The organism is Pseudomonas sp. P106(2024) (genome assembly GCF_057480815.1).
The window spans coordinates 340,268-397,938 of the sequence record NZ_JBLIYU010000004.1 but is presented as its reverse complement, the minus strand read 5'-3'; the positions used below and the strand labels follow the sequence as shown (position 1 = coordinate 397,938).

At 64.7% G+C, this 57,671-nt stretch carries 46 protein-coding genes (2 of these 46 running past the window's edge); 28 read left to right on the top strand and 18 right to left on the bottom strand.

Going from position 1 to position 57,671, the window contains the following annotated elements; all coding sequences use genetic code 11:
- On the bottom strand, positions 1 to 2,088 hold the 5' portion of the coding sequence (locus AC25M7_RS10230; RefSeq protein ID WP_028690082.1) for a molybdopterin oxidoreductase family protein. The gene continues 21 nt to the left of window position 1, outside the view; only the first 2,088 of its 2,109 coding nucleotides appear in the window; the start codon lies at positions 2,086 to 2,088; its stop codon lies beyond the left edge, outside the window.
- A gap of 364 nt (positions 2,089 to 2,452) precedes the next feature.
- Between AC25M7_RS10230 and argF the strand changes: the two genes are divergently transcribed.
- Together argF and AC25M7_RS10220 are read left to right on the top strand one after the other, a co-directional pair.
- A complete protein-coding gene (gene argF, locus AC25M7_RS10225) occupies positions 2,453 to 3,373 on the top strand; it encodes an ornithine carbamoyltransferase (RefSeq protein WP_028690083.1) in 921 nt (306 codons plus the stop codon).
- Positions 3,370 to 4,479, top strand: a complete 1,110-nt coding sequence (locus AC25M7_RS10220) for an ABC transporter ATP-binding protein (RefSeq protein ID WP_028690084.1) — start codon at positions 3,370 to 3,372, stop codon at positions 4,477 to 4,479. Before argF ends, AC25M7_RS10220 begins: the two co-directional genes overlap by 4 nt.
- A gap of 12 nt (positions 4,480 to 4,491) precedes the next feature.
- Here AC25M7_RS10220 and AC25M7_RS10215 read toward each other — a convergent pair whose 3' ends face one another.
- Together AC25M7_RS10215 and ybaK are read right to left on the bottom strand one after the other, a co-directional pair.
- Positions 4,492 to 5,271 (bottom strand): PhzF family phenazine biosynthesis protein, encoded by a 780-nt coding sequence (locus AC25M7_RS10215; protein WP_028690085.1) that lies wholly within the window; start codon positions 5,269 to 5,271, stop codon positions 4,492 to 4,494.
- 99 nt (positions 5,272 to 5,370) lie between these two features.
- Positions 5,371 to 5,841, bottom strand: coding sequence for a Cys-tRNA(Pro) deacylase (gene ybaK / locus AC25M7_RS10210; protein WP_028690086.1), 471 nt, complete (start codon positions 5,839 to 5,841; stop codon positions 5,371 to 5,373).
- 306 nt (positions 5,842 to 6,147) lie between these two features.
- Between ybaK and AC25M7_RS10205 the strand changes: the two genes are divergently transcribed.
- The 11 genes from AC25M7_RS10205 to AC25M7_RS10155 all read left to right on the top strand — a co-directional run bounded on the left by AC25M7_RS10205 (position 6,148) and on the right by AC25M7_RS10155 (position 18,453).
- Positions 6,148 to 6,999 (top strand): MIP/aquaporin family protein, encoded by an 852-nt coding sequence (locus AC25M7_RS10205; protein WP_028690087.1) that lies wholly within the window; start codon positions 6,148 to 6,150, stop codon positions 6,997 to 6,999.
- Between the two features lie 79 nt (positions 7,000 to 7,078).
- Positions 7,079 to 8,578, top strand: coding sequence for a glycerol kinase GlpK (glpK, locus tag AC25M7_RS10200; RefSeq protein ID WP_062573049.1), 1,500 nt, complete (start codon positions 7,079 to 7,081; stop codon positions 8,576 to 8,578).
- A 113-nt stretch (positions 8,579 to 8,691) separates the two neighbouring features.
- A complete protein-coding gene (gene glpR, locus AC25M7_RS10195; protein WP_062363536.1) occupies positions 8,692 to 9,447 on the top strand; it encodes a DNA-binding transcriptional repressor GlpR in 756 nt (251 codons plus the stop codon).
- Between the two features lie 268 nt (positions 9,448 to 9,715).
- Entirely contained in the window at positions 9,716 to 11,248 is a 1,533-nt protein-coding gene (gene glpD / locus AC25M7_RS10190) for a glycerol-3-phosphate dehydrogenase (protein WP_062363533.1), read from the top strand.
- A gap of 336 nt (positions 11,249 to 11,584) precedes the next feature.
- Complete coding sequence (locus AC25M7_RS10185; RefSeq protein WP_028690091.1) at positions 11,585 to 12,502, top strand: glutamate/aspartate ABC transporter substrate-binding protein; 918 nt, start codon at positions 11,585 to 11,587, stop codon at positions 12,500 to 12,502.
- A gap of 147 nt (positions 12,503 to 12,649) precedes the next feature.
- Complete coding sequence (locus tag AC25M7_RS10180; RefSeq protein WP_028690092.1) at positions 12,650 to 13,396, top strand: amino acid ABC transporter permease; 747 nt, start codon at positions 12,650 to 12,652, stop codon at positions 13,394 to 13,396.
- A complete protein-coding gene (locus AC25M7_RS10175; protein ID WP_028690093.1) occupies positions 13,397 to 14,068 on the top strand; it encodes an amino acid ABC transporter permease in 672 nt (223 codons plus the stop codon). It begins immediately after the preceding gene.
- Positions 14,065 to 14,799 (top strand): amino acid ABC transporter ATP-binding protein, encoded by a 735-nt coding sequence (locus AC25M7_RS10170; protein WP_028690094.1) that lies wholly within the window; start codon positions 14,065 to 14,067, stop codon positions 14,797 to 14,799. Before AC25M7_RS10175 ends, AC25M7_RS10170 begins: the two co-directional genes overlap by 4 nt.
- 60 nt (positions 14,800 to 14,859) lie before the next feature.
- Positions 14,860 to 16,764, top strand: a complete 1,905-nt coding sequence (gene aauS, locus AC25M7_RS10165) for a two-component sensor histidine kinase AauS (RefSeq protein ID WP_028690095.1) — start codon at positions 14,860 to 14,862, stop codon at positions 16,762 to 16,764.
- Positions 16,761 to 18,089 (top strand): two-component response regulator AauR, encoded by a 1,329-nt coding sequence (aauR, locus tag AC25M7_RS10160; RefSeq protein ID WP_028690096.1) that lies wholly within the window; start codon positions 16,761 to 16,763, stop codon positions 18,087 to 18,089. The genes aauS and aauR overlap by 4 nt, the downstream gene beginning before the upstream one ends.
- Before the next feature lie 28 nt (positions 18,090 to 18,117).
- Positions 18,118 to 18,453 (top strand): GlpM family protein, encoded by a 336-nt coding sequence (locus tag AC25M7_RS10155; RefSeq protein WP_028690097.1) that lies wholly within the window; start codon positions 18,118 to 18,120, stop codon positions 18,451 to 18,453.
- A 45-nt stretch (positions 18,454 to 18,498) separates the two neighbouring features.
- Here the strand turns inward: AC25M7_RS10155 and AC25M7_RS10150 are convergent, their stop codons facing one another.
- On the bottom strand, positions 18,499 to 19,494 hold the full coding sequence (locus AC25M7_RS10150) for an alpha/beta fold hydrolase (RefSeq protein WP_486970993.1): 996 nt from the start codon (positions 19,492 to 19,494) through the stop codon (positions 18,499 to 18,501).
- 197 nt (positions 19,495 to 19,691) lie between these two features.
- On the opposite strand from AC25M7_RS10150, the gene metR reads away from it, so the two are divergent.
- The gene (gene metR / locus AC25M7_RS10145; RefSeq protein ID WP_028690099.1) at positions 19,692 to 20,609 is read left to right on the top strand and encodes a transcriptional regulator MetR; all 918 of its coding nucleotides are present in this window, start codon (positions 19,692 to 19,694) and stop codon (positions 20,607 to 20,609) included.
- On the opposite strand, the gene AC25M7_RS10140 is transcribed toward metR, so the two are convergent.
- Positions 20,593 to 21,006, bottom strand: a complete 414-nt coding sequence (locus AC25M7_RS10140) for an NUDIX hydrolase (RefSeq protein ID WP_028690100.1) — start codon at positions 21,004 to 21,006, stop codon at positions 20,593 to 20,595. The two genes, metR and AC25M7_RS10140, sit on opposite strands and share 17 nt — an antisense overlap.
- A gap of 142 nt (positions 21,007 to 21,148) precedes the next feature.
- Here AC25M7_RS10140 and AC25M7_RS10135 point away from each other — a divergent pair, with 142 nt between their 5' ends.
- Complete coding sequence (locus AC25M7_RS10135) at positions 21,149 to 25,435, top strand: Lhr family helicase (protein WP_486970992.1); 4,287 nt, start codon at positions 21,149 to 21,151, stop codon at positions 25,433 to 25,435.
- An 8-nt stretch (positions 25,436 to 25,443) separates the two neighbouring features.
- On the opposite strand, the gene AC25M7_RS10130 is transcribed toward AC25M7_RS10135, so the two are convergent.
- Positions 25,444 to 25,701: a type B 50S ribosomal protein L31 gene (locus AC25M7_RS10130; RefSeq protein ID WP_028690102.1), complete on the bottom strand. Its 258-nt coding sequence runs from the start codon at positions 25,699 to 25,701 to the stop codon at positions 25,444 to 25,446.
- Between the two features lie 160 nt (positions 25,702 to 25,861).
- Here AC25M7_RS10130 and AC25M7_RS10125 point away from each other — a divergent pair, with 160 nt between their 5' ends.
- Positions 25,862 to 27,481 (top strand): FMN-binding glutamate synthase family protein, encoded by a 1,620-nt coding sequence (locus AC25M7_RS10125; RefSeq protein WP_028690103.1) that lies wholly within the window; start codon positions 25,862 to 25,864, stop codon positions 27,479 to 27,481.
- A gap of 61 nt (positions 27,482 to 27,542) precedes the next feature.
- On the opposite strand, the gene AC25M7_RS10120 is transcribed toward AC25M7_RS10125, so the two are convergent.
- Positions 27,543 to 28,961 carry an amino acid permease gene (locus tag AC25M7_RS10120; protein ID WP_028690104.1) on the bottom strand — a complete coding sequence of 473 codons (1,419 nt, stop codon included), beginning with the start codon at positions 28,959 to 28,961 and terminating at the stop codon, positions 27,543 to 27,545.
- A 424-nt stretch (positions 28,962 to 29,385) separates the two neighbouring features.
- On the opposite strand from AC25M7_RS10120, the gene AC25M7_RS10115 reads away from it, so the two are divergent.
- From AC25M7_RS10115 to AC25M7_RS10105, 3 genes are all read left to right on the top strand, one after another.
- Positions 29,386 to 32,505 (top strand): transglycosylase domain-containing protein, encoded by a 3,120-nt coding sequence (locus AC25M7_RS10115; protein ID WP_486970991.1) that lies wholly within the window; start codon positions 29,386 to 29,388, stop codon positions 32,503 to 32,505.
- A 104-nt stretch (positions 32,506 to 32,609) separates the two neighbouring features.
- Complete coding sequence (locus tag AC25M7_RS10110) at positions 32,610 to 33,143, top strand: PadR family transcriptional regulator (RefSeq protein ID WP_028690106.1); 534 nt, start codon at positions 32,610 to 32,612, stop codon at positions 33,141 to 33,143.
- Positions 33,140 to 33,901 (top strand): siderophore-interacting protein, encoded by a 762-nt coding sequence (locus AC25M7_RS10105; protein ID WP_028690107.1) that lies wholly within the window; start codon positions 33,140 to 33,142, stop codon positions 33,899 to 33,901. Before AC25M7_RS10110 ends, AC25M7_RS10105 begins: the two co-directional genes overlap by 4 nt.
- 170 nt (positions 33,902 to 34,071) lie before the next feature.
- Here AC25M7_RS10105 and AC25M7_RS10100 read toward each other — a convergent pair whose 3' ends face one another.
- Positions 34,072 to 34,698 (bottom strand): Pr6Pr family membrane protein, encoded by a 627-nt coding sequence (locus AC25M7_RS10100; RefSeq protein ID WP_062363515.1) that lies wholly within the window; start codon positions 34,696 to 34,698, stop codon positions 34,072 to 34,074.
- Positions 34,698 to 34,919: a VF530 family protein gene (locus tag AC25M7_RS10095; protein WP_028690109.1), complete on the bottom strand. Its 222-nt coding sequence runs from the start codon at positions 34,917 to 34,919 to the stop codon at positions 34,698 to 34,700. Before AC25M7_RS10095 ends, AC25M7_RS10100 begins: the two co-directional genes overlap by 1 nt.
- A 369-nt stretch (positions 34,920 to 35,288) precedes the next feature.
- On the opposite strand from AC25M7_RS10095, the gene AC25M7_RS10090 reads away from it, so the two are divergent.
- The 7 genes from AC25M7_RS10090 (at position 35,289) to cmoB (ending at position 46,321) form a co-directional block, all read left to right on the top strand.
- On the top strand, positions 35,289 to 37,340 hold the full coding sequence (locus AC25M7_RS10090) for a TonB-dependent receptor (protein ID WP_486970990.1): 2,052 nt from the start codon (positions 35,289 to 35,291) through the stop codon (positions 37,338 to 37,340).
- Between the two features lie 301 nt (positions 37,341 to 37,641).
- Positions 37,642 to 38,988, top strand: coding sequence for a carbohydrate porin (locus tag AC25M7_RS10085; RefSeq protein ID WP_062363509.1), 1,347 nt, complete (start codon positions 37,642 to 37,644; stop codon positions 38,986 to 38,988).
- Between the two features lie 31 nt (positions 38,989 to 39,019).
- Positions 39,020 to 41,431 (top strand): glucose/quinate/shikimate family membrane-bound PQQ-dependent dehydrogenase, encoded by a 2,412-nt coding sequence (locus AC25M7_RS10080; RefSeq protein ID WP_028690112.1) that lies wholly within the window; start codon positions 39,020 to 39,022, stop codon positions 41,429 to 41,431.
- A 152-nt stretch (positions 41,432 to 41,583) separates the two neighbouring features.
- Positions 41,584 to 44,004, top strand: a complete 2,421-nt coding sequence (gene lon, locus AC25M7_RS10075; protein ID WP_062363506.1) for an endopeptidase La — start codon at positions 41,584 to 41,586, stop codon at positions 44,002 to 44,004.
- Between the two features lie 137 nt (positions 44,005 to 44,141).
- A complete protein-coding gene (locus AC25M7_RS10070; RefSeq protein ID WP_486970989.1) occupies positions 44,142 to 44,534 on the top strand; it encodes a protease inhibitor I42 family protein in 393 nt (130 codons plus the stop codon).
- A 90-nt stretch (positions 44,535 to 44,624) separates the two neighbouring features.
- Positions 44,625 to 45,368 (top strand): carboxy-S-adenosyl-L-methionine synthase CmoA, encoded by a 744-nt coding sequence (gene cmoA / locus AC25M7_RS10065; RefSeq protein WP_028690115.1) that lies wholly within the window; start codon positions 44,625 to 44,627, stop codon positions 45,366 to 45,368.
- Entirely contained in the window at positions 45,365 to 46,321 is a 957-nt protein-coding gene (gene cmoB / locus AC25M7_RS10060) for a tRNA 5-methoxyuridine(34)/uridine 5-oxyacetic acid(34) synthase CmoB (protein WP_486970988.1), read from the top strand. Before cmoA ends, cmoB begins: the two co-directional genes overlap by 4 nt.
- A 72-nt stretch (positions 46,322 to 46,393) precedes the next feature.
- Here the strand turns inward: cmoB and AC25M7_RS10055 are convergent, their stop codons facing one another.
- Complete coding sequence (locus AC25M7_RS10055) at positions 46,394 to 46,597, bottom strand: hypothetical protein (RefSeq protein ID WP_062364203.1); 204 nt, start codon at positions 46,595 to 46,597, stop codon at positions 46,394 to 46,396.
- 269 nt (positions 46,598 to 46,866) lie between these two features.
- Here AC25M7_RS10055 and AC25M7_RS10050 point away from each other — a divergent pair, with 269 nt between their 5' ends.
- Together AC25M7_RS10050 and AC25M7_RS10045 are read left to right on the top strand one after the other, a co-directional pair.
- The gene (locus tag AC25M7_RS10050) at positions 46,867 to 47,541 is read left to right on the top strand and encodes a heavy metal response regulator transcription factor (RefSeq protein WP_062364201.1); all 675 of its coding nucleotides are present in this window, start codon (positions 46,867 to 46,869) and stop codon (positions 47,539 to 47,541) included.
- Positions 47,538 to 48,926, top strand: coding sequence for a heavy metal sensor histidine kinase (locus AC25M7_RS10045; protein ID WP_088852667.1), 1,389 nt, complete (start codon positions 47,538 to 47,540; stop codon positions 48,924 to 48,926). Before AC25M7_RS10050 ends, AC25M7_RS10045 begins: the two co-directional genes overlap by 4 nt.
- A gap of 33 nt (positions 48,927 to 48,959) precedes the next feature.
- Here AC25M7_RS10045 and pdxJ read toward each other — a convergent pair whose 3' ends face one another.
- The 8 genes from pdxJ to AC25M7_RS10005 form a co-directional block, all read right to left on the bottom strand.
- On the bottom strand, positions 48,960 to 49,682 hold the full coding sequence (gene pdxJ, locus AC25M7_RS10040; protein WP_189656959.1) for a pyridoxine 5'-phosphate synthase: 723 nt from the start codon (positions 49,680 to 49,682) through the stop codon (positions 48,960 to 48,962).
- A gap of 62 nt (positions 49,683 to 49,744) precedes the next feature.
- Complete coding sequence (recO, locus tag AC25M7_RS10035; protein ID WP_486970987.1) at positions 49,745 to 50,428, bottom strand: DNA repair protein RecO; 684 nt, start codon at positions 50,426 to 50,428, stop codon at positions 49,745 to 49,747.
- Between the two features lie 103 nt (positions 50,429 to 50,531).
- On the bottom strand, positions 50,532 to 51,434 hold the full coding sequence (gene era, locus AC25M7_RS10030; RefSeq protein WP_028690122.1) for a GTPase Era: 903 nt from the start codon (positions 51,432 to 51,434) through the stop codon (positions 50,532 to 50,534).
- Complete coding sequence (gene rnc / locus AC25M7_RS10025) at positions 51,427 to 52,116, bottom strand: ribonuclease III (protein ID WP_028690123.1); 690 nt, start codon at positions 52,114 to 52,116, stop codon at positions 51,427 to 51,429. Before rnc ends, era begins: the two co-directional genes overlap by 8 nt.
- A 161-nt stretch (positions 52,117 to 52,277) precedes the next feature.
- Complete coding sequence (gene lepB, locus AC25M7_RS10020) at positions 52,278 to 53,132, bottom strand: signal peptidase I (RefSeq protein ID WP_028690124.1); 855 nt, start codon at positions 53,130 to 53,132, stop codon at positions 52,278 to 52,280.
- Positions 53,133 to 53,137: 5 nt separating this feature from the next.
- Positions 53,138 to 54,937, bottom strand: coding sequence for a translation elongation factor 4 (gene lepA, locus AC25M7_RS10015; RefSeq protein WP_028690125.1), 1,800 nt, complete (start codon positions 54,935 to 54,937; stop codon positions 53,138 to 53,140).
- 271 nt (positions 54,938 to 55,208) lie between these two features.
- Complete coding sequence (locus tag AC25M7_RS10010) at positions 55,209 to 56,615, bottom strand: DegQ family serine endoprotease (protein ID WP_371263124.1); 1,407 nt, start codon at positions 56,613 to 56,615, stop codon at positions 55,209 to 55,211.
- A gap of 200 nt (positions 56,616 to 56,815) precedes the next feature.
- A protein-coding gene (locus tag AC25M7_RS10005) for a MucB/RseB C-terminal domain-containing protein (RefSeq protein WP_486970986.1) crosses the window boundary here: on the bottom strand, positions 56,816 to 57,671 show its 3' portion. Its footprint extends 107 nt past the window's final position; 856 of the gene's 963 nt are visible here — the last part of the coding sequence; its start codon lies off the right edge, out of view; it ends in the stop codon at positions 56,816 to 56,818.

Genomic DNA, 57,671 nt, shown 5'->3' with positions numbered 1-57,671 from the left:
CGGCACGCCATTGAGGGCGGCATTGCCGGAAACGCCATCGCGCAAGTGTTCGTCGGTCAGGTCATTGGCACTCGCCCCCGGCTGTGCAGCAGCCACCTGCAAGCGCGCGCCCTGGCGCCCATGGCCGTAGCCATGGGGCAGGCTGACCACGCCTGGCATCATTTGCTCACTGGCCTGCACCGTCACCTCGATTACCCCGGTACGCGAGCGCACCCGCACCATCTGACCGTCCTGCAAGTGCCGCCGGCGCAGGTCGTCCGGATGCATCAGCAACTGATGGCGCGGCTTGCCTTTGACCAACCGATGGTAGTTGTGCATCCACGAATTGTTGCTGCGCACGTGCCGACGGCCGATCAGCAGCAACTGGTCATCCGCAGGCGCGGCCATATGAGCGAGGCGCCGCAGGTCCTCGAGCAGTACGCCCGGGGCCGCCTCGACCTTGCCGCTGGCCGTGCGCAGGCGCGTCGTAAGGTTGGCGCGCAGCGGCCCGAGGTCAAGGCCATGGGGATGCGCGTCTAACACGCCTAGCGAGAGTTTCCAGGGCGTCTGCTCGCCATAAGGCCCCTTGCGCAGGGCGAAGTCGATCATCTGTGCCGGCGGCAGGGTGGCCTTGAGCTCGACCTGCGCGCGCTCGGCAAAAGCCTTGGCCAGCCCCACGAAGATCTCCCAGTCGTGCAATGCGCCCTCGGGCTTGGGCAGGATTGCCCGGTTGAAGCGGGTAACGTTGCGCACCGCCAGCAGGTTGAAGGTGGAATCGTAATGATCGTTCTCCAACGCCGAGGTCGACGGCAGGATCAGGTCGGCATGGCGCGTGGTCTCGTTGATGTACAAGTCAATACTGAGCATGAAGTCGAGGCCGGCCAGGGCGTCGTCCAGGCGTCGCCCGTTGGGCGTGGACAACACTGGGTTACCCGCCACGGTCACCAGTGCCCGCACCTGCCCCTCCCCGGGTTCGAGGATCTCTTCGGCCAGGGCCGACACCGGCAACTCGCCGCCGTACTCGGGCAAGCCCGAGACCCGGCTGCGCCATTGGTCGAAATGCCCGCCGCAAGTGCTGGCGACCAGGTCGACCGCAGGTGTCGTGCACAGGGCACCGCCCTCGCGATCAAGATTGCCGGTGACCAGGTTGATCAACTGCACCAACCAGTGGCACAGCGAACCGAAGACCTGGGTCGATACACCCATTCGGCCATAACACACCGCTTTGTCGGCAGCGGCGAAATCTCGCGCCAACTGGCGGATCGCCTCCGCCGGAATACCACACAGCGCGCTCATGGCGGTCGCATCGAACGGCAGGATGGCTTCGCGCACCTGTTCCAGCCCAGTGACCGGCAGATGCGAACCCCGGGCCAGGTTCTCGCTGAACAGCGTATGCAGCAGGCCACACAACAGCGCCGCGTCGCCACCGGGGCGAATGAACAGGTGCTGGTCAGCCAGCGCCGCTGTCTCGCTGCGCCGCGGATCCACCACCACCAATTGTCCGCCTCGGGCCTTGAGCGCCTTGAGACGCTTTTCCACATCCGGCACGGTCATGATGCTGCCATTGGAAGCCAGGGGATTGCCGCCCAGGATCAGCATGAACTGGGTCTGATCGATGTCCGGAATGGGCAACAGCAGGCCATGGCCATACATCAGGTGGCTGGTCAGGTGCTGCGGCAACTGGTCCACTGAGGTCGCAGAGAAGCGATTGCGGGTCTTGAGCAGGCCGAGGAAGTAGTTGCTGTGGGTCATCAGCCCATAGTTGTGCACGCTGGGGTTGCCCTGGTAAACGGCCACCGCGTTGCGCCCGTGGGCCTGCTGGATCGCCCACAACCGCTCGGCGGCCAGGGCGAAGGCTTCGTTCCAGTCGATCGGCAACCACTGGTCACCGATGCGCCGGTGAGGCTGGCGCAGACGGTCGGGGTCCTCCTGGATGTCCTGCAGGGCGACCGCCTTGGGGCAGACATGGCCGCGGCTGAACGGATCCTGCTGATCGCCCTTGATCGAGCTGATCCGCGCCGGGCCATCTGTTTCATGGGTGACTTCGATATTCAGGCCACAGATGGCCTCGCACAGGTGACAGGCTCGGTGATGCAGGGTCTTGGTCATGGCCGCCTCTGCCTTGTTATTTTAAAGACTCGACTATGCGCCCGCCGATCGAGGCTCGCTAGAAAGGTTCGCGACGTGAATCGGACGACATCAGGGGGACGATTCGCGACAACGGGTTTGCCAAAAGCGCTCCGAGCCGTGTACAACCGCTGTAGCAAATAAAAAACAGCTAGCCGGCAAGGGCTTACGACACCCATTGACACAGAGGCGCTGTTTCCCCTCTTGGTTTCAGGCGACATTTAATTATAGTATTGCGCCTTTCCCTATTCCGTCCGCCCTGTGCGGCTTACGCCGCAGGTCACCCCCGTTGTCAACAAAACCCATACGGTCGACCTGCAAAACGTTGCAGATAAGGTAGTCAATCATGAGCGCTAGGCACTTTCTCTCCCTGCTGGATTTCACCGCTGACGAATTGCTCGGCGTGATCCGTCGCGGCATCGAGCTGAAGGACCTGCGCAAACGAGGCGTGCTGTTCGAGCCGCTGAAAAACCGCGTGCTGGGCATGATCTTCGAGAAGTCCTCGACCCGCACCCGGGTGTCTTTCGAGGCCGGCATGATCCAGCTCGGCGGCCAGGCCATCTTCCTGTCGCCGCGCGACACCCAGCTGGGCCGCGGCGAGCCGATCGCCGACAGCGCCATCGTGCTGTCGAGCATGGTCGACGCGGTGATGATCCGCACCCACGCCCACAGCACCCTCACCGAGTTCGCCGCCAACGCGAAGGTGCCGGTCATCAACGGCCTGTCCGACGAGTCGCACCCCTGCCAACTGCTGGCCGACATGCAGACTTTCTTCGAGCACCGTGGCGCGATCCAGGGCAAGACCGTGGCCTGGGTCGGCGACGGCTTCAACATGTGCAACTCCTATATCGAAGCTGCCGTGCAGTTCGATTTCCAACTGCGCATCACCTGCCCTGAAGGCTACGAGCCTGATCAACGCTTCCTGGCGCTGGGCGGTGACCGCGTGCAGATCATCCGTGATCCGAAAGAAGCCGTGCGCGGCGCTCACCTGGTGACCACGGATGTCTGGACTTCCATGGGCCAGGAAGAGGAAACTGCACGGCGCCTGGCGCATTTCGCGCCTTACCAGGTCACACGCGAACTGCTCGACCTGGCGGCACCCGATGCCCTGTTCATGCATTGCCTGCCCGCCCACCGTGGCGAGGAAATCAGCCAGGACCTGCTCGACGACCCTCGTTCGGTCGCCTGGGACGAAGCTGAAAACCGCCTGCATGCGCAGAAGGCCCTTCTGGAATTCCTTGTAGAACCGGCTTACCACCACGCATGAGTCAACAGCTACTGCTCAACCTGCGCAACCTCGCCTGCGGCTATGGCGAGCAACGCATCGTCCAGAACCTCAACCTGCACCTGAACGCAGGCGACATCGGTTGCCTGCTGGGGTCCTCCGGCTGCGGCAAGACCACCACGCTGCGCGCCATCGCCGGCTTCGAGCCGGTGCACGATGGCGAAATCCAGCTAGCCGGCGAAGTCATTTCCCGCGCCGGGTTCACCCTGGCCCCGGAAAAGCGCCGGATTGGCATGGTGTTCCAGGACTACGCCCTGTTCCCACACCTTACCGTGGCGCAGAACATCGCCTTCGGCATCGGCAAGCATCCGCGCCAGGCGGCGGTGGTCGACGAGATGCTCGAACTGGTCAAGCTCGGCGGCCTGGGCGGGCGCTACCCGCACGAACTGTCCGGTGGCCAGCAGCAGCGCGTGGCCCTGGCCCGGGCGCTGGCGCCGGAGCCACAGCTGCTGCTGCTCGACGAGCCGTTCTCCAACCTCGACGTGGAGCTGCGTCGGCGCCTGAGCCATGAGGTGCGCGACATTCTCAAGAGCCGTGGCACCAGCGCCATCCTGGTCACCCACGACCAGGAGGAAGCCTTTGCCGTCAGCGACCATGTAGGCGTGTTCAAAGAAGGTCGTCTGGAACAGTGGGACACCCCCTACAACCTCTACCACGAGCCGCAGACCCCGTTCGTCGCCAGCTTCATCGGCCAGGGTTACTTCATTCGCGGCCAGATGAGCAGCCACGAGTCGGTCACCACCGAACTCGGCGAGCTGCGCGGCAACCGCGCCTACACCATGGCTCCCGGCAGCTCGGTGGACGTGCTGCTGCGCCCGGATGATATCGTCCATGCTCCCGACAGCCCGTTGCGGGCGCGGATCATCGGCAAGAGCTTCCTCGGCGCCTCGACGCTGTATCGCCTGCAACTGCCCACCGGCAGCCAGCTCGAGTCGATTTTCCCCAGCCACAATGACCATCAGGTCGGCCAGGATGTCGGCATTGCGGTTGCTGCGGACCACCTGGTGCTGTTCGCGGTGCCCGGTAGCGTCGCTGCGCAGCTCTCCAGCCATGAGCAAGGCGTGCGACGCGTCAGCTGCGCACATTGATGCGCTAGATCCTCACAGCATCAATGTGCCGCTGGCGACGCGCCTTGCCATCCCGCCGATCTTCACCCGCTCGCCTTCCAGACGACAGAACAGCTCACCGCCCCTGGTCGAACACTGGAAGGCCTGCAGCTCGGACTTGCCAAGTCGCGCCGCCCAGTACGGGATCAGTGAGCAATGGGTGGAGCCGGTGACCGGGTCTTCCGGGATGCCAATGCCCGGAGCGAAATAGCGCGATACGAAATCATGCCGCTCGCCTGGAGCCGTCACGATCACTCCCAAGCCCGGCAGGCGAGCCAGCGCTGCCATGTCCGGCGCGCAATCGCGTACCGCTTGCTCCGAGTCGAGCACCACGAACAGCTCGCGGGTCTGGTAGACCTCGCGCACCTCGCAGCCCAGCGCTTCGGCCACCGCCACTGGCTCGGTCAACGGCTGCGGATCGATGCGCGGGAAGTCCAACCACAGGCGGCCATTCTCACGGCTGACGCTCAGCAGGCCCGAACGGCTCTTGAAGTCCAGGCGCGGCGCCTGCTCAGCATAGACGTCGAACAGGACATGAGCGCTGGCCAGGGTGGCGTGACCACACAGGGGGACTTCGGTGCTCGGGGTGAACCAGCGGATCCGATAGCCATCATCCTCGGCCACCACGAACGCGGTTTCGGCAAGGTTGTGCTCGGCGGCCACCTGCTGCATCAGGCCATCTTCGAGCCACTGGTCCAGGCGGTAGACCATGGCCGGGTTGCCAGCGAAGGGGCGGTCACTGAAGGCGTCCACCTGATGAAAATGCAACTGCATGCCACGGCTCCTGTATCTGGCGGGAAAGGTCCCGAGCATGCGGCATGCCGCCAGGGCCCGACAGTGACAGAGTCGTAGAATTTCTATCAGTACAGATGATCAGCCGCGACCGATCTCGGCGAACTGTGCCTGGGTGTGGGTCGCCAGCACTGTGGCGGCCAGCTCCACTTCAAGACCACGGCGGCCAGCGCTCACATGAATCGTTTCATGTTGTTGCGCAGATTGATCGATAAAAGTGCGCAAGCGCTTCTTCTGCCCCAGCGGGCTGATCCCGCCGACCAGGTAACCCGTGGCGCGCTGGGCGGCCTGCGGGTCGGCCATTTCGCACTTTTTCACTCCCGCCGCGTGGGCCAGGGCCTTCAGGTCGAGGGTCCCGACCACCGGCACCACGGCCACCAGCAGTTCGCCCTTTTCACTGCTGGCGAGCAAGGTTTTGAATACCCGCAACGGGTCAAGGCCGAGCTTTTCCGCCGCCTCCAGGCCATACGAGGCGGTTTTCGGATCATGTTCGTAACTGTGCACGCGGTGCTCGGCGCGCGCCTTCTTCAAAAGGTCCAGGGCGGGGGTCATCAACGGCTCCAGTCGATCACAAGTCGCCCGGTACTTTAGGGCAATTCTACCGGTGCAGCCAGCGCAGGTCCCAGGCTAGAGCAGCGGCCATGGATTCACGACCCGGTGCGTCAGTCAGATTGTGGCCAAGCGTTCATTTTCGACCTTTGACATCAGCGTTTCTTGTCTATATTTTTTCGTTTATGAATAAATGGTGCACCTATAAGGTGCACTACCTGTACCTGCCCGGCGTCAATGGGGATCGACTCCGGGCTTTTTTGCTGTCGAGCGCCCAGCGCCTCACAACAACAAGAACCGAGGTCACACATGACAACTGCTCTACGCGAACCCACGTTATCCGCCCAATGCCTGGCCGAGTTTCTCGGCACCGCCCTGCTCATCTTCTTCGGCACCGGTTGTGTCGCCGCGCTCAAGGTCGCTGGCGCCAGCTTCGGCCTGTGGGAGATCAGCATCATCTGGGGGGTCGGCGTGAGCATGGCGATCTACCTGACCGCCGGCGTCTCCGGCGCGCACCTGAACCCAGCGGTCAGCATCGCCCTGGCGGTGTTCGCCGGTTTCGACAAGCGCAAGCTGCCGTTCTACATGCTTGCCCAGGTGTGCGGCGCATTCTGCGGCGCGGCCCTGGTGTACTTCCTGTACAGCAACCTATTCTTCGATTTCGAACAAAGCCACGCCATGGTACGCGGCAGCCAGGCCAGCCTGGAGCTGGCCTCGGTGTTCTCCACCTACCCGCACCCGGCGCTGTCCACCGGCCAGGCCTTCCTGGTCGAAGTGATCATCACCGCGATCCTGATGGCCGTGATCATGGCACTGACCGACGACAACAACGGTCTGCCACGCGGCGCCACCGCCCCGCTGCTGATCGGCCTGCTGATCGCCGTGATCGGCAGCGCCATGGGACCGCTGACCGGCTTCGCAATGAACCCGGCGCGAGATTTCGGGCCTAAACTGATGACCTTCCTGGCCGGCTGGGGCGAAGTCGCCTTCACCGGCGGGCGCGATATTCCGTATTTCCTGGTGCCGGTGTTCGCGCCAATCCTCGGTGCCAGCCTGGGCGCGGCCCTGTACCGTGGGGTGATCGCCCGCAACTTGCCGACAACCCAGGCTGCGGCCCAACAGACAGACGATAATCCTCAGGGTGATACCCAGGTTTCCTGATGCCAGCGCCGGGCCCGGACCGCAAGGCCGGCGCCCGCCACGCCCTGACCTACTCCCTTATTCGTGCAAGGCCACCGACATGACCGATACCCTGGACAAGAACTACATCATCGCCCTGGACCAGGGCACCACCAGTTCGCGCGCCATCATCTTTGATCGCGACGCCAACGTGGTGGGCACCTCGCAGCGTGAATTCGCCCAGCATTACCCGCAGGCGGGCTGGGTCGAACACGACCCGATGGAAATCTTCGCTACCCAGAGCGCGACCATGGTCGAGGCCCTGGCCCAGGCCGGCATCAGCCACGCCCAGGTCGCCGCCATCGGCATCACCAACCAGCGTGAGACCACCGTCGTCTGGGACAAGGAAACCGGCCGCCCGGTGTACAACGCCATCGTCTGGCAATGCCGCCGCAGCACCGACATCTGCGCCCAGCTAAAGCGCGACGGCCACGAGCAGTACATCCGCGAAGCCACCGGCCTGGTCACCGACCCGTACTTCTCCGGCACCAAGCTCAAGTGGATACTCGACAATGTCGAAGGCGCCCGCGAACGCGCCGAACGTGGCGAGCTGCTGTTCGGCACCATCGATACCTGGCTGATCTGGAAATTCTCCGGCGGCAAGGTGCATGTCACCGACTACACCAACGCCTCGCGTACGCTGATGTTCAACATCCATTCGCTGCAGTGGGACGAGAAGCTGCTCGATATCCTCGGCATTCCGCGCCAGATGCTGCCTGAAGTGCGCCCATCGTCCGAGGTCTATGGCAAGACCAAGAGCGGCATAGACATCGCCGGTATCGCCGGCGACCAGCAATCGGCGCTGTTCGGCCAGATGTGCGTCGAACCGGGCCAGGCCAAGAACACCTACGGCACCGGCTGCTTCCTGCTGATGAACACCGGCGCCAAGGCGGTCCAGTCGTCTCACGGCCTGCTCACCACCATCGCTTGCGGCCCACGCGGCGAGGTGGCCTACGCCCTCGAGGGCGCGGTGTTCAATGGCGGCTCGACCGTGCAGTGGCTGCGCGACGAGCTGAAGATCGTCAACGACGCCTACGACACCGAGTACTTCGCCAGCAAGGTCAAGGACAGCAATGGCGTCTACCTGGTACCGGCCTTCACCGGCCTGGGCGCGCCGTACTGGGATCCGTACGCTCGTGGCGCATTGTTCGGCCTGACCCGTGGCGTCAAGGTCGATCACATCATTCGCGCCGCCCTGGAGTCGATCGCCTACCAGACCCGCGATGTGCTCGACGCCATGCAGCAGGACTGCGGCCAGCGCCTCTCCGAACTGCGCGTGGACGGTGGCGCAGTGGCCAACAACTTCCTCATGCAGTTCCAGGCCGACATTCTCGGCACCTGCGTCGAGCGTCCGAAGATGCGCGAGACCACGGCGCTGGGCGCGGCCTACCTGGCGGGCCTTGCCTGCGGCTTCTGGAGCGGCCTGGACGAGTTGCGCGACAAGGCGATCATCGAACGCGAGTTCAGCCCGCAGCTCGATGAAGCGGCGAAAGAGAAGCTGTACAAGGGCTGGCGCAAGGCTGTGGATCGTACCCGCGACTGGGAAGATCACGACGCCTGATCTAGTAATACAGGGGCTGCCGTGCAGCCCCAGTTGAGCAACGGCCTACTGGTCGTCATCTCCGTCCTACGGCATCATTGCAGAATTTGTCCGGCAGCCCCAAAGGACCGCCCATGAATCTGCCCCCACGCCAACAACAAATCCTCGAGCTCGTCCGCGAACGCGGCTATGTCAGCATCGAAGAGATGGCGCAGCTGTTCGTCGTCACCCCGCAGACCATCCGCCGCGATATCAACCAGCTTGCCGAGGGCAACCTGCTGCGCCGTTATCACGGTGGCGCGGCCTACGACTCGAGCATTGAGAACACCGCCTACGCCATGCGCGCCGACCAGATGCGCGACGAGAAGCAACGCATCGCCGAAGCCGTGGCACGGCAGATTCCCGACCATGCCTCACTGTTCATCAACATCGGCACCACCACCGAATCCATCGCCCGCGCCCTGCTCAACCACAACCACCTGAAGGTCATCACCAACAACCTGCACGTGGCGGCGATCCTGGCGGCCAAGGACGACTTCGAGGTACTGGTGGCCGGCGGCACGGTCCGTCGCGACGGCGGCGTGGTCGGCCAGGCAAGCGTCGACTTCATCAGCCAATTCAAGGTCGATTTCGCCGTGGTCGGCATCAGCGGTATCGACGAAGACGGCAGCCTGCTGGACTTCGACTACCAGGAAGTACGTGTATCCCAGGCGATCATCAGCAACGCCCGCCAGGTACTACTGGCGGCGGACTCGAGCAAGTTCGGCCGCAATGCCATGGTTCGCCTGGGTTCGATCAGCCTGATCGACTGCCTGGTGACCGACCAGGCCCCTTCTTCTGCCCTGACGCAGTTGCTCAATCAGTACAAGATTCGTCTCGAGGTGGTTTGAAGCAGAGGCCGTGGGAGGGCGAAGGGCGCAGGCCTCAGCCCTTGTATCGCCTGTGAGATCAAGCGCCGCGCGGGCGGCGCTCGATCTCAATACCCCTGAAAATCTTCTACCGTTCACCCCACCTTTTTCACAAATGTTCATTTCCCTGTCATCCGATCAGTTTTTTCTATAAAGACTGACTGGCAGCCGCCTGTTCATTGCGCTAGTATTTTCGAAAACGAACATTAATGTTCATATTCGATGTGAACAGCCCCAGGAGGCCTTGCCCGTGTCCCAGCCCGTTTCGTCCCAGCCACCACTCCAGGACTGCTACGACCTCGCCGTGATCGGCGGTGGCATCAATGGCGTCGGTATCGCTGCCGATGCCGCCGGGCGCGGTCTGAAGGTGTTCCTTTGCGAAAAGGATGACCTGGCACAGCACACCTCCTCGGCCAGCAGCAAGCTGATCCACGGCGGCCTGCGCTACCTGGAGCACTACGAATTCCGCCTGGTGCGCGAAGCACTGGCCGAACGCGAAGTGCTGCTGGCCAAGGCGCCACACATCGTCAAGCCCATGCGCTTCGTGCTGCCCCATCGCCCGCACCTGCGCCCGGCCTGGATGATCCGTGCCGGCCTGTTCCTCTATGACCACCTGGGCAAGCGCAAGCGTCTGGGCGCCTCGCGCGGCCTGCGATTCGGCCCAGGCTACCCGCTCAAGCCAGTCATCACCCGCGGCTTCGAATACGCCGACTGCGCGGTGGACGATGCTCGCCTGGTGGTGCTCAATGCCATGGCCGCCCGGGAGAAGGGCGCGCACATCCATACCCGCACCCGTTGCCTGCGCGCCGAACGCGTCGACGGCCTGTGGCAGGTGGAACTGCAGCATGCCGATGGCAGCCTGCAGAGCATCCGCGCCCGGGCACTGGTGAACGCTGCCGGCCCTTGGGTCGCCAGCTTCATCAAGGACGACCTCAAGCTCGATGCGCCGTACGGCATTCGCCTGATACAAGGCAGCCACCTGATCGTGCCGCGCCTGTACGAGGGCGAACACGCCTACATCCTGCAGAACGAAGACCAGCGCATCGTCTTCTGCATTCCTTACCTGGATCGCTTCACCCTGATCGGCACCACCGACCGCGAATACAGCGGTGACCCGGCCAAGGTGGCGATCACCGAACAGGAAACCGACTATCTGCTCAAGGTGGTCAACGAGCACTTCAACCACCAGCTCAGCCGCGCCGATATCCTGCACACCTATTCCGGCGTGCGCCCGCTGTGCAACGACGAATCGGACAACCCTTCGGCCGTGACCCGCGACTACACCCTGGCGCTGTCTGCCGCCCAGGGCGAGGCGCCGTTGCTGTCTGTGTTTGGCGGCAAGCTGACCACATACCGCAAGCTGGCCGAATCAGCCATGGCCGAGCTGCAGCCATTCTTCACCCAGATGCGCGGCAGTTGGACCGCAGGCGCACCACTCCCCGGCGGTGAAAGCATGACAACCGCACCAGCCCTGGTCGATGCGCTGGTGGCACGTCATGCCTGGCTGCCACTGGATATTGCCAAGCGTTGGGCCACGACCTATGGCAGCCGTGTGTGGCGTCTGCTCGACGGTGTCAACGGCCCCGAAGACCTCGGCCAGTCGATGGGCGGTGGCCTGTTCACCCGCGAGGTCGACTACCTGTGCACCGAAGAATGGGCCAGCAGCGCCGACGACATCCTCTGGCGTCGCACCAAGCTGGGCCTGTTCACCAGTGCGATCGAGCAACAGGCACTGGCTGACTACTTGCAGCAGACCCAGGGCAACCGCGTGCAGGCTGCCTGACGCCAAACTGCTAAAGCTTGGGTTCGATCATCATCCATGGGGCCGCTTTGCGGCCCCAATGCATCTGACTGATGCATCTGCGCGCAGCCATTCGTTCGGATTTCCGAATGCGCCACGTCCCATCCTTTCGGAAATCCGTACGACACATACTGTCGTAAAGGCATCAAAAAACATTAATCCCCAGCATTTTCGCGGCGTTATGATCGACATCAGAGCTTGGCACGACTCATGCTCTACACTTGGAAGCCGAATGCACCACGCTTCATGCTGTATTCGTTGAACGAAAGAGTCCGCCAACGGCTCCATAAAAAAAACAAACACGTCGAGGAAAATTTGATGCGCATCGTTCGTCAATTGCTGGGCGCCGCCATCGCGGCAGCAGTCATTTCGTCGCCGGTCATGGCCGAAGAACTGACCGGCACCCTGAAGAAGATCAAGGACTCCGGCACCATCACCCTGGGCCATCGCGACTCCTCCATCCCGTTCTCCTACCTGGCCGGCAGCACCGCACCGGTAGGCTACTCCCACGACATCCAGCTGGCCGTCGTCGACGCCCTGAAGAAGCAACTGGGCACCGACATCAAGATCAAGTACAACCTGGTCACCTCGCAGACCCGCATCCCGCTGGTGCAGAACGGCACCGTGGACCTTGAGTGCGGTTCCACCACCAACAACGTCGAGCGCCAGCAGCAGGTCGGCTTCTCGGTGGGCATCTTCGAAGTCGGCACCCGCCTGCTGACCAAGGTCAAGGATGGCCAGCCATCCTATAAAGACTTTGCCGACCTGGCCGGCAAGAACGTGGTGACCACCGCCGGCACCACCTCCGAGCGCATCCTCAAGGCGATGAACGCCGACAAGCAGATGAAGATGAACGTGATCTCCGCCAAGGACCACGGTGAAGCCTTCAACATGCTCGAAAGCGGCCGCGCCGTGGCCTTCATGATGGACGACGCCCTGCTGGCCGGTGAAATGGCCAAGGCCAAGAAGCCTGCCGACTGGGTCATCACCGGCACGCCACAGTCGTACGAAATCTACGGCTGCATGGTGCGCAAGGACGACCCGGCCTTCAAGAAAGCGGTCGACGAGGCCATCGTCGCCTACTTCAAGTCGGGTGAAGTCAACAAGAGCTACGACAAGTGGTTCCAGCAGCCGATCCCGCCAAAGGGCCTGAACCTGCAGTTCCCGATGAGCGACGAGCTGAAGAAGCTGATCGCCGAGCCGACCGACAAGGCGGCGGACGAGAAGAAGTCCTGACCTCCGGCAAATAGTGGCCTGAAGCGCCTCCGCGCGAATCCATCCAACAGGCCACTTAGTTAGTGTCTAACCTTTACATCCGAGGGCGTCGAACGCCCCCGGGTGTATCGAGGTGCCCGTGAAACAACCGTCTGAGGGGAAATCCCGATGAATTACAACTGGGACTGGGGCGTGTTCTTCAAGTCCACTGGCGTGGGCAGCGAAACCTATCTGGACTGGTACATCAGCGGTCTGGGCTGGACAATCGCCATCGCCATCTCCGCCTGGATCATCGCCTTGCTGCTGGGCTCGCTGCTCGGCGTGATGCGTACCGTACCCAACCGTCTGGTGTCAGGGATCGCCACCGCCTACGTCGAACTGTTCCGCAACGTGCCGCTGCTGGTGCAACTGTTCATCTGGTACTTCCTGGTGCCGGACCTGCTGCCAGAAGGCCTGCAGGAATGGTTCAAGCAGGACCTCAACCCGACCACCTCGGCACTGATCAGCGTGGTCATCTGCCTCGGCCTGTTCACCGCCGCCCGTGTCTGCGAGCAGGTGCGCACCGGCATCCAGGCGCTGCCCCGCGGCCAGGAGTCGGCCGGGCGCGCGATGGGCTTCAGCCTCCCGCAGATCTACATGAACGTGCTGCTGCCCCAGGCCTACCGGATCATTATTCCGCCGCTCACCTCGGAATTTTTGAACGTGTTCAAGAACTCCTCGGTGGCCTCGCTGATCGGCCTGATGGAGCTGCTGGCGCAGACCAAGCAGACTGCCGAGTTCTCCGCGAACCTGTTCGAAGCATTCACCCTGGCCACCCTGATCTACTTCACCCTGAACATGGGCCTGATGCTGCTCATGCGCATGGTCGAGAAGAAAGTCGCGGTACCGGGCCTGATTTCCGTGGGAGGCAAGTAAATGGACATGGATTTCAGTGAAATCATCCCGGCCCTGCCCGCCCTCTGGGACGGCATGGTCCTGACCCTGCAACTGATGGTCATGGGCGTGGTCGGCGGTATTGCCCTGGGTACCATCCTTGCCCTGATGCGCCTGTCGTCGAACAAGCTGCTAGCTAATATCGCTGGCGCCTACGTCAACTACTTCCGCTCCATCCCGCTGCTGCTGGTGATCACCTGGTTCTACCTGGCGGTGCCGTTCGTGCTGCGCTGGATCACCGGCGAAGACACCCCGGTGGGCGCCTTCACCTCCTGCGTCGTGGCCTTCATGATGTTCGAGGCGGCCTACTTCTGCGAAATCGTCCGCGCCGGCGTGCAGTCGATCTCCAAGGGCCAGATGGGCGCCGCGCAGGCGCTGGGCATGAGCTACGGCCAGTGCATGCGCCTGATCATCCTGCCCCAGGCGTTTCGCAAGATGACCCCGCTGCTTTTGCAACAGAGCATCATCCTGTTCCAGGACACCTCGCTGGTCTACACCGTCGGCCTGATCGATTTCCTCAACTCGGCCCGCTCCAACGGCGACATCATCGGGCGCTCCCATGAGTTCCTGATCTTCGCCGGTGTCGTCTACTTCCTCATCAGCTTCTCCGCTTCCTGGTTGGTCAAGCGCCTGCAAAAAAGGATCGCCGTATGATTTCCATCAAGAACGTCAACAAGTGGTACGGGGACTTCCAGGTGCTGACCGACTGCAGCACCGAGGTCAAGAAGGGGGAAGTGGTGGTCGTGTGCGGCCCGTCCGGCTCGGGCAAGTCGACCCTGATCAAGTGCGTCAACGCACTGGAACCCTTCCAGAAGGGCGACATCGTGGTCGACGGGACCTCCATCGCCGACCCGAAGACCAACCTGCCCAAGCTGCGTTCGCGGGTGGGCATGGTGTTCCAGCACTTCGAGCTGTTCCCTCACCTGTCGATCACCGAGAACCTGACCATCGCCCAGCGCAAGGTGCTCGGCCGCAGCGAGGCGGAAGCCACCAAGAAAGGCCTGGCCCTGCTCGACCGCGTAGGCCTCGGCGCCCACGCCAAGAAGCATCCCGGCCAGCTGTCCGGTGGCCAGCAGCAGCGCGTGGCGATCGCTCGCGCCCTGTCGATGGACCCGATCGTCATGCTGTTCGACGAACCGACCTCGGCGCTGGACCCGGAGATGGTCAACGAAGTGCTCGACGTGATGGTCGAGCTGGCCCACGAAGGCATGACCATGATGTGCGTGACCCATGAGATGGGCTTTGCGCGCAAGGTCGCCAACCGGGTGATCTTCATGGACAAGGGCCACATCATCGAGGATTGCCAGAAGGAAGACTTCTTCGGCAACCCCGAAGGCCGCCACGAACGCACTCAACACTTCCTCAGCAAGATCCTGCAACACTAAGCAGGCACTGCTGCCCGGCGCTGCCGGGCAGCGGATGCTGGTGGTGACAAGGCCACTGTGATGAAATGCGACCCCTCGCTCCTTCGCCCTGCCCAGCCTGCCGTGAAATCCCGTCTGATCCGCCAACTGCTCCTCCCGCCCCTGGTCATTCTACTGATGGTTGGGCTGGGCTTCGTTGGCTTCTTGATCAGCGAGAGCAACGGCATCCGCACCCTCAGCGAGAACGGCGAGCGCCAGCTGGAGCTGCACGCCCGTACCGTCGAAAGCGAAATCAGCAAGTACACCTACCTGCCCAGCCTGCTGGAGTTGGAAGACAGCGTCTCGCGCCTGCTCACCGACCCCGAGGCCGGTGACCGTCAGGCCGTCAACGAATACCTCGAGGGCCTGAACCGGCGCAGCCGCAGCCGGGCGATCTTCGTCCTCGACACCAACGGCAGGGTCCAGGCCACCAGCAACTGGCGCGACGCCGACTCCTTCCTCGGCGAGGACCTGGCGTTTCGCGCCTACTTCCAGGTCGCCGTGCGCGGCGAGCCGGGGCGCTTCTACGGCATCGGCAGCACCACCGGCGAGGCCGGCTACTACCTGGCACACGGGTTGGAGGAACACGGCAAGATCATCGGCGTGGCGGTGATCAAAGTTCGCCTGGACACCCTTGAGGAGCGCTGGCAGCGTGCCCGTCTGGAGGCCTTTGTCAGCGACGAGAACGGCATCATCATTCTCTCCAGCGACCCGGCCCGGCGCCTGAAATCAGTACGCCCGCTCACCCCGCAGATCAAGGAGCGCCTCGCGCGCAGCCTGCAATACTACTGGTGGCCGCTCAACGAACTGCAACCGCTGGCCCGCGAAACCCTGGCCGACGGCGTGGAAAAGCTCACCTTCCCGGCCAACAGCGAGACCGACCAGGGCAAGCAACGTGAAGTGTCCTACCTGGCCCAGACCCGCCGCCTGGTCGACACCCCCTGGCATTTCACCCTGCTCACCCCGCTGCAGGACCTGCGCCGCGAATCGATGATGCAGGGCATCCTGGTGGGCGTGGCCTTCGCCCTGCTGGCGATCCTGGCCATCGCCTGGAACGAGCGGCGCAAGGTGATCGCCACCCGCCTGGCCGCCCGCGAGGCCCTGGAAGAGGCCAACAGCCAGCTGGAACGCAAGATCACCGAGCGCACCGCCGACCTGCGCGCCAGCAACGAACGGCTCAAGGGCCAGATCCGCGAGCGCCGCCACGCCGAGCAGACCCTGCGCCACGCCCAGGACGAACTGGTTCAGGCCGGCAAGCTGGCGGCCATCGGGCAGATGTCCACCAGCATTGCCCATGAGTTGAACCAGCCGCTGGCGGCCTTGCGCACCCTGTCCGGCAACACCGTGCGCTTCCTCGAACGCGGCGCGCTGGAAACCGCCAGCGCCAACCTGCGCACCATGAACGACCTGATCGACCGCATGGGCCGCATCACCGCCAGCCTGCGCTCGTTCGCCCGACGTGGCGACGACAGCGGCCAGGCCTCGCTAGAAAAGGCGGTGGAGGCTACCTTGCAGGTGCTGGCCAACCGCATCAGCGCCTGCCACCTGCAACTGCACCGACAGTTCGACGATCAACTGCTGGCCATCGACCAGACCCGGCTGGAACAGATCCTGGTCAACCTGATCGGCAACGCCCTCGACGCCATGGCCACCCAACCCCTGCCGCAACTGTGGCTCGAAGGCGAGACGCAGGGCGACAAGTATCGCCTGCGGGTGCTCGACAACGGCCACGGCATCGATGCCGAGGCGCGCAAGCACCTGTTCGAACCTTTCTTCACCACCAAACCGGGCGAGCATGGCCTGGGCCTGGGCCTGACCCTGTCGGCGAGCCTGGCCACCGCCGCCAAGGGTACACTGAGCGTCGAACATCCCGCCGGTGGCGGCACCGCGTTCGTGCTTGCCCTGCCCCTGGTCACGCCCCCTAGCGAATTGGCTGAGCCTCTATGAAACAAGCACCTCTCACCGTCCTGATCGTCGAAGACGACCCGCACGTGCTGCTCGGCTGCCAGCAGGCGCTGGCCCTGGAAGACATCGCCTGCGAAGGCGTCGGCAGCGCCGAGCAGGCCCTGGAGCGCATCGGCGACGACTTTGCCGGCATCGTCGTCAGCGATATCCGCCTGCCGGGCATCGATGGCCTGGAGCTACTCAACCGCCTCAAGGCCCGCGACCGCAGCCTGCCGGTGGTGCTGATCACCGGCCACGGCGACATCGACATGGCGGTCGGCGCCATGCGCAACGGCGCCTACGACTTCATGGAGAAACCCTTCTCGCCGGAGCGTCTGGTCGAGGTGGTGCGCCGGGCACTGGAACAGCGCGGCCTGTCTCGCGAGGTATTCGCCCTGCGCCGCCAACTGGCCGAACAGAGCAGCCTGGAAGGGCGTATCATCGGCCGCTCGCCGGCCATGGAGCAACTGCGCGAACTGATCGCCAACGTCGCCGACACCTCGGCCAACGTGCTGATCGAAGGCGAGACCGGCACCGGCAAGGAGCTGGTCGCCCGCTGCCTGCACGACTTCAGCCGGCGCCAGGGCCAGCCGTTCGTGGCGCTGAACTGCGGCGGCCTGCCGGAGAACCTGTTCGAAAGCGAGATCTTCGGCCACGAGGCCAACGCCTTCACCGGTGCCGGCAAGCGTCGCATCGGCAAGATCGAGCACGCCAATGGCGGCACGCTTTTCCTCGACGAGGTGGAGAGCATGCCGATCAACCTGCAGATCAAGCTGCTGCGCGTGCTGCAGGAGCGCACCCTGGAGCGCCTGGGCTCGAACCAGAGCATCCCGGTGGACTGCCGGGTGATCGCCGCTACCAAGTCCGACCTCGCCACCCTGGGCCAGAGCGGCCAGTTCCGCAGCGACCTGTACTACCGGCTCAACGTCGTTACCCTGGAGCTGCCACCACTGCGTGAGCGTCGCGAAGACATCCTGCAACTGTTCGAGCACTTCCTGCAGCAATCTGCCCTGCGCTTCGACCGCGAAGCGCCAGCGCTAGACAGCCAGACCCTGTCGCGGCTGATGGCTCACGACTGGCCGGGCAACGTGCGCGAGCTGCGCAACGTCGCCGAGCGCCATGCCCTGGGGCTGCCCGCATTCAAGAAGGGCCCAAGCGGCGGCGCCAGCCAGGGCCTGGGTTTTGCCGAGGCGGTGGAAGCGTTCGAACGCAACCTGCTCAGCGACGCCCTGCAGCGCACCGGCGGCAACCTCAGCCAGGCCAGCTTGGAGCTGGGCATGGCCAAGACCACGCTGTTCGACAAAGTGAAGAAGTACGGCCTCGGCTGATCGGCAACCCCAATCCTGGAATGAAAACGTGGACCTGGTATTCAAAGCGGCCCTGGGCGCCGGGGTGGTGGTGCTCCTGGCAATCCTGTCGAAGACCCGCAACTATTACATTGCCGGCTTGGTGCCGCTGTTTCCCACCTTTGCCCTGATCGCCCACTATATCGTCGGCAAGGGGCGGTCGCTGGAAGACCTGAAGGCCACCATCCTGTTCGGCATGTGGTCGATCATTCCCTACTTCGTCTATCTGGCGACGCTCTACGTGCTGGTCGATCGCCTGCGCCTGGAAGCTTCGCTGGTGCTGGCCACTGTGGCCTGGCTGATGGCGGCGACAGTGCTGGTGAGCGTTTGGGTAAGGATGCATTGAACCTATCGCGAAACGATGCTGGAAGCGGGCCTGCGGCGAGAGCCTTTAAAGCCGGGCAATATGCGTGACATCCTGTCGATGCGCCTGCAGGTAGGGTAGAACCGCCCCCAACAACGGCGCCTTGAACGGCTCCTGAAAGCGATGCGCCAGCCCAGGAATCAGCCGCAACTGGCTACCCTGGATATGCGCCGCCAGATGCACCCCGTGCATCACTGGCAACAAGGGATCGGCGGTGCCGTGCACCACCAGCGTCGGCACCCGCAATTGATTGAGCAGTTCGACCCGGCTGGGTTCGGCAAGGATCGCCATGATCTGGCGTTTGGCCCCTTCCGGATTGAACGCCCGGTCATAGGCCACGGCAGCTTGTTCCAGCAGCGCGGCACGGTCATCCCGCACCTCGGGGCTGCCCAGTGCCGCCAGCAGATCGGCCTGCTGCTCGATGGCCACCTCGCGGCTCGGCGCACTGCGCCGCGCCAGCAACTGCACCAAAGCCGGATCCGGCGCCGGCAGGCCGGCAGCACCCGAACTGGACATCACCAGGGTCAGGCTGCTCACCCGCTCCGGGGCCATCGCCGCCAGGTGCTGCGCGATCATGCCGCCCATGCTCACCCCCAGCACATGAAACTGACGGATCCCCAGGGCATCCATCAGGCGCAAACCGTCACCGGCCATGTCGGTGAGGGTATAAGGCGCCGACACCGGCAGCCCCAGCTTGTAGCGCAGCAGTTCGACGGTCAGGTTGGCCGAGGCAGGCAGTTGGTTCCAGCGCGACAGGCCGACATCGCGGTTGTCGTAGCGGATCACCCTGAAACCCTGGCGACACAAGGCCTCGACCACATCGTCCGGCCAGTGGATCAACTGCCCGCCCAGGCCCATGACCAGCAACAGCGCCGGGTCACGGGGCGCGCCGACGCTCTGGTAGACCAGGCTCAGTTCACCCAGTTCGGCCCGTTGCACCGGCACATGGACGTCGCAGCGATCCTCGGCGAAACTCGCCGGCACGCTGACCAGCAGCAAGAAGAAAAGCAGTAAAGCCCGCATGAAAGAAACACCAGAATGCAGATCCCCAGTAGAGCGCGAGTCTGATGAAATCCGTTCGGGCGCGCTGCCACAAAACCGTGACAGTTTCGTGAACCCGGCCGAGCGGTCGTGTATATCCGGTTGTCGACAGCACAGAGCAACATGAGGGAAACTCAACGCCAACTCGTTTTAGTTCAAAGAATGCTCACGGAGCCGTCGTGCTGGAAATCCGCCACCTGAAAACCCTTCATGCCCTACGCGAAGCCGACAGCCTTGTGGAGGCCGCCGAGCGTCTGCACCTGACCCAGTCAGCGCTGTCACACCAGTTCAAGGAGTTGGAAGAGCGCCTGGGCCTGCCGCTGTTCGTGCGCAAGACCAAGCCCATCCGCTTCACCAGCGCCGGCCTGCGCTTGTTGCAACTGGCCGACGCCACCCTGCCGCTGCTGCGCGGCGCCGAACGCGATATCGCCCGCCTGGCCGGCGGCACCGCCGGACGCCTGCACATGGCCATCGAGTGCCACAGCTGCTTCCAATGGCTGATGCCGACCATCGACCAGTTCCGCGACGCCTGGCCGGAGGTGGAACTGGACCTGGCCTCGGGCTTCGCCTTCGCCCCGCTGCCGGCCCTGGCCCGTGGCGACCTGGACCTGGTGGTGACCTCCGACCCCGTGGACCTGGCCGGCATCACCTACGTGCCGCTATTCACCTATGAGGCCATGCTCGCCGTGGCCAACCAGCATGCGCTGGCCAGCAAGCCGTTCATCGTGCCCCAGGACCTGCTCGATCAGACCCTGATCACCTACCCAGTGGAGCGCGACCGCCTGGACATCTTCACCCGTTTCCTGGAGCCGGCCGACATCGAGCCGGCGGCGGTGCGCACCTCGGAGCTGACGGTGATGATGATGCAACTGGTGGCCAGCGGCCGCGGCGTGTGCGGCATGCCGCACTGGGCGCTGCACGAGTACAGCTCGCGGGGCTACGTGAAGGGCAAGCGCCTGGGCGAGAAAGGGTTGTTCGCCACGCTCTACGCCGCAGTGCGCACCGACATGCTCGATGCGCCATACATGCGCGACTTCCTGCTGACCGCCAAGGACACCTCGTTCGCCACCCTGGACGGGGTCAGCGCGGTACGTTGAGGCCTTCACGCCACAGCGGCAGGATCAGGTCGCGAGTCAGAGGGGCCAGATCCAGGTCCGTGGCCTGGTCGGCGGACAGCCAGGTCACCTCTTCGATTTCCGCCGCCGGGCTTACCGTCTCGACGCATTGGACGCGAAACAACTCGGCTTGCACTTCGAAGCCCGGTTCGTTGGCGGCCGGGGCACTGAAACGGCCCAGGTGAACGGCCTGGGCCGGATCGACGCACAAGCCCAGCTCCTCGTGCAGCTCGCGCACCAGCGCCTGGGCCGGCGACTCGCCCGCATCGATCTTGCCGCCGGGCTGCATGAACGCCTGGGTGCCGCGTTTGCGGACCAGCAGGGTGCGGCCTTGCAGGTCGATGAGCAGAGCGGCGGCGATACGGATGGTGTTGGACATACTGGACTCACGAGCAGATGAAGGGCCGCAGAATACCTGACCAGGCCCTATCGCGGGGCAAGCCCACGCGTAATCGGCAACTCCGGAACAGGCGGACGAACGGCCCCTTGCCAAGTCGCCGGCAACCCGCCATAACCAACCCATGAACCTCCCTGCCCCGCAACACCCGGTGCTCGGCCTGTTCCACCCCGCCGTCGCCACCTGGTTCCACCAGCGATTCGCCACGGTCACCGAGGCCCAGGCCGGCGCCTGGCCGTTGATCCACGGTGGCCAGTCGATGCTGCTGGCCGCCCCGACCGGCTCGGGCAAGACCCTCAGCGCCTTCCTCGCCGTGCTCGACGAGCTGTTTCGCCAGGGCCTGGCGCAAGGCGGCGAACTGCCGGCGCAGACCCTGGTCGTCTACGTCTCACCGCTCAAGGCGCTGTCCAATGACATCCGCTTGAACCTCGACGCGCCGCTCGCAGGCATCGGCGGGCAACTCGAACAGTCTGGTCTCAAAGCCCCGCGCATCACCACCGCCGTACGCACCGGCGATACCCCGCAGAAGGAGCGCGCGGCCATGCGCAAGCTGGCGCCGCATATCCTGGTGACCACGCCGGAATCACTCTATGTGCTGATGGGCTCGGCCTCGGGCCGCGAGGGGCTGGCCAACGTGCACACGGTGATCGTCGACGAGATCCACGCGCTGGCCGGCAACAAGCGCGGTTGCCACCTGGCGCTGACCCTTGAGCGTCTGCAGGCCCTGACTGGCCGGCCGCTGCGGCGCATCGGCCTGTCCGCCACGCAGCGCCCAGTGGAGCGCGTGGCGCGTTTCCTGGTCGGGCAGGAACGTCCCTGCGCCATCGTCGATATCGGCCATGCCCGCCATCGTGACCTGGCCCTGGAAGTGCCACCCGTGCCGCTGGGCGCGGTGATGGCCACGGATGTCTGGGACCTGGTCTACGACCGCCTCGCCACCCTCGCCCGCGAGCACCGCACCACCCTGGTGTTCGTCAACACCCGGCGCCTGGCCGAGCGCCTGACCCGGCACCTTGGCGAGCGCCTGGGCAACCACGCGGTGGCAGCGCACCACGGCAGCCTGGCCAAGGAGCATCGCCTGGCCGCCGAGCAGCGCCTCAAGGGCGGCGAACTGCAGGTGCTGGTGGCCACCGCCTCGCTGGAGCTGGGAATCGATATCGGTGAGGTCGACCTGGTCTGCCAGATTGCCTCGCCGGGTTCGATCGCCGCCTTCCTGCAGCGAGTCGGACGTTCCGGCCACCAGGTCGACGGCGTGCCCAAGGGGCGCCTGTTTCCCACCTCACGGGACGATTTGATCGAGTGTGTCGCCCTGCTCGACTGCGTGCGCCAGGGCGAGCTGGACGAACTGCACATCCCGGCGGCGCCACTGGATGTACTGGCCCAGCAGATCATCGCCGAGGTCGGCAACCAACCGTGGGAAGAACGGGCGCTGTTCGACCTGCTGCGCCGAGCCAGTCCCTACGCCCTGCTCGACGAAGGCCACTACCAGGCCCTGCTGCGCATGCTTGCCGAGGGCTTCAACGGTCGCCAGGGCATCCGCAGCGCCTACCTGCACCGTGATGCGCTGAACCACACTCTGCGTGGGCGGCGCGGCAGCCAGCTGACCGCCCTGACCAGCGGCGGCACCATCCCCGAAACCGCCGACTATGCCGTGCTGCTCGAACCCCAGGCGCTGAACATCGGCAGCGTCAACGAAGACTTCGCGGTGGAGAGCATCGCCGGCGATATCTTCCAGCTGGGCAACGCCTCCTATCGCATCCTGCGGGTCGAACCTGGCCGAGTGCGGGTCGAAGACGCCCACGGCCTGCCGCCGACCATCCCGTTCTGGCTGGGGGAGGCGCCGGGGCGCAGTGACGAGCTGTCCGCCGCGGTGGCCCGCCTGCAGCAGCGGATCGACCAGCAATTGCAGACCAGCGATGGTCCGCAGATGCGCGCCTGGCTGCAAGCGACCTATGCCCTGGATGAAAGCTGCGCCGCGCAACTGCTCGACTACCTGGGCCGCACCTGGCAGGTGCTGGGCGCCCTGCCTTCGCAGCAGACACTGGTCATGGAGCGCTTCTTCGACGAGTCAGGCGGTACCCAGCTGATCATCCACTCGCCCTTCGGCAGCCGGGTCAACCGGGCCTGGGGCCTGGCCCTGCGCAAGCGCTTCTGCCGTACGTTCAATTTCGAGCTGCAGGCGGCGGCCAGCGAGGACGCCATCGTGCTCTCGTTGTCCACTAGCCACAGCTTCGCGCTGGACGAAGTGTGGCGCTACCTGCACAGCCGCACCGCGGAGTCGATCCTGGTCCAGGCCCTGCTCGATGCGCCGCTGTTCGGCGTGCGCTGGCGCAGGAATGCGGCGGTGGCCCTGGCGTTGCCGCGCTATGTGGGCGGACGCAAGGTGGCGCCGCAGATCCAGCGAATGAAGGGCGAGGACTTGGTTGCCGCAGTGTTCCCCGACCAGATCGCCTGCCTGGAGAACATTGTCGGCGAACGCCAGATCCCCGATCACCCGCTGGTGCAACAGACCCTCGACGACTGCCTGCACGAGGCCATGGACAGCGAGGGCTGGCTGGCGTTGTTGCGGCGCATGGAAAACGACGAGGTGCGCCTGCTCAGTCGCGACCTGTCGGCCCCGTCGCCGCTGGCATCCGCCATCCTCAACGCTCGGCCCTATACCTTCCTCGATGACGCGCCCTTGGAGGAACGGCGTACCCAGGCCGTGCTCAACCGACGCTGGAACGAGGTGCACAGCGCCGACGACCTGGGTGCGCTGGACGGCGATGCCATCGCCGCGGTACAGGCCGAGGCCTGGCCACAGGCGAGCAACGCTGACGAAATGCATGAGGCGCTGATGAGCCTGGGTGCCATTGCCCAACCTGAAGTCGAGGTCAATCACGGTTGGTCGCAGCTGCTGTTGCAGCTGGCCAAGGCAGGGCGTGCCTGTCATCTGGATGTTGGGGAGCGACGCCTGTGGTTCGCCCGCGAGCGCCTGCAAGCGATGCGGATCCTGTATCCCGAGGCACGCCCGGCCCCGGACGTTGCGGTGCTGCCGGGTTTCGCCGATGTATGGGACCTCGACACGGCCCTGGTCGAGTTGCTGCGCGCCCGACTCAGTGGCTTCGGGCCGCTAACCTTGCCCGAGCTCATCGATCCGCTTGCACAGGCAGCGGGTAATGCCGAACAGGCCCTGGCCCGCCTGGAAGGCGAAGGCTATGTGATGCGTGGCCACTTCAGCCCAGGCCAGACCGGCCCGCAGTGGTGCGAGCGGCATCTACTGGCACGCATCCACCGCTACACGGTCAAGCGCCTGCGCCAGGAAATCGAGCCGGTCAGCCTGCAGGACTTCATGAGGTTTTTGTTCGACTGGCAGCACCTGGGCGGCGAAACACGCCTGCGCGGGCCGCAGGCGCTGGGCGAGGTGCTCGCCCAACTGCAAGGTTTCCCAGCCGCCGCCGGGGCCTGGGAAAGCGACTTGTTGCCGGCACGGATCAAGGGCTACAGCCCGCACTGGCTGGACGACGCCTGTCGCAGTGGCCAGTGGGCCTGGAGCCGGCTGGCGTCCACGCTGTCAGCCAGCACCCTGGCCAGCACGCCGCTGGTGCTGCTGCCCCGCGAGCACCTGGGACTGTGGCGCAGCCTGGCGCCCACTCCGGACCTCGAACAACTGGGTGCACGCGCACGGCGGGTGTTGCAGACGCTGCAGGAACAAGGCGCCTTGTTCTACGATGAGCTGGCCCACGAAGCTCATCTGCTACCCAGCGAGCTGGAGTCGGCCCTGCAGGAGCTGGTCGGATCGGGCTTGGCCAGCGCCGATGCTTTCAGTGGCCTGCGCAGCCTGATCACTCCGGCGGCCAAGCGCGCTTCGCGTAACAGCCGCCGCGGCCATCCGGCGCTGTCGAGCAGCATGGTCCACGCCGGACGCTGGGCGCTGCTGCGCCGTTCGAGCGTTGCGGTGGATGCAGGCAAGCGCCTGGAGCATGTCGCCCGCAGCCTGCTGCGCCGCTATGGCGTCGTCTGCTGGCGCCTGCTGGAGCGCGAGAGCGATGTGCTGCCGCCGTGGCGCGACCTGTTGCGCTGCTACCACCGCCTCGAAGCCCGCGGCGAGATCCGTGGCGGACGCTTTATCGCTGGGCTGGCGGGGGAGCAGTTCGCCTTGCCCGAAGCGGTGGGGCTATTGCGCCAGGTACGCAGGCGCTCACCGCAAGGCGAGCTGGTGGTGGTCAGCGGCTGCGATCCGTTGAACCTGGTGGGTACCTTGTTGCCTGGGGCCAAGGTACCGGCGGTGGCGGGCAACCGCGTCCTGTACCGGGAGGGTGTCGCGGCGGCCACCCGGGTGGCGGGCAAGTACCAGTTTCTTGTCGATGCGCCAGCCACCGAACAGGCACAATGGCGCCAGTATCTGTTGCGCGACGAACCGTCTGTTTGACTACGCGATCAACGCTTGGCCTGGAAACCGGCGAAGCGCTTGTTGAACCCGGCCACCCGCCCTTCGACCGTGGTCTTGCGCTGCTGCCCGGTGTACACCGGATGCGAGGCACTGGAGACATCCAGCGCCACGTACGGATAGGTCTGCCCATCGCTGTGCACCTGGGTGCGGTCGGTCTCGACGGTCGAGCCGATCAGGAAGAACACATCGGCGGCAGTGTCGTGGAACAGCACGGGGCGATAGGCAGGGTGGATACCAGCTTTCATGGGGGCAATCTCCTGTAAGTTATGGTTACTTTATAACATATCTCATCGCGAATGATTTTCGATACTCCAATTTTCATTTTTCCCCCAGCGCCCAAACGGGCTATGGTCGGGGTTTGCCCCAGGCCCCTGAGCCTGACCGAGCCATTCGCAAGGACACCGTATGAGCCTGTCACTCCTCAGCCGTTACGCCTTCTTCGCCGCCTGCGTGCTGTTCACCCTCGCCAGCCTGCCGTTCCTCGCCCACGACTGGTTGTGGCCGTTCACCCTGACCACCGGGGTACTCAGCCTGATTGGCGTGTTCGACCTGCTCCAGCAACGCCACGCGGTCCGTCGCAACTACCCGATCCTGGGCAACATCCGCTACCTGGTCGAGGGCATCCGCCCGGAGATCCGCCAGTACCTGCTGGAATCCGACAGCGACGCGCTGCCCTTCTCCCGCGCCCAGCGCTCACTGGTCTACGCCCGGGCCAAGAACGAAGCCTCGGACAAACCCTTCGGTACCTTGATCGACGTCTACGAGTCGGGCTTCGAGTTCATCGGCCACTCCATGCGCCCCGCGCCGTTGGCCGACCCGGCGAGCTTTCGCGTCAGCGTCGGCGGCCCGCAGTGCACCCAGCCGTACTCGGCGTCGATCTTCAACATCTCGGCCATGAGCTTCGGCTCGCTCAGCGCCAACGCCATCCGGGCCCTCAACCAGGGCGCCAAGCTGGGCAATTTCCACCACGACACCGGCGAAGGCAGCATCAGCCCCTACCACCGCGAACATGGCGGCGACCTGGTCTGGGAACTGGGCAGCGGCTACTTCGGCTGCCGCACCGCGGACGGCCGCTTCGACCCCGAGCGCTTCGCCGTCCAGGCGCAGAACCCGCAGGTGCGGATGATCGAAATCAAGATGAGCCAGGGCGCCAAGCCCGGCCATGGCGGCATCCTGCCCAAGCACAAGGTGACCCGGGAAATCGCCGAGACCCGTGGCGTCATGATGGGCGAGGACTGCATCTCGCCATCACGCCACAGCGCCTTCTCGACCCCGATCGAGATGATGCAGTTCATCGCCCAGCTGCGTGAGCTGTCCGGCGGCAAGCCGGTGGGCTTCAAGTTCTGCCTGGGCCACCCATGGGAATTCATGGGCATCGCCAAGGCCATGCTGGAGACCGGCATCCTGCCCGACTTCATCGTCGTCGACGGCAAGGAAGGCGGCACCGGCGCCGCCCCGGTGGAGTTCACCGACCATATCGGCGTGCCGCTGCGCGAGGGCCTGCTGTTCGTGCACAACACCCTGGTCGGCCTGAACCTGCGCGACAAGATCAAGCTCGGCGCCAGCGGCAAGATCGTCAGCGCCTTCGACATCGCCAGCGTGCTGGCCATCGGCGCCGACTGGGCCAACTCGGCGCGCGGTTTCATGTTCGCCATCGGCTGCATCCAGTCGCAGAGCTGCCACACCAACAAGTGCCCGACCGGCGTGGCCACCCAGGACGCCCTGCGCCAGCGTGCGCTGGTGGTGCCGGACAAGGCCCAGCGGGTGCTGAACTTCCACCACAACACCCTGCGCGCCCTGGCCGAGATGCTCGCCGCGGCGGGCCTGGAACATCCGGCGCAATTGGAGGCCAAGCACCTGGTGCGGCGCATCTCGGCCACCGAGATCAAGCTGTTCTCGCAGATGCACGTGTTCCTCAAGCCGGGCGAACTGCTCACCGGCGAGGTCAATGGGCAGTTTTATTCGCGGATGTGGCAGTTGGCCCGGGCCGACAGTTTCGAGCCGCATAGCGAGGTGGCGGCCTGATCGGCCACGCGATGAGGGCCATACAAAAACAAAGCCCCGGCACTGGCCGGGGCTTTGTTCATCAGGAGGCGGTACTCGCCACGCCTTGGGCCTCTTTCGGCGCCAGGCGGAAGGTGTAGTACAGCGCCGTCAGCAGCACCAGGAATGCCGGACCGATGTACAAGGCCACGCGGGTATCCGGGAAGTACGCCATCAGCCCCACCACCAGTACCAGGAACGCCAGCGCCAGGTACGAACTCAACGGCCACAGCCACATGCGGTATTTCAGCGCGTTGCGCTCGGCGGTACTCAGCCCGGCGCGGAACTTCAGTTGCGCCAGCAGGATCATCACCCAGGTCCAGATCGCGCCGAAAGTGGCGATCGAGGTCACCCAGACAAACACCTTCTCCGGCACCAGGTAGTTGGCCAGCACGCCCAGCAGCAGCGCGGCGATCGACAGCAGCAGCGCGTTGCGCGGCACGCCGCTCTTCGAGGTACGGGCGAAAGTGGCCGGGGCCTGGCCGTTCTGCGCCAGGCTGTAGAGCATGCGCCCGGTGCTGAAGATACCGCCGTTGCACGACGACAGCGCGGCGGTGATCACCACGAAGTTGATGATGCCGGCGGCGGTCTTGATGCCGAGGCGCTCGAAGGTCATCACGAACGGGCTGCCCTGGCTGCCGATCTCGTTCCACGGATAGATCGACAGGATCACGAACAGCGCGCCCACATAGAACAGCAGGATGCGCCAGAACACCGAGCCAATGGCCTGGGGGATGGTCTTCTGCGGGTTGCGCGCTTCGCCGGCGGTCAGGCCGATCATTTCCACGCCCAGGTAGGCGAACATCACCATCTGCAGCGACATCAGCACGCCGGTCACGCCATTGGGCATGAAGCCGCCGTTGCGCCACAGGTTGGAGATACCCATGGCCACGCCGTCGTTACCGAAACCGAAGGCGATGATGCCAATACCGCCGAGCACCATGGCGATGATGGTGACGATCTTGATCAGGGCAAACCAGAACTCGAACTCGCCGAACGCCTTGACCGCAATCAGGTTGATCGCGCCCATGCTGCCCAGGGCCATCAGCGCCCAGATCCAGCGCGGCACATCGGGGAACCAGATGCCCATGTAGATGGCCACCGCGGTGATCTCGGCGACGCAGGTCACCAGCCACAGGAACCAATAGTTCCAGCCGGTGAGGAAGCCCGCCAGGGGGCCGAGGTAGTCTTGCGCGTAGCGGCTGAAGGAGCCTGCCACCGGGTTGTGCACGGCCATCTCGCCGAGGGCGCGCATGATCACCAGGATGGCCAGGCCACCGATGATGTAGGAGAGCATGATGGCGGGGCCGGCCATTTCGATGGCCTTGGCCGATCCCAGGAACAGGCCGACGCCGATACAGGCGCCAAGGGCCATCAGACGGATGTGCCGTTCGCCCAGCTCGCGCTTGAGCGGGCCGCCCTGGACGGACGCGTCGTGGGCAGGATGGTTGCCGACTGGCATAGCAATACAACCTCATTTTGTTATTGGATTTGACCTTCGTGCAGCACCGACCACGCCGATAGGCGGGGCGTCGTCTCGCCAGGCCGCGTTGTGGGCGGCCTGTCCACCGGACGCGGGGCGCCGGCGGGTCGAAGGGGGCGAGCAGTATAGGAAGCCAATTGCAGGGCTTTTCACTATATAAAACGGGATATTTGGCGAGAATTCTCGGCAAAAAGCCCTTAACCGGAGGGGCATTCTGGCCTCGCTCCACCCATGCACAGGAATGGGGCAGCTACATTAACAACATTGCCGAAGAATGGAAGTCGCACCAAAGGCGCATGTTCATACGCTATCGCTCGAAGCTTCTTACAAATTTTTCACCAAACTTGGCCAGCGTCTAAGCTTCAGACAAGCAACGCGAAAACACCTGGCCGGACTCAAGACTATGGGCGCACTGTGGCAATCGGAACCAACCAGAACGGAAGCACCCAAAGCACCTCAGGCTGAAGCCCCCTTGCCCAAGACCCCACGTCAGCGCCGCCTGTGGTGGCGCCTGATCCTGCTCATCCTGTTGATCGGCCTGGTCGCGGTGGGCCTTGCCGCCTATGACGAATTCCAGACCTCGCGCCTGCAATCGCGTGAGTTCAGCCGCCTGGCCGGTACCCTCACCTACGCCCTTGAGCCCGGCCCGAGCGATGCCATCGTCTACCCGGGCGAGGGTCCGTTCGACAGGCGCCTGGGCTACAGCGCCCTGGGCGAATTCCTGCCGCGACTGCTCAAGCGCGACTACCTGATCAACCAGCAGGTGCGTTTCTCCCCAGCGCTGATGAACTACGTCGATCACGGCCTGTTCGTCCCCTATGTGGAGAAGATCCAGGCTGGCCTGTCGATCACCGACTGCCGCGGCGACATGCTCTATCAATACAACTACCCGCAGCACCTGTACCCGAACTTTGCGGCGATCCCGCCGGTGATGGTCAACAGCCTGCTGTTCATCGAGAACCGCGACCTGCTCGACCCGAAAGACCCGCAGAACAACCCAGCGGTGGACTGGCCACGCTTCGCCAAGGCCGCCTATAGCCAGGTGGCCAAGTACCTGGCCCTGCCCGGGCAGTCAGCCGGCGGCAGCACCCTGGCCACCCAATTGGAGAAATACCGCCACTCGCCGGACGGGCTGACCGTCTCAGGCGCCGAGAAGATCCGCCAGATGATTTCCGCCAGCGTGCGTGCCTACCAGGGCGGCCCCGACACCACCGAGGCTCGCGAGCGCATCGTGCGCGACTACCTCAACAGCGTGCCGCTGTCGGCGGTACCCGGCCACGGCGAGGTGCACGGCATGGCCGAAGGCCTGCGGGTGTGGTACGGCGCCGACTTCGACCAGGTCAACCAGGCCCTCACCTCCACCGCCAGCGACGAAAAGAGCATGGCCGAACGCGGCTTGGCCCTGCGCCAGGTGCTGTCGCTGATGATCGCCCAGCGCCGCCCTTCGCATTACCTGTCCAAGGGCCGCATCGAACTGGCCGAGCTCACCGATTCGCACATCCGCGTACTCGCCGCCAACGGCATCATCGAGCGTGCCCTGGCCGACGCCGCCCTGGCCAGCAAGGCGGTGTACCGCGACTGGGTGGCCCAGCCGACCATCGTGCCGATTATCACCAACAAAGGCATCAGCCTGGCCCGCAACCGCCTGGCAGCCATGCTCAACCGGCCGCTTTACGACCTCGACCGCCTCGATCTGTCGGCCACCAGCACCCTGCAGGCCGACCTGCAGGTGCAGGTCAGCCAGTACCTGAAAAACCTCGCCGACCCGGTATTCGCCGCGCAGATGGGCCTGATCGGCGAACGCCTGCTCACGGCCAAGACCACCGACCAGGTGAGCTACAGCTTTACCCTGTTCGAACGTACCGCCGACGGTTCGCGGGTACGGGTGCAGACCGACAGCACCAACCAGCCCTTCGACATCAATGAAGGCAGCAAGCTCGAACTGGGCTCCACCGCCAAGCTGCGGGTGCTGACCACCTACCTGGAAATCATCGCCGAGCTGCACGACAAGTATGCCGGCAAGCCGGCGGCCGAGCTGAAGAAGGTCCCGGTGGCCGAGCTCGACCGCATCACCCAGTGGTCGCTGGAATGGCTGATGCAGAACAGCAAGAACCAAGGCCTGGATGCCATGCTCGACGCGGCGCTCGAGCGCAAGTACTCGGCCAACACCGGCGAGGCCTTCTTTACCGGTGGCGGCATGCATGTGTTCAACAACTTCCGCAAGGAAGACAACAATCGCAACCCCACGCTCAAGGATGCCCTGCGCGAGTCGATCAACCTGCCGTTCATCCGCCTGATGCGCGACATCGTGCGCTACGTCACCTATCAGCAGCCGTTCAACCGCGAACCACTGCTCAGGGACGACAGCGATCCGCGCCGCCAGGAATACCTGGCGCGCTTCGCCGACCGCGAAGGCTCCAACTACACCATGCGTTTCTGGAAGAAGTACCAGCGCAAGACCTCGCAGCAGCGCCTGGACACCTTCCTCGACAGCATGCGGGTAACCCCGCAGCGCTTGGCCGCGGTGCACCGCTACCTGTTCCCCGAGGCCGGCCAGGAGACCTTCAACGCCTTCGTTCGCGCCCACAGCAAGGAAGACAAGAAGGCCATGGCCAAGCTCACCGACGGCCGCCTGGTGGAGATGTACGAAGCCTACGGCCCGGGCAAGTACGACTTGCCTGACCAGGGCTACATCGCCAAAGTCCACCCGCTGGACCTGTGGCTGCTCGGCTACCTGCTGAAGAACCCCGGCGCCTCGCTCAAGGACGCCCTCAACGCTAGCCGCTTCGAGCGCCAGGAGGTCTACGGCTGGCTGTTCAAGAGCCGCCACCAGGGCGCCCGCGACAGCCGCATCCGCACCATGGTCGAGATCGAGGCGTTCACCGATATCCACCAGCGCTGGAAGCGCGTCGGCTACCCGTTCGACCACCTGGTACCGTCGCTGGCCACCGCCATCGGCAGCTCCGGCGACCGTCCGGCCGCGCTCTCCGAACTGGTCGGGATCATCCAGAACGACGGCGTGCGCCTGCCCACGCTGCGCATCGACACCCTGCACTTCGCCCAGAACACCCCCTACGAAACGCAGCTGATCAGCGACCCGGACCGTGGCCAGCGGATTCTCCCGGTGGAAGTCGCCCGGGCGCTCAAGGGCGCCATGTCGCAGGTGGTCGACGCCGGCACCGCGCGGCGCATCTCCGGCAGCTTCAAGCTGCACGACGGCACCCCGCTGGTGATGGGCGGCAAGACCGGCACCGGCGACAACCGCATCGAAAGCTTCGGCGCCGGCGGCCGGTTGATCGGCTCGCGTTCGCTGAACCGCACCGCGACCTTCGTGTTCTTCCTCGGCGACAACCACTTCGGCACCCTTACCGCGTTCGTCCCGGGGCGCTCGGCAGAAGCGTTCACGTTCACCTCGGCGTTGCCGGTGCAGGTGCTCAAGGGCATGGCACCGATTCTCATGCCGTATCTGGAGCCGGGCAATCCCACCGCCTGCAAGGCACCACAAGTGGCAGGCCAGTCCTGAACCATCAAAAAAACAGATGATAATCATCTGCATTTGAGGGCTTGTCTTTAGATATATCTTGAGTAATATCTTGCGATATATCTAAACAGACGGAGCCCTTCCCCATGCGCGACCACGACCCCTTCGAACGCCGTCCCGGCCGCGGCGAACGTGGCCCGCGGGTATTCGCCCCGGGCGACCTGAAGTTGCTGATGCTTTCGATGCTGGCCGAGCAACCCGGCCATGGCTACGACCTGATCCGCCAGATCGAGACCCTCTTCGACGGCAGCTACAGCCCCAGCCCCGGGGTGATCTACCCCACACTTAGCTATCTCGAGGAAGCCGAGCTGGTCACCGGCGCCATCCAGGGCAGCAAGCGCCTCTACGCCATCACCGATGCCGGCCGCAGTGCCTTGCAGGAACAGGCCGTCGCCCTCGACGGCGTGCGCATGCGCATCGAGGTTAGCAAGCGCGCCCTGCGCGGCCACGACCGGCCGCCGGAAATCCATGAAGCGGTCGGCAACCTGCGCCACGCCCTGCACATGCACAGCGGCCGCTGGACCAGCGAAGAGATCGAGCGGGTGCGCAACCTGCTCAACGACACCGCCAAGGCCATCGCCTCCGGGCCGGCCAACCTTGTTACGGAGAACACCCCATGAGCGACACCATTCATCGCGTCAACCATGAGATTCGCCAGCGCCGCCTCGAAGTGCTGCGGGTCACCGACCTCACCCCGCGCATGCGCCGCATTACCCTCGGTGGCGCGGAGCTAACCGGTTTCACCAGTGTCGGCACGGACGACCACATCAAGCTGCTGTTCGCCTGCACGCCCGAAGAGCAGCAGGCCATCGACGCGCGCAACCTGGGCCGTGATGGCGGCGCCCGGCCGACCATGCGCGAGTACACGCCACGGCGCATCGACCTGGTGAACAACCAGCTGGATATCGATTTCGTCCTGCATGGCGATGGCCCCGCCTCCACCTGGGCGGCCCAGGCCGCGCCCGGCCAGACCCTGGACATCGCCGGCCCGCGGGCCTCGATGGTGGTGCCGGATATCTTCGACAGCTACTTGCTGATCGGCGACGAGACGGCGATCCCGGCCATTGCCCGTCGCCTGGAAGAACTGCCGGCGGGCCGCCAGGTACTGGCGGTGATCCAGATCGAGGACGAGCAGGAGCGCCAGGTGCTGACGAGCAAGGCCCAGGTCGAGGTGATCTGGGTGCGCCGGCACCAGGAGGATGTGCTGGAGCGAGTGAAGCACCTGGCGTTGCCCCAGGGCCGGTTGTATGGCTGGGTGGCGCTGGAGAAGGCTCTGACCCGCCAGGCCAAGGCGCTGCTGCTGGAGAAAGGCGTTCCCGAGGATGCCCTCAAGGCTGCGGCTTACTGGCGAGCTGACGGCACTGCCGACGACGAATGATCAGAATCTGCACACCCCGTGTAGGAGCGGCCTTGCCGAGGTGTCGGCCCGGTCGGAAAGGGCTGCAAAGCAGCCCCGGGATCTCAGCGCCAAGGCAGAAATTGCCGAGGCCGCTGTGCGGCCCGTTCGCGACACAAGGCCGCTACTACAGGGATTGCATATGGCCAATCTCATGAATGCCTGCGCCAGCGATCCAACCCCAGCAATACCAACCCGATCCCCCAGAATCCCGCCAGCACCATCAGGGCATTGCCCAGCACCTGCCCATATCCCAACCGTGCCACGTCGATGAACGGATAGGGATAGACCCCAATCTCATGCCCGCGTAGCAGCACGAAGGCAAAATACAACACCGGGTACAGCGCCCAGGCCGCCAGGTGCCAGAGCCGCAATTGCCCCTTGGGCACCTCCAGCCACCAGTACAGGACGAACACCAGCGGCATCACATCGTGCAGCAGTTCGTCCGCCAGCCACTGCCAGCCCCGGGGCTGCCAAAGGTGGCGCAGCAACAGGCTGTAGGCCAGTGCCACAAGCAGAATGCTCGCGGCGATGCATGAGCTCACAGCGGGTGACAAGAACCAGCGCCTGGCCGCCGACTCGCGGCCGAACGCGGCCTGGCTGAGCACGGTGGCCACCAGCGTATTGCTCAACACCGTGAAAAAACAGAATAGGTTGACCAGCCCGCCGATCAGGCTGGCCTGCTCCTGCCAGCGCGCCAGCAGCACCAGGTACAACTGGATCGCCAGACCCGTCCAGCCGAGGACGGCCGCCAGGGTCAGCCAGGGGCGGGGCGGCATCAGCCTTTGCGCTGCAGCTTCACGTACAGCTGCTCGACCTTTTCCCGTGCCCACGGGGTCTTGCGCAGGAAGGTCAGGCTCGACTTGATGCTCGGGTCGCTTTTGAAGCAGCGGATGTCGACGCGCTCGGCCAGGCCCTGCCATTGGTAGTGCGCCACCAGTTCGGTAAGGATCTGCTCGAGGGTCTTGCCGTGCAGCGCGTTGTGATTGGCCGTGCTCATGCCAGTGCTCCAGGTTCGGGAAGGTGCGCACCTTACACGAGTGTAGTGGCATCTACAGCCTCTACCGCTGAGCCCTGTAGGAGACTGCCCAGCCCTTCGGGCCACGCTGTCGCGCTGGAAACTGTCCTCTGTGGGAGCGGCCTTGCGTCGCGAAAGGGGTGCGCAGCGGCCCCAGGTTCTGAGCCACCATCAAAAATTGCCGGGGCTGCTGCGCAGCCCTTTCGCGACGCAAAGCCGCTCCCACAGGGCTGGACGATCGCCTACAGGGTAAACACGTTACTTCACAAAGTACTGGCCCGTGGCAAACAGCTTGTGATGAAATGTTATAAAGTAACTATTAACAATTCTGCCAAGGAACGCCACATCCCCATGCGTCACATGCCGCTGCACCTCTCTCCCCTTGCCGTCGCGCTCTGGCTGGCCTCCACCTCCAGCCAGGCCGTGGAACTGCAACCCCAGGTGATCACTGCCAACCCGCTGGGCAACGCCCAACTGGCCGCGCCCAGCACCGTCCTCGAAGGCGACGACCTGCTGCAACAGCAACACGCCAGCCTCGGTGAAACCCTCAACAAACAGCCCGGCGTCGCCTCCACCTGGTTCGGCCCCGGTGCCAGCCGCCCGGTAATCCGCGGCCTGGACGGCGACCGTATTCGTATCCTGCGCAACGGCGTCGGCGCCCTGGACGCCTCGTCGCTGTCCTACGACCACGCCGTGCCACTGGACCCGGTCACCGTCGAGCGGGTCGAGATCGTCCGCGGCCCGGCCGCCCTGCTATATGGCGGCAACGCCATCGGCGGCGTGGTCAACACCTTCGACAACCGCATCCCCGACTCACCCATCGACGGCATCCATGGCGCGGGCGAGCTGCGCTACGGCGGCGCCGACACCACCCGCAGCAGCGCTGGCAAGCTGGAGGCCGGCAACGGCGCCTTCGCCCTGCACCTGGACGCCAACAGCCGCCAGTTCAACGACCTGCGCATCCCCGGCTACGCCCGCAGTTCGAAGGTCCGCGATGCCGACGAGCCCGGCGGCAAGCACCGCCTGGAGAACAGCGATGGTCGCCAGGACGGCGGTGCGATCGGCGGTTCGTACCATTGGGATCACGGCTACACCGGCCTGTCCTACAGCCGCTACGACAGCAACTACGGCTCGGTGGCCGAGCCCGGCGTGCGCCTGGACATGCAGCAGGACCACTACGGCTTCGCCTCGGAACTGCGCGACCTCGACGGGCCGTTCAGCTCGGTCAAGGTCGATGCCGGCTACACCGACTACCAGCACCGCGAAATCGAAAGCGGCGAGGTGCACACCACCTTCAAGAACAAAGGCTACGAAGCGCGCATCGAGGCCCGTCACCAGCCGCTGGGCCCGGTCGAGGGCGTGGTCGGCGCCCAGGTCAGCCGCAACGAATTCTCCGCGCTGGGCGAGGAAGCCTTTGTCCCGCACACCGATACCGACAGCCTGGCGCTGTTCCTGCTTGAGCAATGGCAGGCCAGCGAACGCCTGAACCTGAGCCTGGGCGCGCGCCTGGAACACACCCGGGTCGATCCGGATGCCAAGGGCAACGAGAACTTCGCCGGGGCCGACAGCGCCAGCAGCTTCAACGCCTTGAGCCTGTCCTCGGGCGCGGTGTACCAGCTCGACCCGATCTGGTCGCTGGCCGCCAACCTTGGCTACACCGAGCGCGCGCCGACTTTCTACGAGCTGTACGCCAACGGTGCCCACGTGGCCACCGGCGCCTACGAGATCGGCGATCCGAACCTGAACAAGGAGAAGGCCATCTCCACCGACCTGGCCCTGCGCTTCGACAACGGCACCCACAAGGGCAGCGTCGGCGTGTTCTACAGCCATTTTCGCAACTACATCGGCCTGATTGGCACCGGCAACCTGCGTGAAGGCCATCATCACGACCACGACGATCATGACCACGATCACGACCATGATCATGACCACGGCGATATCCTCGAGTATGCCTATCAGGGCGTGCGGGCACGTTTCTACGGCATCGAGGCCCAGGACCGCTGGCAACTGCTGAAAAACCGCTACGGCAGCTTCGCCCTGGAACTGTCCGGCGACTACACCCGGGCCAAGAACCTCGACAGCGGCGAGCCGCTGCCGCGCATCGCCCCGCTGCGCCTGAACAGCGGCCTGGTCTGGGAGCTGGACCGCTGGCAGGCGCGTGTCGATGTGCAGCACGCGGCGTCACAGCATCGCAAACCGGCCAACGAGACCAGCACCGATGGCTACACCACCCTCGGCGCCAGCCTGGGGTATCGCTTCGACATCGGCCAGAGTGAATGGCTGGCCTTCGTGCGCGGCGAGAACCTCACCGACCAGACCGTGCGCTATGCCAGCTCGATCCTGCGTGATATCGCGCCGGCGCCGGGGCGTAGTGTGCAAGTGGGGCTGCGTACCAGCTTCTGATTGCCAGGGGCGCTATGCGCCCCTTTCGCCGGCAAGCCGGCTCCCACAGGACTGCGCTGTACCGGTGGGAGCCGACTTGCCGGCGAATAGGCTACGGTGCAGCCTCCTGCGCACTTACTGTTACCCCGTCAGCAACAATCCCCTGCGACATTTTGTCTTTTTTTCTTACAACTTCCCCTATATCCTCCCCGCCGCAAGCTGAATCGCTTCATTCGATACCCAACGCAGTCATTTCCCTTCGAAGATCTCGCACTTCGTTGCGCTTGCCGTTTCTTCAAAAATCAAAAGATAGCGCTATCTCATGCTCCAGCTGCCCAATACCCGCTACTCCGGCCTCGCCCTCGCCACCCTGCTCGGCGCCCTGTCCCCCACCACCAGCGCCAGCGAAATGTTCGCCAAGGACTCGCCGTGGATGCTCGGAGACTGGGGCGGAACCCGCAGCGAGCTGCTGGAGGAAGGTTATGACTTCACCCTCGGCTACACCGGCGAGATGGGCAGCAACCTGCACGGCGGCTACAGCCATGACCGCGCGGCGCGCTACAGCGACCAGTTCACCTTCGGCGTGAACATGGACCTGCAAAAGATCCTCGGCTGGCAAGACACCGAGTTCCAGCTGACCGTCACCGAACGCCATGGCGACAACATCAGCAACGACCGCATCAACGACCCGCGCGTCGGCGGTTTCACCTCGGCCCAGGAGGTCTGGGGCCGTGGCGAGACCTGGCGGCTGACGCAGATGTGGATCAAGCAGAAATACTTCGATGGCACGCTGGACGTGAAATTCGGCCGCTTTGGCGAAGGCGAGGACTTCAACAGCTTCCCCTGCGACTTCCAGAACCTGGCGTTCTGCGGCTCGCAGGTGGGCAACTGGGTCGGCGGCATCTGGTACAACTGGCCGGTCAGCCAGTGGGCCCTGCGCGTGCGCTACAACCTGAACGACGCACTCTACGCCCAGGTCGGCGTTTTCGAGCAGAACCCCTCCAACCTCGAGAGCGGCAACGGCTTCAAGCTCAGCGGCAGCGGCACCCAGGGCGCGGTGATGCCGATCGAACTGGTCTGGAGCCCGCGGGTCAATGGCCTGAAAGGGGAATATCGCGCCGGCTACTACTACAGTAATGCCAAGGCACAGGATGTACTCAAGGACAGCACCGGCGCGCCTGCCGCCATCAGCGGCGCCGCCTACCGCAGCAGCTCGAGCAAGCATGGCCTGTGGCTCGGCGCCCAGCAGCAGGTAACCGCGCTGGCCTCCGACCAGTCGCGCGGCCTGAGCCTGTTCGCCAATGCCACGGTGCACGACAAGAAGACCAATGCCATCGACAACTATGTGCAGGCAGGTGTGGTTTACAAAGGGCCCTTCGATGCCCGCGCCAAGGACGACATCGGTTTCGCCCTGGCCCGCGTGCACGTCAATCCCGGCTACCGCAAGAACGCCCGCCTCATCAACCAGGCCAACGGCCTGGACGACTACGACAACCCCGGTTTCCTGCCCGTGCAGGACACCGAATACAGCGCCGAACTCTATTACGGCATCCACCTGGCCGATTGGCTCACCGTGCGCCCGAACCTGCAGTACATCCGCCATCCGGGCGGGGTGTCGCGGGTCGACGACGCCCTGATCGGCGGCCTGAAGATCCAGAGCAGTTTCTAACCCGACCCTTTCACACTACGGAGAACAGACGATGAGCACTGACGGTGCCAAGAATGGAACCCGCTGGCTACCGCGCCTGATGGGCGTATTGCTGCTGCTGATGGGGCTGGCCCTGCTGGCCGGCGGCATCAAGCTGAGCCAGCTGGGTGGCTCGCTTTACTACCTGATTGCCGGTATCGGCTTCGCCTTGTCCGGCATCCTGCTGCTGGCCAAGCGTCGCATCGCCCTGGGCCTGTATGGCCTGATGCTGCTGGGCAGCACCGCCTGGGCGCTGCTGGAAGTCGGCCTGGACTGGTGGCAGCTGGTGCCGCGCCTGGCCATCTGGTTCGCCATCGGCGTGGTCCTGCTGCTGCCGTGGGCACGCCGCCCGCTGGTCGGCCCCGCGTCGAAAGTCAACACCGCCCTGCTCAGCGTCGCCGTGGTCGCCTCCGGCGCCACCGCCGTGGCCAGCCAGTTCACCCACCCGGGCGAGATCCGTGGCGAGTTCACCCGCGACAACAGCGAGATGGGCAGCGCCGCTCCGGCCATGCCGGAGGGTGAATGGCAGGCCTACGGCCGCACCGAACACGGCGACCGCTACTCGCCGCTGCGCCAGATCACGCCGCAGAACGCCTACCGCCTGGAAGAGGCCTGGCGCATCCGCACCGGCGATCTGCCAAGCGAAAACGACCCGGTGGAGCTGACCAACCAGAACACCCCGCTGAAGGTCAACGGCATGCTCTATGCCTGCACCGCCCACAGCCGCCTGCTGGCCCTGGACCCGGATACCGGCGCCGAAATCTGGCGCTACGACCCCCAGGTCAAGAGCCCTACCGGCACCTTCAAGGGCTTCGCCCACATGACCTGCCGCGGCGTCTCGTACTATGACGAGAACAACTACGTCAGCCGTGACGGCAGCCCCGCGCCGAAGATCACCGACGCAGGCCAGGCCGTGGCCCAGGCATGCCCGCGCCGCCTGTACCTGCCCACCGCCGACGCCCGCCTGATCGCCATCAACGCCGACACCGGCAAGGTCTGCGAAGGCTTCGCCAACCAGGGCGTGATCGACCTGACCCGCGGCATCGGCCCGTTCACCGCCGGTGGCTACTACTCCACCTCGCCCGCGGCGATCACCCGCAGCCTGGTGATCATCGGTGGCCATGTCACCGACAACGAATCGACCAACGAGCCGTCCGGCGTAATCCGCGCCTACGACGTGCACGACGGCCATCTGGTGTGGAACTGGGACAGCAACAACCCGGACGACACCAAGCCCCTGGCCGACGGGAAAATGTACAGCCGCAACTCGGCCAACATGTGGTCGATCGCCAGCGTCGACGAAGACCTGGGCATGATCTACCTGCCGCTGGGCAACCAGACCCCCGACCAGTGGGGTGCCGACCGCACTCCGGGTGCCGAGAAGTACAGCGCCGGCATCGTCGCCCTGGACCTGGCCACCGGCAAGGCGCGCTGGAACTACCAGTTCACCCACCACGACCTGTGGGACATGGACGTCGGCAGCCAGCCGACCCTGGTTCACCTGAAGACCGACGACGGCGTCAAGCCGGCGGTCATCGTGCCGACCAAGCAAGGCAGCCTGTACGTGCTCGACCGCCGCGACGGCACGCCGATCGTGCCGATCCGCGAGATCCCGGTACCGCAGGGCGCCGTGAAAGGCGACCACACCGCGCCGACCCAGGCCCGCTCCGACCTCAACCTGCTCGGCCCCGATCTGACCGAACAGGCCATGTGGGGCGCCACGCCGTTCGACCAGATGCTCTGCCGCATCCAGTTCCGCAGCCTGCGTTACGAAGGCCAGTACACGCCGCCTTCCGAGCAGGGCAGCCTGGTCTACCCAGGCAACGTAGGCGTGTTCAACTGGGGCAGCGTGTCGGTCGACCCGGTGCGCCAGATCCTCTTCACCTCGCCGAACTACATGGCCTTCGTGTCGAAAATGATCCCGCGCGAGCAGGTAGCAGAAGGCAGCAAACGCGAAAGCGAGACCAGCGGCGTGCAGCCGAACGCCGGCGCGCCGTACGCGGTGACCATGCACCCGTTCATGTCGCCGCTGGGCATCCCGTGCCAGGCACCGGCCTGGGGCTATGTGGCGGCCATCGACCTGTTCACCAACAAGGTGGTGTGGAAGCACAAGAACGGCACCACCCGCGACAGCACCCCGGTGCCGATCGGCATGCCGGTGGGCGTGCCAAGCATGGGTGGCTCGATCGTCACCGCCGGTGGCGTGGGCTTCCTCAGCGGCACCCTGGACCAGTACCTGCGCGCCTATGACGTGAAGAACGGCCAGGAGTTGTGGAAGGCTCGTCTGCCGGCCGGCGGCCAGGCCACGCCGATGAGCTACACCGGCAAGGACGGCAAGCAGTACGTGCTGGTCACCGCGGGCGGCCATGGCTCGCTGGGCACTAAAATGGGCGACTACATCATCGCTTACAAATTGGCTGAGTAAGCGTCACGCCTGTCGCAGGGCAGGCCCGCTCCCAACCAGGGAGCGGGCTTACCCGCTATTGTTCCCCCCGCGGTTCTCCCCCCTTCGTCTACCATTGAAACCTGCCCACCACCGCCCCATCTAAGCACCATAGCCATTCACGCAGGTGCCCCATGAGCGACCAGCAGGATTTCCCTGAACATCCCGACGAACACAGCGAAGTCGAACACCTCGATCCCCAGGCCGCCCCCGGCCACCACCTCGCCCTGCCCGGCCAGCAACTGCCGGACAAGGTCTACGTGATCCCGATCCACAACCGCCCATTCTTCCCCGCGCAAGTGCTGCCGGTGATCGTCAACGAAGAACCTTGGGCCGAAACCCTCGACCTGGTCGCCAAGACCCCGCACCACGCCCTGGCGCTGTTCTTCATGGACACCCCGCCGGAAGACCACCGCCACTTCGACACCAAGGCCCTGCCCGAGTACGGCACCCTGGTGAAGGTCCACCACGCCAGCCGCGAAGGCGGCAAGCTGCAGTTCGTCGCCCAGGGCCTGACCCGCGTGCGTATCCGCACCTGGCTCAAGCACCACCGCCCACCCTACCTGGTGGAGGTCGACTACCCACGCCAGCCGGCGGAGCCCACCGACGAAGTGAAGGCCTACGGCATGGCCCTGATCAACGCGATCAAGGAACTGCTGCCACTCAACCCGCTGTACAGCGAAGAGCTGAAGAACTACCTCAACCGCTTCAGCCCCAATGACCCCTCGCCACTCACCGACTTCGCCGCCGCCCTCACCTCGGCCACCGGCAACCAGCTGCAGGAAGTGCTCGACTGTGTACCCATGCTCAAACGCATGGAAAAGGTCCTGCCGATGCTGCGCAAGGAAGTCGAGGTGGCCCGGCTGCAGAACGAGATCTCCGCCGAGGTGAACCGGCAGATCGGCGAGCACCAGCGCGAGTTCTTCCTCAAGGAGCAGCTCAAGGTCATCCAGCAGGAGCTGGGCCTGACCAAGGACGACCGCAGCGCCGACCTGGAGCAGTTCCAGCAGCGCCTGGAGGGCAAGACCCTGCCTGACCAGGCGAAAAAGCGCATCGACGAGGAGATGGGCAAGCTAGCCATCCTCGAGACCGGCTCGCCGGAGTACGCCGTCACCCGCAACTACCTGGAATGGGCCACGGCTCTGCCCTGGGGCGTGTACGGCAAGGACAAGCTCGACCTCAAGCACGCGCGCAAGGTCCTCGACCGCCACCACGCGGGCCTGGACGACATCAAGGAGCGCATCCTCGAGTTCCTCGCCGTGGGCGCCTGGAAAGGTGAGATAAGCGGCTCCATCGTGCTGCTGGTGGGTCCGCCGGGCGTCGGCAAGACCAGCATCGGCAAGTCCATCGCCGAGTCCCTGGGCCGACCGTTCTACCGCTTCAGTGTCGGCGGCATGCGCGACGAGGCCGAGATCAAGGGCCACCGCCGCACCTACATCGGCGCCCAGCCGGGCAAGCTGGTGCAGGCGCTGAAGGAAGTCGAGGTGATGAACCCGGTGATCATGCTCGACGAGATCGACAAGATGGGCCAGAGCTACCAGGGCGACCCGGCCTCGGCGCTGCTGGAAACCCTCGACCCGGAACAGAACGTCGACTTCCTCGACCATTACCTCGATCTGCGCCTGGACCTGTCCAAGGTGCTGTTCGTCTGCACCGCCAACACCCTCGACTCGATCCCCGGCCCGTTGCTCGACCGTATGGAAGTGATCCGCCTGTCCGGCTACATCACCGAGGAAAAGCTGGCCATTGCCAAGCGCCACCTGTGGCCCAAGCAGCTGGACAAGGCCGGCGTGGCCAAGACCAGCCTGAGCATCAACGACGCCGCCCTGCGTGCGGTGATCGAGGGCTATGCCCGCGAAGCCGGTGTGCGTCAGTTGGAGAAACAGCTGGGCAAGCTGGTGCGCAAGTCGGTGGTCAAGCTGCTGGAAGATCCGCAGGCCAAACTCAAGATCGCCGCCAAGGACCTCGAGCCCGCCCTGGGCATGCCGGTGTTTCGCAGCGAGCAGGTACTGGCCGGCAAGGGCGTGATAACAGGTCTCGCCTGGACCAGCATGGGCGGTGCCACCCTGCCGATCGAGGCCACGCATATCCACAGCCTCAACCGCGGCCTCAAGCTCACCGGGCAGCTGGGTGACGTGATGAAGGAATCGGCAGAGATCGCCTACAGCTACATCAGCTCGAACCTCAAGCAGTTCGGTGGCACGCCCGGCTACTTCAACGAGGCGTTCATCCACTTGCACGTGCCCGAGGGCGCCACGCCCAAGGATGGCCCCAGCGCCGGCGTGACCATGGCCAGTGCCTTGCTCTCGCTGGCCCGCGACCAGGCGCCGAAGAAAGGCGTGGCCATGACCGGCGAGCTGACCCTGACCGGCCAGGTGCTGCCGATCGGCGGGGTGCGCGAGAAAGTGATCGCCGCGCGACGGCAGAAAATCTTCGAACTGATCCTACCGGAGGCCAATCGTGGCGATTTCGAAGAGCTGCCTGACTACCTGAAGGAAGGGTTGAGCGTGCACTTCGCCAAGCGCTTTACCGACGTGGCGAAAGTGTTGTTCTGACAGCCCGTCTTCGCGGGGCCAGCCAGCTCCCACGCATACGCTGTGGGAGCTGGCTGGCCCCGCGATGGCCCCCCACCACCCCACAAAACTGCGACAGCTTCGGTTATCCTCAGGCCATTCCAGCTTCAGGAGCCAACATGTCTCTCCCTCGCCTGCTTGTTCCCGCCGCCCTGGCCCTGCTCACCGCCTGCGCCCAGCAACCGCAACGCACCGTCGAACTGGACGGAGAAAGCGAGTGCCCCAAGCGCCTGGTCGTCGGCCAGACCATGACCCTCACCCTGCCCAGCAACCCCACCACCGGCTACCGCTGGCTGCTGCAGAACCCGGCTTCGGAGATCCTGCGCAGCCTCGGTCCCGAGGTATACAGCTCCCCGGAACAAGCCGGCATCGTCGGCAGCGGCGGGCTTTCCACCTGGCGCTTCCAGGTCAAGGCCGCCGGCGAAGGCCACCTGATCCTGGTCTACCAGCAGCCCTGGGCCCCTGAAGTGCGACCGGTGCAGACCTTCGATTGCGCCATCCGGGTGAAGTGAGCGCACGGCGCCGGTCAGCGAGTCATGCAAGCTTGCCGTGGTTTGGCTAGAATGCCGCCCCTGTAGATTGCCAGCCGCCTGGACCCGCCCGTGAGCAAACAACCCGACCGCCTTTTCGCCCAGCCCCTGGAGCAGGTGCCCGACTTCGTCTTCAACGAAGACGTGGTGCAGGTGTTCCCGGACATGATCAAGCGCTCGGTGCCCGGTTACCCGACCATCGTCGAGAACCTCGGCGTGCTGGCCGCGCGCTTCGCCCAGCCGAACTCCGTGCTGTACGACCTCGGCGCCTCGCTGGGCGCGGTGACCCAGGCGCTGCGCCGCCATGTGCGCACGGACGGCTGCCGGGTCATCGCGGTGGACAACTCCGCGGCCATGGTCGAGCGCTGCCGCCAGTACCTCACCGCCCAGGACTCGATGTTCCAGGAGCTGCTGCCGGTACAGGTGCTGGAGGCGGACATCCTCACCCTGCCCTTCGAACCGGCCTCGGTGGTGGCGATGAACTTCACCCTGCAGTTCGTCGCCCCAGAGCAACGCCTGGAGCTGCTCGGCCGCATCCATCAGGCCCTGTTGCCGGGCGGTGCGCTGATTCTCTCGGAAAAACTGCGCTTCACCGACGCGCAGGAGCAGGACCTGCTCAACGAACTGCACCTGGACTTCAAACGTGCCAATGGCTACAGCGAACTGGAAATTGCCCAGAAACGCAGCGCCATCGAGAACGTGATGAAGCCCGACACCCTGGAAACCCATGAGCAGCGCCTGCGCGCCGCCGGCTTCTCCAAGGTCGTGCCCTGGTTCCAATGCCTCAACTTCGCCTCGCTGATAGCCCTGCCATGATCGATCTGTCCCCCCTCGTCCGCCGCCTGGCGGGCACGCCCCTTGCCACCTGGTCCCAGGGCCTGCAGGCGCAACTCGAAGCCAAGCTGGAAAAGGGCCACGGCGACCTCGACCGCTGGCGCGGCGCCCTCGAGGCACTGCCGCGGCTGACCCCCAGCGAAATCGACCTGGTCGACGGCCTGCGTCTGGACTGCGCCTGCGACGACGCCACCCGGGCGCAGATGCGGCAGGCACTGATGGGCCTGTCGCCCTGGCGCAAGGGCCCGTTCGACCTGTTTGGCGTGCATGTCGACACCGAGTGGCGCTCTGACTGGAAATGGTCACGGGTCGGCCCACACCTGGACCTCAAGGGCAAGCGCGTGCTCGATGTAGGCTGCGGCAACGGCTACTACCAGTGGCGCATGCTCGGCGCCGGCGCCGACATGGTCATCGGCGTGGACCCCAACTGGCTGTTCTTCTGCCAGTTCCAGGCCGTGCAGCAGTACCTGCCTGAACTGCCGGCCTGGCACCTGCCGTTCGCCCTCGAGGAGCTGCCGGCCAACCTCGAAGGCTTTGATACCGTATTTTCCATGGGCGTGTTCTATCACCGCCGCTCGCCCATCGAGCACCTGCTGGCGCTCAAGGACTGTCTGGTCAAGGGCGGCGAACTGGTGCTGGAAACCCTGGTGATCGAGGGTGACGAAAACCAGGTGCTGGTACCCGAGGATCGCTACGCGCAGATGCGCAACGTCTGGTTCCTGCCGTCGGTGCCGGCCCTGGAGCGCTGGTTGCGCCGCGCCGGCTTCAGCGATGTGCGCTGCGTCGATGTCAGCGTCACCAACGTCGAGGAGCAGCGCAGCACCGAGTGGATGCGCTACCAGTCGCTGGGCGACTTCCTCGACCCGAACGACCACGACAAGACCATCGAAGGCCTGCCAGCCCCGCGCCGCGCCACGCTGCTGGCACGCAAATAAAAAAAAGGGCGCCCGTTCGGGCGCCCAGGTTCACCTGCGCCGAGGAGCTGTCGCGGCGCAAGTGTGTGGTACTCAGTCCTTGGCCAGTTCCCGGGCCTTTTCCTCGGCCTTGCGCTCGCGCTCGGCCAGCGCCTGCTGCTTGTCCCCGTACAGGCGCGCCTGGTCGTCGCGGAACGCTTGCCAGAATTGCTTCGAACGCTCAGCCCCGCCTTCGGCGAAAACGCTGGTGCTGCCCAGGGCGAGAATCGCCAGCAGCAGGTACTTGGTCAGGTTCATCGTGCTTGCCTCGTGATAACCGTTTCGACAGGGCCATCATCGCAAGCGGGAGCTAACACCAAGGTGAGGCGGACATTACAGTCTTGCAAGAGAGCCGTATCGCGGAACAAGCCCGCTCCCACAGGATCACCCTGTCAGGCACATGACCCGCGCATTACAAATCCGTTATTCCCGCCGCTTGCCCATTCGCATCCAGTAACATCCTCGCCGCTTGACCCTGATGTCACTACAGGGTCGAGAATCGCCCCCTTTCCACACAGAGCCCGACCATGCGCCTACTGATCATCGAGGACGAACCCCGCACCGCCGACTACCTGCAACAGGGCCTGCGCGAGAACGGCTACGTGGTCGACTGCGCCCATACCGGCACCGACGGCCTGCACCTGGCCCGCCAGCAGGCGTACGACCTGGTGATCCTCGACGTCAACCTGCCCGGGCTCGATGGCTGGGGCGTGCTGCAGCGCCTGCGCGCCGAATCCTCGACGCGGATCATGATGCTCACCGCCCATGGCCGTCTGGCCGACCGGGTCAAGGGGCTGGACCTGGGCGCCGACGACTACCTGCTCAAGCCCTTCGAGTTTCCCGAACTGCTGGCGCGCATCCGCAGCCTGCTGCGGCGCAACGACCAGCACCTGCAGCCGAGCACGCTGAAGGTCGCCGACCTCGAACTCGACCCCGGCCGCCACCGCGCCTGGCGCGGCGGCCAGCGCATCGACCTGACCGCCAAGGAGTTCGCCCTGCTGCACCTGCTGATGCGCCAGAGCGGCGAAGTGCTGTCACGCACACAGATCATCTCGCTGGTGTGGGACATGAACTTCGACTGCGACACCAACGTGGTTGAGGTCTCGATCCGCCGCTTGCGAGCGAAGATCGACGACCCGTTCGAGGACAAGCTGATCCACACCCTGCGCGGCGTCGGCTACGTGCTCGAGGCCCGGGCGTGAAGCGCCGCCCGAGCCTGTCGCTGCGCCTGGGCCTGACCGTCACCCTGCTCGGCGCGGCACTGGTCTTGCTGCTGGCGTGCCTGGCGGTGTTCGCCCTCGACCACGAGCTGGACAGCCGGGCGCGCAAGGACCTGGCGCGCAAGATGCTGCAAGTCGAGCACAACCTGCGCGTCGATCTGCGCAGCGATGACCTTGGCGCCCGCGCCCACCCGCTGCTCGACCTGGTCATGGGCCATGACAACCTCAGCCTCAGCGTGATGGCCATCAACGGCCGCCACCCGGCCCTGCTCAGCCTGGGGCCGGCGCTGCAGTCGCAGCACCTGCTGGACCTGGAGGCCGACAACCGGCTGACCTTCCACACCTGGCGCGACGACGATGGCAACCAGATCCTCACTGCCAGCCGCCTGATGCGCCTGCGCGACGACACCCCGGTCAAGGTGCTGATGTCGCTCAACCGCAGCGACGACAACAGCCTGTTGCAGGCCTACCTGCACTCCACCCTGCTGGCCCTGCCGCTGCTGCTGGTGCTGATCGGCATCGCCGCGTGGAAGCTGGTGCAGCGAGGCCTGCGCCCGCTGCGGCACTTTCGCCGGATCGCCGGGCAAGTCTCGGCCCAGGACCTGGAGCATCGCCTGCCGGACGAGGGCCTGCCCGTCGAACTGGCCGACCTGGCCCGCGCCATCAACGTGATGCTCGACCGGCTCGACCAGGGCGTGCGTCAGCTGTCGCAGTTTTCCGACGACTTGGCCCACGAACTGCGCACGCCCATCGGCAACCTGATGGGCAAGGCCCAGGTCACCCTGGCCCGCGAGCGTGATGGCGACAAGTACCGCGAGGCGCTGGAAGACAGCGTCGAGGAGCTGACTCGGCTCAACCGCATCATCAACGACATGCTGTTCCTGGCCCAGGTCAGCCAGCCGCAGACCCAAGTAGCCCTGGTTCCCGTGGCGCTGGCGGACGAAGTGGCGCGGGTGAGCGAGCTGTTCGCCTTCAGCGCCGAGCTCAAGGGTATCTCCCTGCACCTGCAAGGCTGGGGTACCGCGATGGCGGACAAGCTAATGTTCCAGCGGGCGCTATCGAACCTGCTCAGCAATGCGATTCGCCATGGCCCTGAAGGCCAGCCAGTGGCCGTGGGCATCGAGCGAATCGGCGACCAGATCGGCGTGTGGGTGGAAAATCGCGGGCCGGGGATTGGCGAGGCATACTTGCCGCACCTGTTCGAACGGTTCTACAGGGCCGGCGCCGGACGTTCACGATTGGACGGCGGGACGGGGTTGGGGCTGGCGATCGTCAAGTCGATCATGCAGCTGCATGGGGGACGGGTCGAGGTGAGCAGCCAGGTCGAAGGGCCAACTCGGTTTACCCTCCTCTTCAAAGCCGAATGACGCTGGGGCTGCCTTGCAGCCCCAGGGGCTGAATCAGCGCGAAGCGGCGACGATCAGCGCCTTCATCTCCGCCACCGCCGCCTTGAAGCCGACAAACAGTGCATGGGCCACCAGCGCATGGCCGATGTTCAGCTCGTTGATGCCCTTGATTGCCGCCACCGCCTCGACGTTGTGGTAGTGCAGGCCATGACCGGCATTGACGATCAGGCCCTGGCCAACACCAAACGCCACGCCATCGACGATGCGCTTGAGCTCCTCGGCGACCTCGGTCGGCGTCTCGGCATCGGCATAGCGGCCGGTGTGCAGCTCGATAGCCGGCGCACCGACCCGGCGCGAGGCTTCGATCTGCCGCTCGTCGGCATCGATGAACAGCGACACTTCGGCGCCGGTGCGCGACAGACGCTCGACCGCCGCCTTGATCCGCGCCTCCTGGCCGGCCACATCGAGGCCGCCTTCGGTGGTCAGCTCCTGGCGGGTTTCCGGCACCAGGCAGATATGCGCCGGGCGGATCTTCTCGGCGAAGGCCATCATCTCCTCGGTGACGCCCATCTCGAAGTTCATGCGGGTCTGCAGCACGTCCTTGAGCAGCAGCACATCGCGCTCCTGAATATGCCGGCGGTCTTCGCGCAGGTGCACGGTGATGCCATCGGCACCCGCTTCCTCGGCGTCCAGGGCGGCCTTGACCGGGTCCGGATAGCGGGTGCCCCGGGCCTGGCGCAGGGTCGCCACGTGGTCGATGTTGACGCCGAGAAGCATGCGGTTGCTGTGAGTCACGAAAGGGCTCTCCTGAAGATTGAGCCCCACAGCATACGTCGTGCTCAGCGCTTGCGAAACAGTTCCCGGCTGACCAGCGGCTTGGGCCCCAGGTGAACCGCCAGGGCCTGGCGCATCAGGCGCTTGGCGGCGAGCAACGCACCAGGCGCTTCCCAGTCGGCCTGGGCCAGGGCCAGCAGTTCGCTGCCCTTGAACAGCCCGGGCTGGAACAGCTCGACGCGCTCCAGGCCGGCGTCAACCTGCAGGCGATAGAGCCCTTCGGCGACGACGGCAGTGTCGTTGACGTCATGATCCAGGGCGAAGGCATAGCCCAGCTCGTCCAGCAGGCGCCATTCGAAGGAGCGCAGCAACGGCTCCAGCGGCCGCCCGGCGGCCAGGGCCTGCAAGGTCAGGGTGTAGTGCTCGAACAACGCCGGATGCGGCGCCTCGGCGGGCAGCAGGCGCATCAACAGCTCGTTGAGGTAGAGCCCGCTGAACAGCGCATCGCCGTGCAGCCAGGCTGCGATGCCAATGCTGTCCATGCGACCGACGTTCTTCAGATCGCCGCGCCCGCGCAGTTCGACTTCCAGCGGCACGAACGGCCGCACCAGGCTGCCACCCTTGCCCCGCGCCCGGCGCAGCACCGCCCGCACCCGCCCCAGGGGGGTGAGGAAGTCCACCAGCGCGCTGGTTTCCTTGTAGGCGCGGCTGTGCAGCACGTAGGCGGGTTGGGGGGTGGGTTGGTCCATTCGGATCTCTCGATGCCAGAAATGCCTGTGGGAGCGGGCTTGCCCCGCGATCGCCTTCGCGGGGCAAGCCCGCTCCCACAAGAGCAAAAGCAGGGATTGGGGCTTACAGGTCGCCGTAACCCAGAGAACGCAAGGCGCGCTCGTCGTCGGACCAGCCACCCTTGACCTTCACCCACAGGTTGAGCATGACCTTGGAGTCGAACAGCACTTCCATGTCCTTGCGCGCCTCGGACCCGATACGTTTGATACGCTCGCCCTTGTCGCCAATGATGATCTTCTTCTGCCCGTCACGCTCGACCAGGATCAGCGCATGGATGTGCAGCACGTGGCCCTGCTGCTTGAACTCCTCGATTTCCACGGTGATCTGGTACGGCAGCTCCGCACCGAGCTGGCGCATGATCTTCTCGCGCACCAGTTCGGCGGCGAGGAAGCGGCTGCTGCGGTCAGTGATCTGGTCTTCCGGGAAGAAGTGCTCGTTTTCCGGCAGGTGCTTGGCGATCTGGGCTTCCAGCGCTTCGAGGTTGTGCCCCTGCTGCGCGGAAATCGGCATCACTTCGGCGTTCGGCAGTTGTTCCTGCAGCCATTGCAGATGCGGGATCAGCTCGGCCTTCTCTTCCATGCGGTCGGTCTTGTTGACCGCGATGATCAACGGGCCGGTCACGTACTGCACCCTCTCCAGCACAAGCTGGTCCTCGTCGGTCCACTTGGTACGGTCGACCACGAAGATCACCACGTCGACATCCTTGAGGGCCGCCGAGGCGTTGCGGTTCATGTAGCGGTTCAGCGCCTTGTCGTTGGCCTTGTGCATGCCGGGGGTGTCGACGTAGATCGCCTGCACGTCACCCTCGGTCTTGATGCCGAGCATGTTGTGGCGGGTGGTCTGCGGCTTGCGCGAGGTGATCGCCAGCTTCTGGCCGAGGATGTGGTTGAGCAGCGTGGACTTGCCCACGTTGGGGCGACCGACGATAGCGACATAGCCGCAGCGGGTCGAAGTGTTCTCAGTCATTGCCATTCTCCACGCCCAGGGCGATCAATGCGGCGGCAGCGGCGACCTGCTCGGCGATACGCCGGCTCACGCCCTGGCCGCGGCTTTTCTTGTTCAGCAGGACCACTTCGCACTCGACGAAAAAGGTCCGGCAGTGCGGTTCGCCCTGGATGTCCACCACTTCATAGCGCGGCAGTTCGCAGGCACGCGACTGCAGGAACTCCTGCAGGCGGGTCTTGGGGTCCTTGTTGGTGTCGACCAGGGTCAGCCCATCGAACTCGTCGGTCAGCCAGGCGAGGATCCGCTCGCGGGCGGTCTGCATGTCGGCGTCCTGGTAGATCGCCCCGATCAGGGCCTCGAGGGCGTCGGCAAGAATCGACTCGCGACGGAAACCTCCGCTTTTCAGCTCACCCGAGCCCAGGCGCAGGTACTCGCCCAGGTCGAAGCCGCGGGCCAGCCGCGCCAGGGTCTCGCCCTTGACCAGGCGTGCGCGCAGGCGCGACAACTGGCCTTCACGGGCCTGCGGGAAGCGCTCGAACAGCGCCTCGCCGACCACGAAGTTGAGGATGGCATCGCCAAGGAACTCCAGGCGCTCGTTATTGCGCCCGGCGTAGCTGCGATGGGTCAGGGCCAGCAGCATCTGGTCCTGGTTCTTGAAGGTGTAGCCGAGCTTGCGCTCCAGGCGGGCCAGGGAAGCGCTCATGGGGCCACCCGTGCAATGTTCAACGCGTTGTTCAAATCAACATCCTGAAAGACGGTTTGACTGCGGTCTGTCGCCGGAACCGACGAAAGCTCTCGCTCCTTGAGAACACAGCCTATGTCAGAAATGCAATCGGCGCTGTCCGTGGACAGCGCCGTCGTTACTCAATGGATCAGCCCGACCCGCGACAGATTCGGGAAGTGGCTGAGCTTTGGCTCGGGCCAGCTCATCCAGACCGCGAACGCCTTGCCGACGATATTGTGGTCCGGAACCATGCCGTGCAGCTCCTTGGGAATGTTCGGATCATCCCAGAAGCGGCTGTCGTTGGAGTTGTCGCGGTTGTCGCCCATCATGAAGTAATGACCGGCCGGCACGGTCCATTGCTGGTCCGGCGGCATGCGGTAGCGGGTCATTTCCTTGCGGATCAGGTGCTCGGCTTCACCGAGCTTCTCCTTGTACAGCTCGGCGCTGCCCAGGGTGCCCGGCTCGCTGCCGACCAGTTGCTCGGCGATCGACTGGCCGTTGACGAACAGTCGCTTGTCGCTGGTGTAGCGCACCACGTCACCCGGCAGGCCGACCACACGCTTGATGTAGTTGACATTGGGGTCGCTCGGGTAGCGGAACACCATCACATCCCCGCGTTGCGGATCGCCCACCTCGATGACCTTCTTGTCGATCACTGGCAGCCGAATACCGTAGGAGAACTTGTTCACCAGGATGAAGTCGCCCACTTCCAGCGTCGGCTTCATCGACCCCGACGGGATCTGGAACGGCTCGACCAGGAACGAACGCAGCACCAGCACGATGAACAGCACCGGGAAGAACGACTTGCCGTATTCGACGAGCAAGGGCTCCTTGTTCAGGCGTTCGACCACGGCCATTTCGGGCTGGCTGACGCTGCCCTGGTAGTTGGCGATCGCCGCCCGCCGGCGCGGGGCCAGGAACAGCAGGTCGATCAGACCCAACAGACCGCAGACGGCGACGGCGATGACGAGCAACAGCGGGAAATTTAGCGACATAGGACCTAGCTATCCAACCTGAGCACGGCAAGGAAGGCTTCCTGTGGAATCTCCACGTTACCCACCTGCTTCATGCGTTTCTTACCGGCCTTCTGCTTCTCCAGCAGCTTCTTCTTACGGCTGACATCGCCACCGTAGCACTTGGCCAGTACGTTCTTTCTGAGCGCCTTGACGGTTGTCCGCGCGATGATCTGGCCGCCGATAGCTGCCTGGATCGCCACATCGAACATCTGCCGAGGGATCAGTTCCTTCATCTTTTCGGTCAACGCGCGGCCTTTGTAGGCGGCGTTGTCGCGGTGCACGATCAGGGCCAGGGCATCGACCTTGTCGCCGTTGATCAGTACGTCCAGCTTGACCAGGTTGGCCGACTGGTAGCGGTCGAAATGGTAGTCCAGCGACGCATAGCCGCGGCTGGTCGACTTCAGGCGGTCGAAGAAGTCCAGCACCACTTCGTTCATCGGCAGGTCGTAGCGCACCTGGACCTGGCTGCCGAGGAACTGCATGTCGCGCTGCACGCCACGCTTCTCGATACACAAGGTGATGACGTTGCCCAGGTGCTCCTGCGGCACCAGGATGGTCGCGGTGACGATCGGCTCACGGAAGTCGTTGACCGCCGAGACGTCCGGCAGCTTCGACGGGTTGTCGACAGTGATGGTTTCGCCGGTCTTGAGTTCGAGCTCGTAGATCACGCTGGGCGCCGTGGTGATCAGGTCCAGGTCGTACTCGCGCTCCAGGCGCTCCTGGATGATCTCCATGTGCAGCATGCCGAGGAAGCCGCAACGGAAGCCGAAGCCCAGGGCGTCGGAGCTTTCCGGCATGTACTGCAGCGACGAATCGTTCAAGGTCAGCTTCTGCAGGGCGTCGCGGAAGTCCTCGAAGTCGTCGGAACTGACCGGGAACAGGCCGGCGTAGACCTGCGGCTGAATCTTCTTGAAGCCTGGCAGCACTTCGACTTCAGGGGTGTTGGACAGGGTCAGGGTGTCACCCACCGGGGCGCCATGAATGTCCTTGATACTGGCGATGATGAAGCCCACTTCACCGGCTTTCAGATCAGCGGTCTGGGTGTGCTTGGGCGTGAACACGCCGACGCTGTCGACCAGGTGCACCTTGCCGGTGGACTTGACCAGGATCTTGTCGCCCTTCTTGACGCGGCCGTGGCGCACGCGCACCAACGAGACCACGCCCAGGTAGTTGTCGAACCAGGAGTCGATGATCAGCGCCTGCAACGGCGCGTCGATATCGCCTTCCGGCGCGGGGATGGTCTGCACCAGGCGCTCGAGCACCTCGTCGACGCCCATGCCGCTCTTGGCGCTGCAGGCCACGGCGTCGGTGGCGTCGATACCGATGATCTTCTCGATCTCGTCCTTGACGCGGTCCGGGTCGGCCTGGGGAAGGTCCATCTTGTTCAGGACCGGCATCACCTCCAGGCCCTGCTCGATGGCGGTATAGCAGTTGGCCACCGATTGGGCCTCGACGCCTTGACCGGCGTCCACCACCAGCAGCGCACCCTCGCAGGCGGCCAGCGAGCGTGAGACTTCATAGGTGAAGTCGACGTGGCCGGGGGTGTCGATGAAGTTCAGCTGGTAGACCTTGCCGTCCTGCGCCTTGTAGTTGAGCGTGACGCTGTGGGCCTTGATGGTGATCCCGCGCTCGCGCTCGAGGTCCATGGAGTCCAGGACCTGGGCTTCCATTTCGCGCGCCGACAGGCCACCGCACATCTGGATGAAACGGTCGGCCAGCGTCGACTTGCCATGGTCGATGTGGGCGATGATGGAGAAATTGCGGATATGACTCAAATCACTCACGGGTCAACACTCGAAAAGGCTGCGAGCCGGACGCCCGCCGAAAAATAGCCGGGAATTGTACCTCAAGCCGGAGGGATATGGGAGAACCCTTGTCACCTGCCTATCGGTTTAGCGTGGGAGCGGGCTTGCCCCGCGATGGCGTCCGATCAGCTGAAAATGTTGCCTGATCGAGCCACATCGCGGGGCAAGCCCGCTCCCACGCAGGACCATCAAGCCTGCTGCTCATGAAAAAGGGCAGCCGAAGCTGCCCTTTACCTACCGCACCACCCGCTTATTCAGCCAGTTTGAAGGTGATGAAGCTCGCACGCCCCTGTCGCAGCACGCGCATGGACACCGAACGGTTCTTCGGCAGTTCCTTGGCGATCTCGGTGAACTGCTTGGCCGAGGCGATGGCCTGGTTGTTCAGGTGGCTGATGACATCGCCCGGACGCAGGCCGATCATGGCCGCCGGACCATCCTGGACTTCCTTGATGACCACGCCGCCCTTGAGCTCCAGCGACTTCTTCTGCTCGGCGGTCAGGTCGGACACGGACACACCCAGGCGGTTGCTGCTGCGCTCGGCGCTGCCATCGGCCCCCGCGCCCAGGCCGATGTCGGCGTCATCCTCGGGCAATGCGCCAATGGTGACGTCCAGGTTCTGGCGCTTGCCATTGCGGATGATCTCCAGCTTGGCCTTCTCGCCGTCCTTGAGGCTGCCGACCAGGTGCGGCAGGTCGGCGGACATGACGATCGGCTGGCCGTTCATGCTCAGGATCACGTCGCCCACCTGCAGGCCGCCCTTGGCTGCCGGGCCGTTTTCCAGGACCTGGGCGACCAGGGCGCCGGCCGGCTTGTCCAGGCCGAAGGATTCAGCGAGGTCCTTGTTGACCTCCTGGATCACCACGCCCAGCCAGCCACGGCTGACCTTGCCGTCTTTTTTCAACTGGTTCGACACATCGATGGCGACGTCGATCGGGATGGCGAACGACAGGCCCATGAAGCCACCGGAACGGGTGAAGATCTGCGAGTTGATACCCACCACCTCGCCCTTCATGTTGAACAGCGGACCACCAGAGTTACCCGGGTTGATCGCCACGTCGGTCTGGATGAACGGCACATAGGTGTCGTTGGGCAGCGTACGGCCCTTGGCGCTGACGATCCCTTTGGTCACCGAATGGTCGAAGCCGAACGGCGAGCCGATGGCCAGCACCCACTCACCGACCTTGAGTTTCTCCGAGTCACCCAGCTTGACGGTCGGCAGGTTCTTGCCCTCGACCTTGAGCAGGGCCACGTCAGTACGTGGGTCGGTGCCCACCAGCTTAGCCTGCAATTCACTGCGGTCGGACAGGCGGACGATGATCTCGTCAGCGTCTGCGACCACATGATTGTTGGTCAGCACATAACCGTCACTGGAGATGATGAAGCCCGAACCCAGCGACTGCGCCTCGCGCTGGCGATCGCCACGAGGCGAACGCGGCTGCTGCGGCATGTTGCGCTCGAAGAACTCGCGGAACATCGGCGGCAGGCCTTCGAGGTCCGGCATCTGCCCGGCGGCGACGCGACGGTCCGGCAGTTTCTGCTTGGTGCTGATGTTGACCACCGCCGGCGAGGCCTGCTCGACCAAGGTGGTGAAGTCCGGCAGGGACTCTTCGGCCTGGGCGCTGAGCACCTGGCCAAGCATGAGCACGGCGGCGAACATCGATAGGTAGGTTTTCAAGCGTGGTATTGACATACGGCTCCCGTCACAACGAGCGTAGTTAGCAGTAAGGTTCCCGCAGACGCAGGAAAGGCCAGACTCCGAGAAGCCTGACCTATAGAAAATTTGCGGCAGGATTGCAAATGACAATGCCTTAATTTCATGTCAGCTCTGTGTAACAAGAACTGTCAGAGGGCGCGCCGTCATTGGCGCGCCTGGGCATCCTGGGCCCGCATCGACAGGGCGACACGCTCGGCGGTGCCCAGCGGGATCTCGCCGACCACAGTGACCATCACCTTGCCCTTGGGCGTTGTAAGGCGCCGCGACACCGCGACGGTGGGACCGAGCTGGGCACGGGTATCGACACCAGCCTCGTTGCCGATCGGCTCGAGGAACACCGAAAAACGGGCCAGGCCATCGTCATACATGAGGCTGCTGACGGTATTCTTGCGCTCCGGATCGCGGCGGACCGAGCTGTTGACCAGCTCGAACCCTGGCGGCAGCCAGTCCGAACGCCACCCGACGACGGTTTCGGCGGTGCCGGACTGCGTGCGCTCAACTGGCTTGCAACTGGCGCTGGCGGCCAGTTCGGCGTCGGTTGGCGCAGCGTCAGTGTCAAGGCGGGTCATCTGGAAGCGCTCGAGCAACTGGCCCTTGTCGTTGAGCATCAACGAGCGCAGGGGCAGGCCGGTGCGGCGGTCCAGATGCAATTCGAAAGCATAACGATGCTGGTCACGCGGTGTGAGCGCGACAATCACCGCATCGCGCCCGGCGACGCGTGACTTGCCTGACACGCTCAGGTCGTACCAGCTCATCAGCTTCAGGGGGTCGAGCACCCGCAGGGCGCTGTCCGGTGGTGTGCCCACGCTACTGGCAAGGTTGCCACTGACGCATTGCACCTTGCCGTCGACCCGCACGATTTCCTGGGCCGAGCCATCGAGTTGCAACAGCCGCTCGCTGACCTTGCCATCCTGGACGCGATGCCAGATGTCATGGGATGAGAAGCTGCCGTTGCGTTCGTAGACGAAGGATCCCTGGTAACTCTGCTGCTCGGCCCGT

What these genes read in the sequence shown, in the direction of transcription:
- argF (WP_028690083.1), top strand. Translation starts at nt 2,453, where the DNA reads ATGAGCGCTAGGCACTTTCTCTCCCTGCTGGATTTCACCGCTGACGAA.
- AC25M7_RS10220 (WP_028690084.1), top strand. Translation starts at nt 3,370, where the DNA reads ATGAGTCAACAGCTACTGCTCAACCTGCGCAACCTCGCCTGCGGCTAT.
- AC25M7_RS10215 (WP_028690085.1), bottom strand. Translation starts at nt 5,271, where the DNA reads ATGCAGTTGCATTTTCATCAGGTGGACGCCTTCAGTGACCGCCCCTTC.
- ybaK (WP_028690086.1), bottom strand. Translation starts at nt 5,841, where the DNA reads ATGACCCCCGCCCTGGACCTTTTGAAGAAGGCGCGCGCCGAGCACCGC.
- AC25M7_RS10205 (WP_028690087.1), top strand. Translation starts at nt 6,148, where the DNA reads ATGACAACTGCTCTACGCGAACCCACGTTATCCGCCCAATGCCTGGCC.
- glpK (WP_062573049.1), top strand. Translation starts at nt 7,079, where the DNA reads ATGACCGATACCCTGGACAAGAACTACATCATCGCCCTGGACCAGGGC.
- glpR (WP_062363536.1), top strand. Translation starts at nt 8,692, where the DNA reads ATGAATCTGCCCCCACGCCAACAACAAATCCTCGAGCTCGTCCGCGAA.
- AC25M7_RS10185 (WP_028690091.1), top strand. Translation starts at nt 11,585, where the DNA reads ATGCGCATCGTTCGTCAATTGCTGGGCGCCGCCATCGCGGCAGCAGTC.
- AC25M7_RS10180 (WP_028690092.1), top strand. Translation starts at nt 12,650, where the DNA reads ATGAATTACAACTGGGACTGGGGCGTGTTCTTCAAGTCCACTGGCGTG.
- AC25M7_RS10175 (WP_028690093.1), top strand. Translation starts at nt 13,397, where the DNA reads ATGGACATGGATTTCAGTGAAATCATCCCGGCCCTGCCCGCCCTCTGG.
- AC25M7_RS10170 (WP_028690094.1), top strand. Translation starts at nt 14,065, where the DNA reads ATGATTTCCATCAAGAACGTCAACAAGTGGTACGGGGACTTCCAGGTG.
- aauS (WP_028690095.1), top strand. Translation starts at nt 14,860, where the DNA reads ATGAAATGCGACCCCTCGCTCCTTCGCCCTGCCCAGCCTGCCGTGAAA.
- aauR (WP_028690096.1), top strand. Translation starts at nt 16,761, where the DNA reads ATGAAACAAGCACCTCTCACCGTCCTGATCGTCGAAGACGACCCGCAC.
- AC25M7_RS10150 (WP_486970993.1), bottom strand. Translation starts at nt 19,494, where the DNA reads ATGCGGGCTTTACTGCTTTTCTTCTTGCTGCTGGTCAGCGTGCCGGCG.
- AC25M7_RS10140 (WP_028690100.1), bottom strand. Translation starts at nt 21,006, where the DNA reads ATGTCCAACACCATCCGTATCGCCGCCGCTCTGCTCATCGACCTGCAA.
- AC25M7_RS10135 (WP_486970992.1), top strand. Translation starts at nt 21,149, where the DNA reads ATGAACCTCCCTGCCCCGCAACACCCGGTGCTCGGCCTGTTCCACCCC.
- AC25M7_RS10130 (WP_028690102.1), bottom strand. Translation starts at nt 25,701, where the DNA reads ATGAAAGCTGGTATCCACCCTGCCTATCGCCCCGTGCTGTTCCACGAC.
- AC25M7_RS10125 (WP_028690103.1), top strand. Translation starts at nt 25,862, where the DNA reads ATGAGCCTGTCACTCCTCAGCCGTTACGCCTTCTTCGCCGCCTGCGTG.
- AC25M7_RS10120 (WP_028690104.1), bottom strand. Translation starts at nt 28,961, where the DNA reads ATGCCAGTCGGCAACCATCCTGCCCACGACGCGTCCGTCCAGGGCGGC.
- AC25M7_RS10115 (WP_486970991.1), top strand. Translation starts at nt 29,386, where the DNA reads ATGGGCGCACTGTGGCAATCGGAACCAACCAGAACGGAAGCACCCAAA.
- AC25M7_RS10110 (WP_028690106.1), top strand. Translation starts at nt 32,610, where the DNA reads ATGCGCGACCACGACCCCTTCGAACGCCGTCCCGGCCGCGGCGAACGT.
- AC25M7_RS10105 (WP_028690107.1), top strand. Translation starts at nt 33,140, where the DNA reads ATGAGCGACACCATTCATCGCGTCAACCATGAGATTCGCCAGCGCCGC.
- AC25M7_RS10100 (WP_062363515.1), bottom strand. Translation starts at nt 34,698, where the DNA reads ATGCCGCCCCGCCCCTGGCTGACCCTGGCGGCCGTCCTCGGCTGGACG.
- AC25M7_RS10095 (WP_028690109.1), bottom strand. Translation starts at nt 34,919, where the DNA reads ATGAGCACGGCCAATCACAACGCGCTGCACGGCAAGACCCTCGAGCAG.
- AC25M7_RS10090 (WP_486970990.1), top strand. Translation starts at nt 35,289, where the DNA reads ATGCGTCACATGCCGCTGCACCTCTCTCCCCTTGCCGTCGCGCTCTGG.
- AC25M7_RS10085 (WP_062363509.1), top strand. Translation starts at nt 37,642, where the DNA reads ATGCTCCAGCTGCCCAATACCCGCTACTCCGGCCTCGCCCTCGCCACC.
- AC25M7_RS10080 (WP_028690112.1), top strand. Translation starts at nt 39,020, where the DNA reads ATGAGCACTGACGGTGCCAAGAATGGAACCCGCTGGCTACCGCGCCTG.
- lon (WP_062363506.1), top strand. Translation starts at nt 41,584, where the DNA reads ATGAGCGACCAGCAGGATTTCCCTGAACATCCCGACGAACACAGCGAA.
- AC25M7_RS10070 (WP_486970989.1), top strand. Translation starts at nt 44,142, where the DNA reads ATGTCTCTCCCTCGCCTGCTTGTTCCCGCCGCCCTGGCCCTGCTCACC.
- cmoB (WP_486970988.1), top strand. Translation starts at nt 45,365, where the DNA reads ATGATCGATCTGTCCCCCCTCGTCCGCCGCCTGGCGGGCACGCCCCTT.
- AC25M7_RS10055 (WP_062364203.1), bottom strand. Translation starts at nt 46,597, where the DNA reads ATGAACCTGACCAAGTACCTGCTGCTGGCGATTCTCGCCCTGGGCAGC.
- AC25M7_RS10050 (WP_062364201.1), top strand. Translation starts at nt 46,867, where the DNA reads ATGCGCCTACTGATCATCGAGGACGAACCCCGCACCGCCGACTACCTG.
- pdxJ (WP_189656959.1), bottom strand. Translation starts at nt 49,682, where the DNA reads ATGCTTCTCGGCGTCAACATCGACCACGTGGCGACCCTGCGCCAGGCC.
- recO (WP_486970987.1), bottom strand. Translation starts at nt 50,428, where the DNA reads ATGGACCAACCCACCCCCCAACCCGCCTACGTGCTGCACAGCCGCGCC.
- era (WP_028690122.1), bottom strand. Translation starts at nt 51,434, where the DNA reads ATGACTGAGAACACTTCGACCCGCTGCGGCTATGTCGCTATCGTCGGT.
- rnc (WP_028690123.1), bottom strand. Translation starts at nt 52,116, where the DNA reads ATGAGCGCTTCCCTGGCCCGCCTGGAGCGCAAGCTCGGCTACACCTTC.
- lepB (WP_028690124.1), bottom strand. Translation starts at nt 53,132, where the DNA reads ATGTCGCTAAATTTCCCGCTGTTGCTCGTCATCGCCGTCGCCGTCTGC.
- AC25M7_RS10010 (WP_371263124.1), bottom strand. Translation starts at nt 56,615, where the DNA reads ATGTTCGCCGCCGTGCTCATGCTTGGCCAGGTGCTCAGCGCCCAGGCC.